Genomic DNA, 57,671 nt, shown 5'->3' with positions numbered 1-57,671 from the left:
GTGCGACACATTCTTCTAAAGCTTGGTTCCTTCGTTCTCTTGTTACTGTTTTAGATACCTTTAAAATAAGAGATAATTGATCTCGTATATAACGAGGATATCTTTGGTGAATTTCCTGAAGGAAATCAGAAGCCATTTCCTTATCATCAAAGTACGTCGATACCGTTTCTATATAGGCAGCTATTCCTTTAGAACGGTCTCTGGTATGTTGAGAATCTTGAATCAATTTCCCTTTCTCTATACTTAATGTGTGTTTGGCAATGATTGCTCCATTCGATTCTTCACGTATTATTAATTCGTTTTGATCGCTTATTTCAATAAAAACTTCTTTATCTTTTTTATATGTACCAAGTGGTACCGAATACCGATTCGATTGATAGATAATAGTATTGTCCTTACGAACATTTCTTGTTATACTATTATCGATATTTGAAATTGAAATTTTTTTGTTGACTGGTCTTAAGTGTTGTTTTTCTAGGGCAAACACTTCGACTGGTCTTTTTTTTGTTGTATTATGCACTTTTCCGTTTCCCGTTCGAATCAGCCATGCTAAACAGGATTCATTCCATTTATCTATATGGTGAAATACGCGGTTCTTCGCAAAATTCTTCTTCACAAATCCTACGACATTTTCAATCTTCCCTTTACTTTCTGGATCAGCTTTTCTACATACAAAGAGCTTTAATTTTCTTTCTTCCCTGTATGCTTGAAATTCACTGGTAAGGATGAGATCACCTTCATTTTCACTTACTACGATAAGGGAATCTTGATCATAAGCTAACTCATATGGAATTCCTCCAAAATACTGAAAAGCATCTTCGTGAGCTTGAATCATATCTTTTGTTGTAAAAGGACGGGAGAGCCACGCAACGTATTTATAACGAGAGTGCGAAAGCACGAAACTAATAAAATATAATTTCTTTTCCTTTCCCTGGGATGTTTTCTGTATCGTCTGACCAAAATCTACTTGGGCTTGCTGCCCCATTGGTGGATCTGGAATAGCTTGATAGACACGCTTCATTTCTGTCTTTGGAATATGATATTTTTCCCGGAGTGCTTTGACATAACTACGAACGGTACTTTCTCCAACACATAGAGTTGGAAACCTTTCTTTTAACCAATCATGAACTTGAGCACTAGAAAGATCTGGATGTTCTGTTAGCCAAGTATGAATAAGTAATTCGTAGGCATCTAATTTCTTCTTTCTTGTCTGTGTGGAAGCTACCCACTCCGCCATTTCCTGAGGGGACTTTTCAAGGTATTTATATACTGTTGTTCTTGATATACCTAGTTTTCTAGCTATTCTCCGTATTTTAAATCCTTCTTGTTTTAGTTGATAGATTTCCATATACACTTTCCATGTTTCCACCTTTCTTACTCCTCCCATTTCTGTATCGTACAAACATGTATTATACAGTAAATGAAAGATTGCAATAATTAGTTGGTACCTGACGGAACGGCGAGCATGTAACAGGCTGCTGCCCCTACGGGGCAACAGCCTGTTACATGCCTATCCCCCAAGAAAAGTGTTCATTCTTATCTAGCAATAATGGTCTACTTTAGTTTAGCAGTTACAATAGATAGGCATTTCAAAATGAGGTGTCTATTTTAGTGTTCAAAAATATGCTTCAAATTGATCCCGAATATCAGGAAAAAAGTACGAATGATGCTAAAAGCAATCCTTGGCAAAGAAAAAGTTCTCACAAAAAGTAAGTTTCTATCATTTCAGCCAAGATGACTCCATCCTCAAACATTCAGTGGAATTGTAGGTGGGAGGTGAATTGACGGTTTCCTTGATCAGGACGAAATGCCCTTATATGGTAAAAAGGGTTCGAACCCATCATTTTCAGTTAAGAGAATGAAACTTGGGCTTTATCAATCAAAGAATGGAGTCATCGCGAACGCCGATGTCAATAGAGCCGGGAATATTATGATGAAAATGATTCGAAAAGCATTCAAAGAACCGTTTGCTTGTGCTTAGATGTTGCTTCGACCGACAGCAATCATTCTAAAATAAAAGTAGTCCCAAAGGCAAGACCAATGGGATAGTGGTGGGAGTATTCATTTGTAAACTAAGAGTACATTCCCGCACTGAAACGTTCGTGATTCAATTAATTCAAGTTTTTGATTAACATCATTGAATAACCGTTGTCCTTTTCCAATTAAAACAGGATTCAGTATAAGTCGATACTCATCAATTAAGTCATGTTGGATAAAGGTTTGTGCAATGCTTGCGCCTGCAAGTAGTGCTATTTTTTTGCCGGGTTGGTCCTTCAGTTTTTCCACTTCAAAAGCCAAATTTCCTTTAACCAATCTTGCATTCCATTCCACCTTTTCCAACGTTCGAGAGAAAACAACTTTTTTCATCTTATTCATTTTTCTAGCAAAAGAACGATTTTTTTCCGTACTTTTTTTATCAAATTCAGCAGAAGGCCAATGCTGGAGCATCATCTCATAGGCAACTCTTCCATAAAGTAGTGTATCTACAGAATCCAAAAAGTCATCCATAAAATCGTGCATTTCCTCATCCATCACATGCCAAGAGCTATCCCCGTCTTCACCTGCAACAAATCCATCTAATGACATGACCATTGATAAGACAATCTTTCTCATCCTACTCAACCTTTCTCTAGAAATTTTTAAAAATATCTCACATGCATGATATTCAATAACCTTATGACCATGCCTACTTTCTATATTAAAGCATAAATAACGCTTTGATTTCTTTTCAATTGCTACCTTTTATAGTCCAGTCATTAAAAGAAAGGGGGATGAACAAATTAACTCTCATTTTTACGTACTAAAACATAAAATGCTTTCTATTCGTCCATTTCATTGACTTTATCAACAAAAAAAAGAGCCACTGCTTTCATACAGTAGCTCTCCTTCCCTGCCTTTTCCTTTGGCGGGATTTTGACAGGGAACTATCTTTATTTAAATCATTTTATCCATTTTTAACTAGGTTTTTAGGAAATAACAAAAACTATAAAAACATGAAATTTGATATAAAGTGTGCCACGACTGTGCCACAGGTTTTAATAAATCGGAAAGCCGGAATGAGAAATCATTTCGGCTTTTTAATAGGCTTTAAATTCTCGATAAGCATTATAAAAAGAGTTCAATAAAGTGGAGTTTTCCTTTAATTTTTCAACAACCCAAGGTTGTAAAAAGTAAGGAAATACAGCATTATTTAAATCTGCTACTGCATATTGTGTTGCTGCTTTCTGAATCATCATGTTATGTTCAAGTATTTGAACAGCTCCATCATGTATTGGAAGTTCTTCCGTATGATTATCTATTTCGTACAGTGCAAAAATAATTGCTTTTTGATAATTACTTAAATCATCCAACCTTTGTGTAGCTGTCTCAAAAAACTTTTTAGCCATTTTTCGCTCTACTTGATATTTGTATAAAGCCATACTGATACTAACAATGGAAATAGTAAAAGAAACAACGAAAACTATTCCAATAACAAAACCATATTCCTCTCTGAATTGTACCATATACAGCTTCTCAATAAACCAGTTTGGTAAAAAAAGAAGTAGGCTAGTACCAATAGCAATGGAAACCATTATTTTTGTAGGTAATTTGAGAAAATCAGTGATATTTAAGTCAACTTTCATCTTTTCTCTCTCTTTCTATACTAAAATCATTTATTTTATTAATTTAATTACAGGTAATCCTAGATTTTATTACTTCATCAAATGTTTAACTTTCAAATATGTTGCTATATTATCATGATCTGGGAATATAGTTTTTTGATTAATTCCTATCCTGTTAAGAGCTTTAAAAATTTCTTTTTTATCATTAATTATGAATGTTATATCGCTCTTGATTTTACTAAAACCGATATAGCTTCTTGTATTTCCGTTAAAATGAGCTAACTGAAATAAAAAAGTTCCTTCTTGTGACTTCATCCTTTCAAACTTCACAGAAGGATGCATAACAATTGGCGGGAATACTACATTGTAACTATCTTCTAACTGAGCATATTTATCAGGGAGCATTACTCTTTCTTGAAAATCATCAACCATATTTTTGGATTGCTCATTTATAAGAAAAATGATTATTAAAGCTAATTTATCTGAATGTAGTTCAAAGAAACATTTGCCTTCTTTAATAAAAAGAGCATTTCTAAATTTTTCTCTTTTTTGATTATACTTAAAATCATAATCAAAATGCTCAGAAAATATTTCTGTAAATTTATTGTAAAAGTCATCAGCAGAAGATGTTTCATTTTGAAATATCGCTTTTAAAATATAGCCAAGAGTTGGAGTTGGATCTATTCCAATATATTTAGTATCCGTTAAGGATTTACCCCCTACCTTAATAGGATTTAAGTTCTGTGCACACTCATACAAAAGTTGTTTTTTTATATCTTCAGAAAGATCACTTATTTTCCTGAAAACTTGTAATGTAAATTCATTATCTAAAAAAAAGTTATTTAAATTCATTTCTTCTTTTTTAGGAAAAAGAGAAAAATCAATAAATTTGTTTTTTTGAAAGAGATGTACTCTTGATTTATTCTCTTCAAAATTTGAACTACATGAAAAAAATAATGCAGTTAAAGGATTAGAAGTTATATCAACTAGAGGGGTAGGTAACCCATGATGTTGTGAATAATGTAAAAAATTATCTCTTTCAATTTCTAATAATTCATGTGCTATTTCTAAATAATAGTTATCTAATATTTCCTGATAATCTATATATTTTTTTTCACTAGATGAAAATAACAATGGATATGGTCTAAATGCAGATGACATAATTCGAGAATAATGTAGGCTGGGTTCTCCTCGAAAATAATAGTCATCAGAATCAAAATGATCTAATGCAGTAATAAGGTCTTGAATACTATTTATTTCTATATTCCTTTCCAAAAGCAAATTCCTCCTTAATTTATGTAATTGAGTTCAATTCTATAATTATCACAACTTATGTTTCAACTTATTAAGAAACAAAATAGCTATCTTATTTTTATTTAAACTACTTAAAACCTCAAAAATACTAATTATAGTTATTATATGACAAAATTGATATGTCACAATACTAAAATGTAGAACTCTTTCTACTTTGTGGCTTTCATAAGATAATTATGATTATAAATGTTAATATTGAATATCTTTTTATTTCATTAGGAGTGACTATTGATGAAATACAGCATAATCTACTACACCATGGAGATATAAACAAAGTAAAAGACTAGGTGTTGTAAAACCATTATTAAAACTATGAATATGAACGATATATGTAAATTACCAGTGAACACTATTTCAAAAAAAGATAGTGTTCTTTTTTATGGTCAAAAATGCCAGAAAGGAGAATGAGCATGATGTCTTTGAAAGAACAAGAAATATATGAAGATAAAGTCATGCAATGGATTGACGACAATTTTGTATTAAATGAGATAGAAATTGAAGATTATCCGTTTTTTCTTCATGGAAAACTGGTTCGTGATAAACAAGGTGAAACAATGGTTGTGTTTTGGTGTGTAATTTATGGACGAGTAGATTATCGTTTTCAAGACGCATAAGGAGTGAAGAATCATGCAGATGTTTACCTCTCGTTCCCCTCCCGCTCCCTTTATGTCTAATTATGAACAATGAATCAAAAACTAAAATAAGAAAAGAGGTCTGTATCTTGGAATTAAAATATGTGATTCCCAACATGGAAAAAACATTTGGAAACCTTGAATATGCAGGAGAAGGCAAAGTCGAACAACGACGGATTAATGGGCGAATGACAACCCTATCTCGCAGCTACAATCTCTATTCAGATGTACAGCGAGCAGATGACATTGAGGTCGTTCTCCCTAACGAAGCTGGGGAAAAATTCTTTGAACATGAGGACAGCGTAAAATTAGTCAACGCACGTATTACCGCAGAAGGCTATAAAATTGGAGATCGTGGTTTTACAAACTACAAATTACATGCTGACGATATTGTCAAAGCATAAGGAGGATTCACACATGCGATTAGCACAAGGCATTATCTTAGATAAAGAAAAGACATTTGGATTATTGAAGTTTTCCGCATTACGACGTGAGGTATTTCTTCAAAATGAAGATGGTACGGTATCGACAAAAGTTAAAGAACGCACCTATGATTTAAAATCGAAAGAACAAGGTCGAATGATTCAAGTAAGTATTCCTGCTTCTATTCCTTTAAAGGAATTTGATTATAATGCAGAGGTGGAAATGGTCAATCCAGTCGCTGATACCGTTGCAAACGCCACTTTTCGTGGTGCAGATGTAGATTGGTTCATAAAGGCAGATGATTTGGTCTTAAAAGGAAAAGCTGCACCAGTTGGTGATAAATCAGTAAAAAAGCCAGCCGATAAGGAATAATTAATATGAATCTCTTAAAGAAACGAGGAAAACGGATTAAAGAAAAAGACGCTTCCCTCGTTTTTCAATTTGTATTTACTCGGTTATTTGGAATGTGGCTTCTCTTTTTTACGCCTTTTCATCTATCTTTTTTAGTTTCTACATCATGGCAGCTTGATACATTTCAAGCTCATTTTATTAGCATGTATGGATTAACGACGCTGCTTATCAGTCTTGTACTGACAGGCTGTTGTGCTTTTGTCTATTACCGTTATCGTTATGACCAATTGAAACAGGTTATTCACCGTCAAAAACTCGCAAAAATGGTTTTAGAAAATGGCTGGTATGAAACAAAACAAGTCACGAAAGAAAGTTTCTTTAAAGACATCCCTTCTGATAAAGCAAAGGAGAAAATCAGCCACTTTCCTAAAATCTATTATCGTTTTGAAAAAGGATTGTTGTATATTCAGGCGGAAATTACGCTCGGTAAATTTCAAGAACCATTACTAAACTTGGAAACGAAATTAGAAACCGGTTTGTACTGTGAATTAGTATCGAAAGAATTACGTGATTCCTACGTGGAGTACACGCTTTTCTATGATATGATTGCGAACCGCATTTCCATTGATGAAGTCATTGCACAAGATGGCAGCTTAAAACTCATGGAATCCTTCTATTGGGAATATGATAAGCTGCCGCATATGCTCATCGCTGGCGGTACAGGTGGAGGAAAAAGTTATTTTATTCTTACCCTGATTGAAGCCTTATTAAAAACAGACGCAAAACTATATATTCTCGATCCTAAAAATGCTGATTTAGCAGACTTATCCGCTGTCATGCCCGATGTCTATTACAAAAAGGAAGATATGACAGCTTGTATTGACCAATTTTATGAGGACATGATGACACGAAATGAAGAAATGAAAAACATGCCAAACTACAAGACAGGCAAAAACTATTCCTATCTTGGTTTGCCTGCTCGTTTTTTAATTTTTGACGAGTACACCTCGTTCATGGAAATGATTGGGAAAGAGAGCGTTAAAGTCATGAGTAAGCTGAAACAAATCGTTATGTTGGGACGACAAGCGGGTTTCTTCTTGATCCTTGCCTGTCAACGACCAGACGCAAAATATCTTGGAGATGGAATTCGGGATAATTTTAATTTCAGGGTTGCTTTAGGACGTATGTCAGAGCTAGGCTATGGGATGGTTTTTGGAAGCGATGTACAGAAACAGTTTTTTTTAAAGCCCATCAAGGGGCGTGGATATGTCGATAAAGGGGATAGTGTGATCTCTGAATTTTATACGCCCCTTGTCCCTAAAGGTCATGATTTCCTACAAGAAATAGGTCAGCTCGCAAACTAAAGGCTGCCAGACAAGTGGCGTACGAAGTGAAAGCCGCTTGTCTGGCTAAGCCTTGCGTGGCGATAGCCACGCCTTAACCCCCCGTATCTAACAGGGGGGTAGAAAAACAATAGGAAACTGTTTCAAAAACCCATGAACGCCTGTTGACACAAGGGTTTGAAACATATGAGAAAGATGTCAGCTTTTAGTTCCTAGTTGACATCTTTTTTGAGTTTGGAGGTATGTAAATGAATCAAACGCCTTGGTATCAAGTATTAAAAGACAAGCGATTAGAATACGGTGTATCACAAAATAAGCTGGCAGTACACGTCGGCATTACAAGGCAATATGTAAGTGAAATAGAGACAGGAAAAGCAACACCTTCTGATACGCTACAAGCAACTTTATTTGATGTGCTGGAACAATTTAATCCAGACGCTCCTTTAGAAATATTATTTGATTATGTGCGAATCCGATTTATCACCACAGACCCGATTCCAGTCATTGAAGAAATTTTACAGTTGAAAATGGAATACATGCTGCATGAGGACTTTGCTTTTTATTCGTATCTTGAACAATATGTCTTTGGCGATATTGTCGTCATGATTTCGCCTGATGAAGATAAAGGCTGCCTACTCGAATTGAAAGGAAAAGGATGTCGTCAATTTGAAAATTTTCTACTCGCCCAACAGCGAACATGGTTTGATTTCTTTGTGGATGTATTTCGTGTTGGTGGCGTATTTAAACGTATTGACCTTGCGATGAATGATAAGACAGGCATATTAGATATTCCCTTTCTCACAAACAAATGTCATAACGAGGAATGTATTTCTGTTTTTCGGAGCTTTAAAAGCTATCGTTCTGGTGACTTAGTGCATGGGGAAGATAAACCTGATATAGGAAACAGCCTTTATATCGGCTCGCTAAAAAGTGACGTATACCTGTGTATCTATGAAAAAGACTATGAACAATTTATCAAATACGGTTTATCACTAGAAGATACAGACGTGAAAAACCGCTTGGAAATCCGATTGAAAAACGATCGTGCGTATCATGCGGTTGTTGACTTAATGACCTATGAGGACGCTGGACGAACTGCTTTTTCGATCATTAATCGCTATATTCGTTTTGTAGACAAAGACGAAAAGAAGCGTCGTAGTAGTTGGAAAGTCAATGCAGCATGGCAGCGTTTCTTAGATTTAGGAGAAAACCGAAAAATCTCATTAACAACCAAGCCCGAACCTTATACCTTTGATAAAACATTACGATGGCTGGCAAGACAAGTCGCTCCCACATGGAAACTGGCAACAAAACTAGATGAAATCAATCAAACAAACATCATGAATGACATGTTGAAACAGGCAACCTTATCAAAACGTCATCAAAAATTGCTTATGCAACAGGCAATGGCGACCGAAGATGTAATTCAGATTTTAAAAGATGAACTATAGAAAGGAGCTACGCACATGAATTTTGGACAGAATTTGTATAACTGGTTTTCAGACAACGCACAATCTCTAGTGTTAATGGCTATTGTCGTGATTGGAATTTATTTAGGATTCAAACGGGAGTTTTCCAAACTTATTGGATTCCTCATCATTGCATTGGTAGCTGTTGGATTAGTCTTTAATGCAGCAGGAGTGAAAGATGTGTTATTAAACCTATTTAACAGAATCATCGGGGCTTAATCGTACCCGTTCTTTTATGAAAGATAAGCGACTTTCTTATGTTTCATAAAAAACGGGTGATCCAAACGGGAGTGCGGAAGGGATTAACAAGCCTATTTTATGTACCAGCAAACATCTTGCAGGTGCTTTTTTTATGACTATTTTTATAAAAGGATGTGATAACCAATGGAAATGCAAGTGTATATAGCGAATCTTGGTAAATATAACGAAGGTGAACTGGTTGGTGCTTGGTTTACGCCACCTATTGATGTAGAAGATGTAAAAGAACGAATCGGGCTAAATGGGGAATATGAAGAATATGCTGTGCATGATTACGAGCTGCCATTTGAAATCCATGAGTACACGCCTATTTCTGAAATCAATCGGTTATGCGATATGGTACAAGAAATCGAAGGAACTCCCTTATATGACGCTCTTTCAGAAATACAAGGATATTGGTTTAACAGCGTCGAAGAATTACTGGAAAATCAAGACGATATTATTTGTTATTCGGATTGTGATAGCATGGAAGATGTTGCAAGGTATTTAATAGAAGAATCTGGCTCAATGGGGGAAGTTCCAGCTTATCTACAAAATTATATTGATTATCAAGCCTATGGGCGTGACCTTGAGATTGGAGCGAATTTTCTTGTAACCAATCATGGGGTATTTGAATATGTCGGATAAACGGATAAGCAGCTTGTATTGTTACAGGCTGCTTCTTTCTTTGGAAAGGATGAAACAAATTGAAGAAATTAAAGAGCTACACTCGCATTTGGTCAGTCGAAAAAGTTATTTATGCCATCAATGATTTTCGGCTGCCATTTCCCGTCACGTTTAATCAAATGACTTGGTTTGTGCTTTCTCTTTTGGTCGTCATGTTATTGGGAAACCTCCCTCCACTCTCTTTGATTGATGGAGCGTTATTAAAATATGTTGGGGTTCCTGTACTGCTAACGTGGTTTATGAGTAAAAAGAGTTTTGATGGAAAAAAACCGTATGGATTTCTTAAATCCGTAGTGACGTATTACTTTCGTCCAAAAATGACGTATGCAGGCAAAGCGGTAAAACTTCAAAAGCAAACTTTTGATAACTCTATCACTGGTGTAAGGAGTGAAGTACATGGGCTATCCGATTAAATATATCGAGAATAACTTAGTATTTAACCATGACGGAGAATGTTTTGCGTACTATGAGCTGTTGCCATATAATTATTCTTTTCTTTCAGAAGATGAAAAAATACAGGTGCATGACCACTTTCGCCAACTCATCGCACAGAATCAAGACGGGAAAATACATGCCTTACAAATTAGTACGGAAAGCAGCATTCGCACTGTACAAGAACGAAGCAAAAAACAAGTGACAGGAAGGCTTCAAGAAGTCGCTCATGAAAGGATTGACGATCAGACCGAAGCTCTTGTTTCCATGATTGGCGAAAATCAAGTAGATTACAGATTCTTCATTGGCTTTAAATTGTTATTAAATGAAGAAGAAGTCAGTATCAAGTCGATGGGAAAATCTGTGACATCCTCTCTATCCAGTTTTATACGTGACGTGAACCATCATGTTATGGGTGACTTTGTTTCTATGCCCCATACTGAAATTGAACGATTTTTGAAAATGGAATCGTTGTTACAAAATAAAATCGCTAAACGTTTTAAGATAAGACCACTCACCAAAGATGACATAGGCTATCTCATTGAACACTTACATGGACAATCAGGGATTGCCTTTGAAGATTACAATTATGAACTTGCTTATGAAAAAGGCGAAAAAGAAACCTATGTGAAACAGTTTGATTTGATTAAGCCCACTCGCTGTTTAATTACAGAAAATCAACGTTATATTAAATTGGATCAGGAAGAACAAACAACATATGCGGCTTACTTTACCATTAATTCGATTGTAGGAGATTTAGAATTTCCTAGTGATGAAATCTTCTATTACCAGCAGCAACAGTTTGATTTTCCGATTGATACCTCTATGCAGGTAGAAATCGTCACCAATAAAAAGGCTCTATCAACAGTCAGAAATAAAAAGAAAGAGCTGCAAGACTTAGATAATCATGCGGCAGAATCCGATAATGAAACGGGAAGTAATGTGCTAGAAGCCTTAGAACAGGTGAACGAATTGGAAGATGTACTCGATCAAAGCAAGGAATCCATGTATAAGTTAAGCTATGTCATTCGAGTATCAGCTTCTAACTTAGATGAGTTAAAACAGCGGTGTAATGAGGTCAAAGATTTTTATGATGATTTAAACGTTAAATTGGTTCGTCCATTTGGTGACATGTTGGGCTTACATGGTGAATTTATTCCTTCCAGTAAAAGGTACATGAACGATTATATCCAGTATGTAACTTCTGATTTTCTTGCAGGACTTGGATTTGGTGCCACACAAATGTTAGGCGAAACGGAAGGTATTTATTTTGGTTACAATTTAGATACAGGGCGTAATGTCTATTTGAATCCTAGCCTTGCCAGTCAAGGGGTACAAGGTTCTGTCACGAATGCGTTAGCTTCTGCCTTCTTAGGTTCGCTTGGTGGTGGTAAATCCTTTTCTAATAATCTGTTGGTTTATTATGCGGTGCTATATGGTGGTCAAGCACTTATCGTTGATCCCAAATCAGAACGAGGAAATTGGAAAGAAACCTTGCCTGATATTGCCGAAGAAATTAATATTGTTAATCTTACAAGTGAGGAAGATAACAAGGGATTACTTGACCCTTACGTTATTATGAAAAACAAAAAAGATTCAGAGAGCCTAGCCATTGATATTCTCACCTTTTTAACAGGTATATCTAGTCGGGATGGTGACAAGTTTCCTGTCCTACGCAAAGCGATTCGAGCGGTTGGACAGCAGGAAGAACGTGGCTTGCTTCTGGTCATTCAAGAGTTAAGGAGTGACCCGAATCCATTAGCTGCCACGATTGCTGACCATATCGAAAGTTTTACCGATTATGATTTCGCCCACCTTCTCTTTTCAGATGGAACGGTTCAAAACTCGATTAGTTTAGAGAAACAGCTCAATATTATACAGGTGGCAGATTTAGTATTACCTGACGCAGAAACCAGCTTTGAAGAATACACTACAATGGAACTGTTAAGTGTTGCCATGATGATTATCATCTCTACGTTTGCCTTAGATTTTATCCACTCTGACCGCAGCATTTTTAAAATTGTAGACTTAGACGAAGCATGGGCTTTCCTTCAAATCGCTCAAGGAAAAACTCTATCTAATAAACTGGTGCGAGCTGGTCGTGCCATGAATGCTGGTGTATATTTTGTTACCCAAAACTCATCGGATTTAACCGATGAAAAGCTCAAAAATAATATCGGTGTCAAGTTTGCCTTTCGTTCTAGAGATATGACGGAAATCAAAAAAACACTGCAATTCTTTGGTGTCGATTCCGAAGATGAAGAGAATCAAAGACGGTTACGAGAACTAGAAAATGGTCAATGTCTTATGCAAGATTTATACGGGCGTGTTGGGATTATTCAGGTACATCCTGTTTTTGAAGATTTATTTGAAGCCTTTGATACCAGACCACCTGTCGCAGAAAGGCAGTGATGACATGGATAAAAGAAAACTAAAAAAGATAGCTATTATGGCAGTACTCATTGGTACGGTCATTTTTTTATTGTTTCTTTCGCTATTTACGGTTACGCAAGCTGCTGGCTTGGTCGATGATACGGTATCCGAAGATAATCTTTATTCACTTTACCCACTGGATCACTACCAATTAGATTTTTATGTAGACAGCGGTTGGGATTGGCTTCCTTGGAATTGGGATGACGGGATAGGTAAACAGGTCATGTATGGATTGTACACCATTACCAACTTTATTTGGATTATCAATCTCTATTTATCCAATGCCACTGGCTATTTGGTGCAGCAGGCTTATTCCCTCGATTTTATTTCGGAAACAGCGAACGCTATCGGGAAAAACATGCAGACCCTAGCTGGCATTACGTCACAGGGATTTGGTGAAGATGGCTTTTATGTTGGCTTCTTGCTTCTATTCGTGCTTATTATCGGAATTTATGTCGCCTATACAGGGTTATTGAAACAAGAAACGACCAAAGCCATGCGAGCTGTGATTAACTTCTTGGTTGTCTTTATTTTGTCAGCGTCTTTTATTGCTTATGCTCCCACCTATGTCACGAAAATTAATGATTTTTCTGCGGACGTAAGCGAAGCAGCCCTTGATTTGGGAGCGAAAATGCTTATGCCAAGTTCTGATAGTCAGGGACAAGATAGTGTCGATATGATACGGAATAACCTATTTTCCATTCAAATAGAGCAGCCTTGGCTACTCTTGCAGTTTGATAACTCGGATAAAGAAGCCATCGGGGAAGAACGAGTAGACACGTTGGTTTCTACCAGTCCAGACGCTAGGAATGGGAAAACACGTGAGAACGTGGTGAAAGCAGAAATTGAAGATCATGATAATAAGAATTTAACGATTACTAAGACCACTACTCGTTTAGGGATGGTCTTTTTCTTATTTCTATTTAATATTGGGATTTCCATTTTCATATTTTTGTTATCTGGAATGATGATTTTCTCCCAACTGCTTTTTATCGTATTTGCGATTTTCCTGCCAATCAGTTTCTTATTGTCGATGATTCCCAGCTTTGAAAACATGGGGAAACAAGCAATCATGAAACTGTTCAACGTCATTATGTTACGAGCTGGTATTACACTTGTCATGACCGTTGCTTTTAGTATTTCGTCCATGTTGTACAGTTTAACCAGCTCCTATCCATTTTTCTTAATTGCTTTCTTGCAGATTGTCACATTCGCAGGAATCTATATGAAACTCGGTGACATCATGAGTATGTTCAACTTACAGAGCAATGATAGCCAACAAGTTGGGCGAAGTGTTATGCGTCGTCCAAGACAAATAGCTCACCGCAGTACCCGCCGATTACAGCGTTTGTCAGCCAACAAACAAAACCAGAAGGAATCAAACAATAGTGAGAAAAGGTCATTTAGTCAGAAACTCGGACAATCGACTGGAAAAGTGTTAGATACCAAAAATCGGGTACGCTCCAATATTCAACACCGAAAACAGCAAGTCAAAGATTTACCAACAACCGCAAAGTATGCTGTCGCACAAGGAAAGGAAAATATCAAACGATCAGGAAAGGATTTTAAGAAGGGAATATCCCAAACCAAAGAAAATCGGCAACGTGAAAATGTGGAACGTACAAGCAAGCACCGAAAAACCATTGCTGAAAGACGACAAGCATTGGATCACCAACAAAAGAAAAAAGATTCCTCCAAGAAACAAACCGCACAAAGGAAGTCTGTTTCCCCTCTTACAAAAGAGAAACAGCAAATAAAGCCTAGAGACAAGACCATTCCTAACAACCAACCAAAACAAGTACCTGAACGAAAAGAAAGACCACAAGCGTTAAACAACAAGCAAAATAGAAAAGCAAAACAACCTTATACAACTACTAATAAAAAAAAGAAACCTCAGTCTAAAACAAGTCCTAATCGGCTGCCAAAACAGCAAAAACATCCTGTCCGCCAACGACAAGCGGTTAGGAGAAAACGCCAATGATGTTTTTAAAAGCGAAAATCACGTTGATTGTTGGAGGGTTTGCTTTTTTGACATTTCTAGGATTATTAGCGTTTGTCGCTATCTTTATTTCTGACGAGGATGGGGATTTCGATACATCTATGGATATGAGTTCTTCAAATGATTTAAGCAATGAAGGATTGTCAGAGGTTGTGTTAGCCCATCAGTCAACCGTTGAGAAATATGCAACGGAATACAATATTAGCGAACATGTTCCTATTTTGCTGGCGATTATCGCAGTTGAAAGTGGTGGTACTGCCGAAGATGTTATGCAATCCAGCGAATCGCTAGGACTTCCTCCTAACACGTTAGATACAGAAACGTCGATTGAACAAGGCACAAAATATTTCGCAGAGTTATTACAATCAGCGGAAGCAAAAGAATTAGATACAGAAACTGCTATTCAAAGCTACAACTTTGGTGGCGGTTTTATTGATTATGTGGCGAATAACGGAAAAGCATATAGTTTTGACTTAGCGGAAAGTTTTGCGAAAGAGCAAGCAAATGGAGAGAAAGTAACGTATAGCAATCCCATTGCAGTAGAGAAAAACGGAGGTTGGAGATACAGCTATGGAAATATGTTTTATATGGATTTGTTGCAACCTTACTTGACGGATTCCAGCGAATCTTCTTCTTTTGAAGATAATACTTTTCAGGCTGTCATGGAAGAAGCATTAAAATATAAAGGTTTACCCTATGTTTTTGGCGGTGATAATCCCGATACGTCTTTTGATTGTAGCGGGCTAACCCGATGGGTCTATCAAAAAGCTGGCATTGAGCTTCCACGCACCGCCCAAGAACAATATGACGCTACGGAATCTATTCCTTTGTCAGAAGCAAAACCTGGGGATCTGGTTTTCTTTCATTCTACCTATTCGACCGCAAATTATGTAACGCATGTTGGTATTTTCGTTGGTGATAATCAAATGTATCAAGCTGGTGATCCGATTGGTTATGCAGATTTGACTTCATCGTACTGGCAAGAACATTTAATTGGTGCAGGACGAATCAAAAACTAATGGAGGGATAATTAACATGAAATTACCTTTTCGTAAGAAAGAGAAACAAGTCAAGCCAAAGAAAGAAAAAAAGAAAAAAGTAAAAACGGTTGGGAAGCGAAAAAAATCAGTCGTCTTTTTATGGATACTGCTTCTAAGCAGCCTTACCTTTGGAATCTATAAAAACTTTACCGCTATCGATCAGCATACAATTCACGAAAGAGAAACTGTGGAAAGTCATATTGTAGATACAACAGCGATTGAAAGTTTTACACGAAACTTTGTGAAGGACTATTACACATGGGAAAATGAATCTGAAGCATTAGAAGAACGAACAGAAAAACTGACAGACTACCTCACAGAAGAATTGCAATCCTTAAATACGGAAATGATTCGAGAGGATATTCCGACTAGTGCCAGTGTGCAAAATATAAATATTTGGTCAGTGACAGAAGAAACGGAAAATACTTTTTCAGTGGTTTACTCTGTTCAACAAAAAATCACAGAAGATAAAGACAGCTCTTTTACAAATGCAACCTATCGTATTGTACTCTATCAAGATGAACAAGGAAATCTAGTGATTACGCAAAACCCTACCTTGTGGGACAGTCCGAACAAATCTGATTTCATACCAGAACAAGTAGACAGTGACGAATCGGTAGAAACCGAAACAGCAGAAGAAATCACTGAGTTTTTAGAAACCTTCTTTGCTTCATACCCTACCGCAACAGAGCAAGAATTGACCTATTATGTGAAGAACAATGCTTTACCCGTTATTAAGAAAGAGTATACGTTTTCAGAATTGATTAATCCTATTTTTCAAGAACAAGATGATCAGGTTAAAGTATGGGTCACAGTGAAATATTTAGACGAATCTACAAAAGCAATACAGCTTTCACAGTATGAACTCATATTAGAAAAAGATAATAACTGGATAATCGTTGAATAGATTTTTTTATCAAAAACAATTTCTTGTGGCTCCTTTCTTAATGGCTGTTGTTGTCATGATTCTAACAGCGCTTATCATGGGGGCTGGCGGTGATGCTTGGCCGGTTGGACTGGTCAATGACTCCGACAGTGTAGAATCACAGGAATTTATAGAGAATTTAGATACTGTACATTCCAATATAACACCTTATTTTTCTATTATGGAACTGGAGCACGAAGAAGCTAGTGCTGCCGTTAAAGACGGAAGATTGCAAATGCTTATACGTATTCCAGATGACTTTCAGCAATCACAGACGGTTTATACCGAAACCTTTAATATTAATACTGATATGATGAAAAATGTTCGGCTGCGGGGAACATACTATTTTGAATCAACTTGAAAATAATAATGAACTTGCCGCTGCTCCAGAACTTATTACAGAGAAAGAAGAAGATGTTTGGCGAGAATCCTTTATTGCAGGCAGTAGTGTCTTGCTTGCCCTTATGTTTACTGCTACATCACAGCTGCAAATTTATTTGCTTTTGATATAGAAAACCGAACAAAGAAATATCCCTTACCCCGTTGAATACTATGTTGGGAGGAATAGGAACCATTTTGACATCCATCTTAATGGCGTTTGCCGCATCTATATCTACGATGAGTAGGGATGCTTGTATTCCGATTGGAACCTCAAAATTTGTTGACAATTTATATAGGTATCATACCTGCTTTAATTGCTTGCTCTATTTTGGGTATTATCATTGCTCAATTTATTAAAGAGGTATCGAGTTATCCAGCCAATCATTATCGTGACATTCATGGCAACCTTCTTTGGTGCCGGTGGATATAACAGTATCGCCGGATTACCACCGATTGCCAGAGTATTTTCTGAAGTATGGGGGTTCTCTTATATATTTTAATGGTTTAATCCCGTGCTTCACAGTTTTAGTAACGAATTAAATGTTAGCCAATATATTATTTTAATTGCAGTTGCTTGTGTTTTTATTGCGTTACTACCAATTGTTTATAAAAGAGAGCTATTAGCAACAAATAGTGCAGGACAATAATAAGTCGGTCCTAAATAGTGGTTTCATGTTTAAAGTCATTCTAAAGTTAAATATCTTCACTATCTATTTGAGGAACTCCCAAATATGGATACGTCTGATAAGGAAAAATTAGCATACTTCTTACTTTGATCACCGACACTTCCTGGAAATGTCGTGTTCCCAACCAATCTTAATAAATCATAACAACAGTCCATATCTTTTCATAGGTGTGGACTATTTTATGCTTACCTTTCATCAATACTTTAAATATATTCTTTAAAAATAAGAAAACCAAATGACATATGCTGTATATTAATTTTGAGTGTAGTTAGTTCGCAGACCAAACGTAAACACCTATCCTTTTTTTATCGGGTGTGATACGGCGTGCAGGTTATACGTTACATTGTGTGCATCTTATGCAGTGAATCATATAAAAAACCCTCTCCTAAAAAGAAGGGGTTTCTAACATTTTCATCTTGGAAAGTCCTCACACTGGAACAAAAGTTGAAAGATGTGGTTTCATTATAACATATTTTATAAGGGTGCACCTTAACTTGCTGCTTTTTTATCACCTTTAAACTTCACCGTAGTAGTACCCACCGGAACGGTTATAAAGCTGAGAGATAACAAAAATAACAAAAACAACATCCCCGCAAGAAGATACAGTGCATTTGGAAATCGAATATATTGAGACCAAAATAACACAATAAACCCCACAAATGACAAATACATAAACAGGGTGTGAAAAACGTTCTTATAAGAGGGCGGCCTGATCCATAATCGAGTCGTTACATATTGCTTCAGATGTGCCACTTGATAGATGCTTTTTTGACATCTCTTATTAATATAGAAAAATACTAACAACACCAGGAAGAACGCAATCAGGACAATAATCGTATTGAAGAGTGGTGTCCCTGGAAGATTGAAGTAATATCCCAATAACCATATTGAATTTGCTGATAAACCAACAATCAGTCCAGCTGCTATCTCTTTCGGTTCTGTTTTCATTCGTCCTGGATCTGGAACTTTCAATTCCTCTATAATTTCTTGATTATTAACTTGGTAAACCTTATTCGGCAATATCCAAAAGTAAAATGGAAAGAAGAATTTCCAAAAAACTGTCCCATATCCAGGATATAGGTTTGATTATCAATGGTCAGGATACGATATCTGAGATTTTTCCAAACGCCGTTCACTTTGCAATGCATTGAATATTTTCACTCCTTGGTTTGAAAAACAATATAAATATAATAATATTTCCAAAAGAAAACCTCTCTATTGTATCAATAGAATTTTTTGCAAAGCTCTCACTGATCGTATCTTCCACTTGGGAGAAGGACCCTGAGATTATATTTCTCATATAATATTTTCTTTCTTTTTTTAATGTTTATTGTGCTTACACTCATTTTATAAAGATGAACTCATTGAGTATTGCCTCATCTCTCACAATCTCTGCTTTTTTATCTTTCTAAATTTCACGCCCTGATATCTAAGTTCTTTTTTATTTTTTGTTATAATAAAAGTGCACAGTACACATTTTAAAAATAAGGTGATGTTATGACTATAACAGGAACAGATGCAATAAGTCTAAAAATACTGGAAGCGTTTGAACAGGGTATAAAAATAAAAGATGTCCCGTCTAAATTTTCCGTATCGCTGGACCAGGCGAAACGGTTAAGTCATTATCGTAAGATGAAGAACTTTCGGACTCCAATCTACCGGCGCCCATGACGGGCAGAATCAAAGACCTCGGATTAAAGGCCCTGTATCTCGCGCCGATATTTCAAAGCGAAGATTGGGATGACCTGGTTGAAATGCTAAGCGTAGTAGTGTTTCTATGATATGGGGAATCATTTTAGTTGTGGATACAATCGTTGCTTCAACCCACGTATTTCAGCAAAAAAGTAATTGTTAAGTTATAATAAAGTTGTTTTACTTTTGAAGATAAGAAGCCGCATTTTTCAAAGAAGAAATGCGGCAGATAAAAAAATAATTCTTAAATTTTGACCGTGATCATCAATGCGTAAGATCCATTTAGCGAAGATTTTTTTTATTGAGTTGAAGGTTTCCTTATTTCTTCCTCAAATTTAGTCGAAGCTTTTCTACATCACCATCTAGAATGTAATCAATATTTGCATTTATTTGCTTGATGTCTAGATCCCACCACCTTACTTCCATTAGTTCTGCAATCTTTTCTTCAGAAAATCTTTTCTTAATGTATCGTGAAGGGTTACCACCGACAACTGTATAAGGTTCTACGTCTTTCACTAAAACCGACTTTGCTGCAATAATAGCTCCGTCTCCTATCTTTATCCCTGGCATGATTGTTACGTCCCTTCCAATCCAAACATCGTTCCCAATTTCTGTGTTTCCCTTGTAAGGTAAATCTTCCAATGTAGGGGCATATTTCTCCCAACCGTTTCCGAAAAGATTGAAAGGGTATGTTGAACCATTCATTCTATGATTAGCTCCGTTCATTATAAATGTGGTACCTGGTCCAATTGAACAAAACTTCCCTATCAATAACTTATCTCCAATGGCCTCATAGTGATAAAGAACTTGGTCTTCAAAGTTTTCACCATCATTACTGTCATAATAAGAATAATCCCCCACTACAATATTAGGCTTTGTTAGAGACGGTTTAATAAACTGAACATGCTTATTACTTTTAATAGGATGTATCTCTTCTGGATTAGGTCCTAATTGGTTTTGTGATTTCATATACAATGTTCCCTCCAGTTTTATTTACCCAATTTAAGTCTGCCAATTTTGTTACATTGTAACGCAAACCATATGAAACCATCTTTATCATAGGCAATACCATGTGGCTCTGCATTTTCTGTTTGGATCTGATATTCAAAAATCGATCGATCATTTGTCATCCTGCCTATTTGATTGGAAGCCCATTCAGTAAACCATAACTCATGGCCTTCCCCCGCAATGATCGCATGTGGACGTGCATTTGTAGTTGGAAGTTTATACTCGCTGACTTCTCCAGCAGTCGTGATTCTCCCTATTTTATTACCCATTATTTCGACAAACCAGAGTGCACCATCGTTACCACTGGTGATGCCTACCGGCCCTGCTTTTTGTGTCGGAAGAGGGTATTCTGTTAATTCCCCAGTATCAGTCATTTTACCAATCATATTATTTTGATTTTCAGTGAACCAAAGTGCATGATCAGAACCTAAAGTAATAATTGAAGGAAAAGAACCCTTAGTCGGAAGAGCATACTCATACATATCACCATCAATTGTCAATTTCCCTATTCGGTTTCCATTCAATTGCGTAAACCATATGTCACCATTTAAGCCTTCAGTTATACCATAAGGTGCGGAGTTTTTATGTGGCAGGGGATATTCTGCAAAAACACCTGATGGTGTGAGCTTTCCTATTTTATTGGCAGCATACTCTGTAAACCATATGTCACCACTGGAAGATACAATTAAACACATCACTTGAGCATCATTAGTGGGGACTGTAAATTCTTGAATCTCACCAGTTTTATTCAGACAACTAATTTTGTTTGCTTTATGTTGCGTAAACCATATCTTTCCATCTTGTGCTACACCTATCCCATACGGTCCGGAATCAGGTGTTGTTAAGTTAAATTCTTTTAAATCAATGTCCATTTAGACCCCTCCATCAATAACTTTTGAAACGCAAAACTCCAATGCTCAATTCCTGAGATAGAAGGTAGTGTAGTTCATAATATAGTCTTAAAACAGATTTGTCTCCAAAGCTGTTAAGACTTAGTAAAAGTACATTACAATAATCCGATCCCAGAAGGCAATCATCAATTTGGAATAGTCAACTATTTTTATTTAATATACGAACTATTTATAAGCTTCTTTCTTATTAATTTCTTCAATCAATTTAGAGATTAATAATTTTAATGAGGCGTTGACCTCACTTTTTACAAATCCCCCATCTGCGTTCAATTTACTATCTGCTCCTGAAATCAATAATAATCCACCTTTGAATACATTCGCATTTAGCATACTTAAATGAAGTTGCAATGCTTGGTGAGCATTCTCCCCATTACCTGAAGCTGTAATGACTGCTACTGGTTTTGTATAGAGCTCAGCAGATGATACCAACCACTCAAGTGCATTTTTCAAAACACCGGGAACCCCCTTTATATATTCAGGTGTACAAATAATGACCCCATCTGCTCTCGAAAGTAACTCTCTATACACCTGTACCTCTTCCGGCGGTTGGTCACCATCTAATTCAGGATTAAAATGCGGAAGGTTTTCAATAACATTGTATATTCCATAGTCAACATTTTCAGGTATAAAGTTTTTTAGGCTATAAAGCGCTTTTTGGGTTGATGATTGTTTCCGAATACTTCCCGATAATGCTACAAGATTAATCTTTTTTTCGATATGATCCTCTCCCATAATTAGTAATATTTTTGGTGTTAGTGTTATTAGTTGATTGTTCCTTTTATACGTTCAAGAAGTGTTATGATTCCACATAAAAAAACCATAGAATTCCTTCATTTCAGCAATGTAGGTAACACACCTTTGAAAATCCTTCTTGTTTCTATTGAGGGCATAACAACCCAATGAGATTAATTAGTGAATCCGAAACAGCTTTAGGTTCTACCAGCATATGAAAATGCCCTGCATCAAATTCATCGTATCTCCAACCATAACTTTGAGCTTTTTCAGCAGGCTCTGTGTAGGCTTGGCTAAATTTAATATATCCACAAGGCACATCAGGCCAATTAGGATAGTAAGGCATAGGTTCTTCGAAAAAAGGAAGTCCCATTGGTCGAGTCTCAGCGAGTACACCTTGACGAAATCCATCTGGGATGATTTCAGACAATTCCTTATCGGTCCATTCAGGATAAAATTTCCCTGCTTCCAAGTGATTTTTCAATGACGATGCTAGCGCAGATGAACTTGTTTTCATCTCTTCAAGCTGGCTCTTTCCCCCGTGCGGTAGACTTGCATCTACAAAGATATTAGCTGCTATCGGATGAGGACTGTATGCATTAATTGCAGGCAGTAAGGGACCGGCTCCGCTATGCCCAACTAATACGATTGGTTGATTATTTGAAATGGCCTCTAATCTCTTTGCTACTCCCTGAACGTGCTGAGTCCAAATAGGAGTTGACTTTTCAATTATGCTGGGGAGAGTTGGCACAATGGTTCTGATATCTCTCCGTCGTAGTTCTCGTGAGACCGGAGCCCAGGTGTTAGGTCCAACTATGGGGCTGTGTACAAGTACAACATTCAATTCCATTTAATATTACCTCCAATTATTGTTGTTTTAATAGAAACACATTGTTAATGGCTGGTTCTCAAAGATAGATTAAATTAATATTGAAATAAAAATAACTGCAATTAGCCTTTTGCCCCGCCTTCTTATTATTTTATATACTTTATTTCAGATTCTTATTTTCCAACATTCTCATCAATCTCTTCAATCGGAAGTGATTTCATTGGAATTGGAGAAGACTGAATAATCGTTGTGGTAGTAGAGCCATATAAGAGAAACTGATCTAAAATTCTATCGAGTTGATCTATTGCCGGTATATATACCTTGAGAATAAAACAATCTTCACCAGTTATTCGGTGACATTCTACTACTTCAGGAATAGATAACGCTAGTTCAGCAATTATTGAAAGTTTTCCTGAGTTAGGACGTATACGAATATAAACCCCTATTGGTAATCCAAGGGCAGCAGGATTCAGGTCTAATGAATATCCTTTTATCACCTCACTTTCCTCCAATCTCCGAACACGTTCCGTGACAGAAGGAGAAGATAATCCTACTCTTCTTCCTAATTCGGTCATCGTTAATCGAGGCTCCAGTTGAAGTTCTTGAAGAATTTTGAAATTAATTTCGTCAATTTCACTTTTATTAAAATCATAGGAAAAGAGCTTTTTATTCATTAAATGTTTAGGCATTTTATATTTTCCTCCTTAATTAGGCCATGTAAAATAATTGATTATTATTTTACTATATAAATTGAGAAGTTAAGGAGGAGATAATGTGCCAAAAGAAAATGCGGTTTCAAAAAATGGAGTTCCCCCTCATATTTATTTTTTAATAAGTGCTATTTTTCATTACTTAGGTTCTTCTTTTTTCCAGTATCAGCGTACTTGGTGTCGCCTGGTTCCGAATAGCCACAGCCGCTGGTTTTTTTATGATCTGGCGGCGTCCATGGCACCGTTTCTTTCAGTTGACCTGGGACCAACAGCGTATTGTTATTGGACTCGGTATCGTTCTTGGACTTATGAATGCCAGTTTTTATATAGCTATTGCTCGAATTCCTCTAGGGACGGTTGCTGCAATTGAGTTTTTAGGCCCCATTATACTAGCTGCCCTGGGGGTGCGTAATCTACGGAATGTCGTTGCACTACTATTTGCTGCAATAGGAGTATGGCTCTTAACAGATGTCAGATTGGAAGGAGACCCACTCGGTTTTATTTTTGCTTTCGCTAACTGTATATTTTTCATAATCTATATTATGCTTGGACACCGAGTTGCCAGTGATGGTGGCTCTTCCGGCATTGATCGGCTGAGTATAGCAATGGTCGTGGCTCTTTTTACTGTTACACCTATTGGGATAAATGGAGCTTTGCCAGCGATAACATCTCCTATTTTACTTTTGGCTGCTTTAGGTGTTGGCGTTTGCTCTTCTGTCATTCCTTACGTATGTGATCAACTGGCTATGGCTAAATTATCTAGATCGACTTTCTCCCTTTTACTTTCTATATTACCGGTTACAGCAACATTGATAGGGATATTAGTACTTCATCAGTTTCCAACCATTTTAGAAGTTATTGGAATTTTTTTAGTTGCAAGCGGTGTGCTTTTGCATCAGACCAAGAAAACATAATCAAAATAAAATCAACGTTGAAAAATAATCTTATAACAAAAAAGGAAAACGTACTGATTGATATTACCATTGAACTTCGTAGAGAGAAAATACGTACCTACTTGATTGGATATTTTTTAGATTCATATAAAAGCCTAATTTCTTCAAAATTAGGCTTTTCTGTTGGTTCCATTATCAAAAACGTGCGTTTATTAATCCTTCACTCCATTTTTAGAAAAATCACTGCTGTTCGATACGAGTGAATCATTACTTTCCATTTATTGATCTAAAACCCGCTAATTAAAGTAACAACCTTAATTCGAATTCCATTCTAGATCTATATTCAATTAGACATGGAGAATCTATATATTCGATGGAGCTTTTATTCCTTGGGCAATAACGAAACGGTTCCAACTGTTAATTGCCACAATAGCCATAATAATTTCTCCAATTTGTTTATAATTGAAGTAATTTGTGAGTTCCTTATAGGCGTCATCAGATACTTTTTGATGAGGTAATGTTGTCAACTCTTCAGTTATTTGTAATGCAGCTCTTTCTTCATCCGTATAAAAAGTACTGTGTTTCCAGCCACTTAAGCCAAGCATTCTTTGATCTGTTTCTCCATTTTTACGAGCTTCTTTAGTATGCATATCTATACAGAATCCGCACCCATTCAACTGTGATGCCCTAATTAAAATCAGGTCAATAGTTATTCGAGGTACGCTCACTTTCTCTAAATACTTGTCAAACCCCATCATTGTTTCCATCGCTTGCGGGTCTTCCATCATTACATTTACTCTTTCCATAAATAATTCTCCTCTCAGAATGATTTTTCGCATACTATATACCAGAGGACCTAATTTGCGGTACTTTTCAATTACGTTTGATACATCACATGATGCATATTATATTAGTTGATGATCCTTCACTTCATCAACATCACCTCCAGAAATGATTTTTATGACCATACACTAAATAAAGAACTTTCTAAATGGTCCTATTTTGCTTCTCGTTAAAACCTGCAGGCTTATCTCCAACTAAACCCAACAAAAACATTTGAGAATAAGCAAAACCTTGATACGTTTTTGAAACAATTGATGGAACTGTCAGTTCAAGATCCAGATAAGTACTTAGTACTAATTGTGAGAATTGTTTTTGATCGGTCAAGGAATATTCCTGGAGTTGATTTGCAAACTCCTTACTAACATATTCTCTGCCTCCTAACACTTGTTGTAATTCGTATCCTGCCATATATAGCTCAGCAGCAACCTCTTCATCAGGTTTTTGATGTTTAGCTACATAACTTGAAATCCAGTCACGTATTAATGTGGAGGTATCTTTGTTATTTTCCTTAGCAACTTGTTGAAAACGTTCTTTTAAATCTTTTGATATACGTACTTGCAAGCTTGTATTCATTTGGCTGTTAACTCCTTTAATATAGTTAAAATCATTATAAGTTATTAGCAATTACAATGTCAATACAATGTATTGACAAACAATCCACGTTGGAATTTATCCATTCACCAATAAACGAACCTATTTTTTAGAGTTCTGGAATCTTTAAGCATAAAAGAACATGATTCTAACAATTAAAGAAGAAAGCTGTTTCCTTTTATAACTTCTTATCTATATAGAATATTCATTCACTACTTCTTTTAAGAAAAGCAACTATACCTTGCTCTTAGCGTTACTGATATCAATTTTATATTTTATAACCAAGATTTCCAGCTAATCTAGCCAACCCTCCAAGAAATATTTTCTGGATAAACCTAGGCGGACCCTTAAGGTAACCATCAATACATTCCCAAGCAACTCCAAGCCAGAGTGGATTACGCGGTATCCCATTTTTTGTTAGTTTTCCTTCACACTCTAATTTGTGCATTAGAACGAACATTTTCCAATGTTGCCCCGGTGGACGAATTTCGTGAATGACTTCTAAATTACCATCACTTACATTCCAAAACTGATGAACTTGATTGGGAAGAATGATTATTTCTTCTCCAGCCTCAAGCGTTATTTCTTGTCCATCCACTAAAAAGCGCATTCTTCCTTTTATAATTATAAATTTTTCTTTCAACAAAGGATGAGAGTGCGCCCCATTAACTGCTCTTTGTTGTGTCATTCGGTGTCCTAATGTTATATATTCCCCGTCTTCATCCTGGCCTGCCTGCAGAAAAGTAATAGTTCTTCCATCTGGATAGACAAGTTCCTTCCCAATTTCAACAGTGTCTCTAACTTTAAATTTTTCGGGCATTATCTTTTCCTCCCGCCTTTGGTTATCAAAATCCAAAATGAGAAAAATGTTATAACACATAGACGTTCAAATAGAAACTTAATATTAATGCTAATCATGAATATCTACATCAACTTACCACAACCAAAGATATAACCGTATTCATTTTTTTTGGTATACTCCTAGGGTATATAAGACAAACCAAACTCATATATTATTCAAATGAAAGGAGGGCGATCTGGTAGCCCTTTACTAGTATCGATTTGTAAATATACAGATAATCCTTAAACCCGTAATTATTTTATATGTTACACCCAAAGATATTTCTATAAATATGGAACCACAAAAGAATTTTGAGCATTCAAAGCATCAATAATCATTTTTCGATAAAAAATTTTTAATAACCTTGGTAAATTCATCTGGTCTTTCTTTTTGAGGCCAATGTTTGCACCCTTTCATTAGATAAATCTCCGAGCCTTGTATACTTTCATGTGCATGTTCTGCATATTCAACTGGTACACTAGTATCATCAGTCCCATGTACAATTAATGTTGGATTTTTTATTTCAGAAAATCTGCCCGCCAAATTCGTACGAAGTCCGTTTTTTGTTATTTCACTTCTTTGAAATGAAATAAATGCCTTTCCCGCATCGGGAGCCTTTAAAACCTCCTGTACCTCATCCACGAGCTCTTCAGATAACTGATCAGGATCTCCAATCAAACTATTTAACAGTGTCCATTTCACAAATGCCCTGCTTTTACTGGACAATTTATAAGATAGTTCGTTGAAGAAAGTTTTGGTATACCAATAGGAAAGACGATGAGATGGCAGCTTGTTGAAAATTCCCCACGCATCTACTAATATTAATTTTTCTACTAACATTGGATAATCCAACGCAAACTTGAGAGATATTCCTCCGCCAAGTGATAAACCAGTCAAACTAACTTGTTCTAGATTCAAGGCATCCATAAATTGTTTCAAAAATTCTGTATAAAATGATAGAGAATATTCTAAATCAGGTTTATCACTCATTCCATACCCAGGTAAATCGGGGGCAAATACACGATTTGTTTCAGACAAAGGTCCTATTATTTCACCCCAAGATATAGAGGCGGAATCCACTCCAGCACCATGCAAAAGAATAACAGGTGGACCTGTATCGCCAGCTGTAAAGCATTGAACTTTGATATCATTTATGATTAATTCCATCGTATTTATTGATGAATTACTTTGCATCTTCTTTGACTCCTTCCTATCCATGATTTATCCCGATAACCCGGTCAATACAAAGTTCAATAAGTTCCTTTAACGATTTATCTTGTTTGTGTAGCCATAGCATGACTGCTCCTAAAATAGAAGCTTGCAACAAATAGGATGTTTCTTTTACATTTATTTCTGCAATCTCTCTTTTATCTATACTAGCTTGAAGAATCCTTTGTACCTCATTATCAATTAGTAAATTCCTTTCTTGCGAAATAGCATGCAACTCTTTGTCCTGTACTCCTTCTAAATAGATAGCTATCATACTCATTAAGGAAGTAGCATCATCATTTTCAGCAGACCAGTAAGTCAAAAAATTCCGTAACGTATCAATACTGGTTTCCTTTAATTGATTTTCTTCAACAACTAATCTTGTTCGTTCCAATGCATATTGAAAATAGCTGAGTATCAATCCTTTTTTTGAACCAAATCGCTTTGACAAGATCGCTGTAGAAACATTGGCTTCTTTTGCGATTTTTTCTAATGACAATTTTGAATAACCATGCGTAGCAATTGCAGTATAAAATCCTAAAAAGATTTGTTCGTCACTATATTTAATTGGGCGCATATCATATCCTCCATTAGTAAGTGATTATTCATTTACTAATATATATAAATCACCTTCAAAAGTCAATCATTTCATGGTAATGTCAAATTTCACGGGTAGATGTATATCTTTTGAAATAAAATTAATTGTAATACTAATTTATCCACAGAGTAAAAAGGTTACTGCTGCACAAGAATAGATTATATTAATGGATTTTATTGAGATAATCATTCAAATGTTTATTAAATTCATCGGGCTGGCATAAATTACTTGGATCAAAAGAATCTTCTATATAAATCAGTTTTGAATCAGGTAAAAGCTCATGAATTTGTTCCATCCATGACGAAGGCATTTGTTTGCCGCTTAGAAGCAGGACCGGACAATGAATATTCGGTAAAAACGTTGTATAGTTAATACGATTAATATAAAGTCTTTGTTTAGTTACCTCATTTCTACGGATAGATCGCATTATTTGTTGCATTTTATTTGCCGCTTGTGGCCATTTTTTATAACTCCCCGCTGTCATAGCGGCTAACCACTTTCTGGGAAGATAATACATCGGAATAGCTGAATAAGCTGCAATCACCCGCATTACACCCATTGACTTCATTCTAGTGTCACAAAAACTATCTACAATCACAAGACCCTTAACCTTATTTGGAAATAACAAGGCAAACTTTTGACAAAACACTCCCCCATAAGATACACCAATGAATACTGCACTCTCGATATTAAGTTGGTTCATTAGTTCATAAATATCATGACATTGTACGTCCATCACCTGATTTGAAGAAACACCATTTAAACTTCCTGACCTTCCATTTCCTCTCAATTCCGGAATAATGACTTGATACGCCGTTTCGAAATATTGCTGCTGAGGTTCGTACATATTAATTCCTGCTCCAAGACCCGGAATAAAAAAGAGCGGCGTTCCTTTTCCTGTGTATTGATAGTAAACCGTCGTTTCATTTACTTGAGTTTTTGGCATCAGTTGTTTTCTCTCCTCTCTTCATTAGCCTAGAAATAGTTGAGGTTATTATTCATCCATTTTCACTAGTTTTGGGATTGCCTTCAGTATCCATTAACTTAATTTGAATTTATCCAGTTTTAAGATTGTTATCTTCTTCTGAATTCACTCCTTTTTCTAAACTCGCATTTTTCTGAGGTACACAGTCCAATATTTCATAGTTGTTGAATCTTTAAGGGAGTCAAGTGTAACATTTTTCTATTTTCTTTCCAATTAACATCAAATGATACTTTAATTGTTAACTAATATTTCGTTTTAGAAATCAAACTTTATTACTGTCCTACTCTGAAAAAATAGATTCAGCATCATTGTGTGGAATTCATTAAGTTAAGAAAGGTTAAAACACAAAAGGTGTAAAAAACATTTGACAATCATTTTATCTTATTATACAATCCAAGTGTAAAAGATGTTTTACAATGATTGGGGTGGTATTTATATGCAAAACCGAATAAAAGCGTATCGAGAAAAGAAAAATATCTCACAAGGAAAATTAGCAGATTTATGTAATGTAAGCAGACAAACAATTAATGCGATTGAGAATAATAAATATGATCCCAGTTTAAAATTAGCCTTTGATATTGCGAAAATCCTAGCAGTTAAGGTTGATAATCTATTTTTGAGTGAGGGAGAGATAAAAAATGAGTAAGAGGGTTGAAATAAGTGTATTTAGTATTGTTACTCTAGTTGTATTAGCAAACATCATTTTTAAAATTACTACGGGGAAAAATATTGAATTTTTCGAAATAATGGCAATGAGTGTATTCTCTATGTTTTTATTGTATGCCCTGACATGGGGGAATAAGGAAGAGAAGAATGGTATTTTCCAAGATGAAGAACTGGGAAAAAGAATTACAGTGATTGCGTCGAAAATAAGTTACACCATTTTATATTTCGTTATAATGATAGCTGTGCTTGCTGACAAAATAGTAAACGGTACAAGTAATGTATTTTTATTAGCTGTATTCGTTTCAGCTATGATAATCTTTCCTTTGGTTCAATATTTAGTTTCCAAAAAGTATAAGTAATTAATTGATATTCAGGGTTTTTAATAATTAACATCAAGAATTGTAAGAAATTAAAAATGTAGTTTATATTTCTGGTTAGATATACTTTCCTACAATACAAAGAGGCTTTCATTAAATGAATGACATGCGTTTGGTGAAAGCTTCTTTTATCAATCTTCAAGGATGACCGTGAATTTATTATCTTCTTTATCCTATGAAGCGTGAATTCCTCATATTGAATTGTATATTTATCAACACTAAATAAGTTTCATAAATTACTCCAACTTTTTTTGTTATAATAGCTTCTGCGTCGTTTGTTATTCTAACCTACGCTTTAATGGTAATCATCGAAATAGTAGGCACCATTGATTATTTAAGTATTTTAACACCTTTCCAATATTTTAAAGGGCCTATACTTCTACAAGATGATTTTAGCCTATTTTATCTTTTCTTTACTGCTGTGATTATCATGATAACGTGTTATTTTACCTATTTTAAATATCAAAGACGAGATTTGCATAGTTAGGGTTAGTTAAAAAAAAGGTATCGACATCATGTTAACAAAATATTAATATTTATCACATCATCAGAGGTTTTTGTTTATTTCACAAAGTACGGAGACAAGAGGATAAAGTTTTTCGGACATTGAACTTGGAGAATGATCATTAAAGCTTAACAGTTCATTTTAGATAGCTGCTGGTAACTTTCTCATTAATTCTTTCAAAGGGTCTGTTTGGAATCATACAACTATCGTTGATGTGGATTTTAGTTATTGCAACTGCTCTAGTATTGATCAAAGTTAAGGTAAGGAATATTTTACTTGATGAACAACATTAAATCGACTGTATTTAATTGGTTGGAAATACTAATTGATAATGGTTTTTATACCCAGAACTATATCTTACAACTTAAAGAAAAGCAGGCATTCAACAGAAAGACATGATTTATGTAAATAAAATTTAGTATAGTGTCCTGCATAAAGAGAAATGTATTAAAAAATCATCACTTTATAACAAGGAATAATTATTCCTTGTTATAAAGTAAATTTTAATCTTAATAGGAGCATTCCTGTAATGAAGAAATTTGAGGTTTGAACAAAAAAGAGCCCTCTTGGTATAGTACAGGGTGTCATTGCAATGACCCCGAAATTAAAAAATACCAAGGAGGACTCATCCATGAATTATAATCAAAATCACAAAATATCGCAAATCACACCATCTACACTTGTAGTGGGAATAGACATTGCCAAAGACAAACATGTGGCACGAGCACAGGACGACAGAGGCTATGAATTTGGGAAAAGATTGATCTTTGAAAACCGAATAGAAGGCTTTGAAATCCTACTGGAATGGATTTCAAAGCTCCAGAAAGAACACGATAAAAACCATGTCATCATAGGAGCTGAGCCAACAGGTCACTATTGGATGAGTTTAGGTTATTATCTGATCAGCAAGGATACGGATTTTGTATTGGTTAATCCGATGCATGTCAAGAAAGCAAAAGAACTGGATGATAACTCGCCAACGAAAAATGATACCAAAGATGCGCGCGTGATTGCCCAGCTGGTGAAGGATGGGAGATACTCTATACCAAACCTTCTCGACGGCATCTATGCCGAGTTAAGAGAAGCCATGAAACTACGAGATCAACTCATCAAACAGCAGACAGTTACGGAAGGACGTATACAAAATAACATGCAGCGCTATTTTCCAGAGTTTCAGGATGTATTTAAACAATGGAATGGAAAGGCCGCATTATATACGTTACGGGCATTTCCATTTCCATCTGATATTCGTGATAAAACGCCAGAAGACGTACTGGAGGAATGGCAAACGGTCGTTAAACGTGGTGTTGGTATCAAACGAGCAACCAAACTGGTAGACAAAGCGAAGAAGAGTGTTGGCATAGAAATCGGCTTACGCTTTGCCAGACAAGAGCTACACAGCTTATTAGACCAATATGAGCTGTATGCAGAACAATTGAAAGAGCTGGATTTGGAAATAGAGGCGCTCTTAGGAGAGATACCAGGAGCAAAAGAAATGCTGGCTATCAAAGGACTGGGAGTAACAACCGTAGCTACCTTTTTCGCGGAAGTAGGAGATATATCAAATTATCATCATCCGCAACAACTCGTGAATCTGGCCGGCTTATCGTTGCGGGAGCACAGTTCCGGGAAATTCAAAGGGGAAACGAAAATAACGAAACGCGGACGGAAGAAACTGCGAAAGGCGATTTATTTAGCGATACGACCGCTCGTAGCGAATAATCCGACGTTTCAAACCTTGCATAGGTATTACACGACCCGCCCGGAAAATCCATTAAAGAAACAACAATCATTGATTGCGTTGTGTGGGAAATTATTACGTGCCTTGTTTGTCATTGGTCAAAAACAGTGTGAATTTGATGGAAGCAAGTTATTGAAAGGTTTACCTCAGATAGAAACTTTACAGGCAGCTTAAGCTGTAGAAGAAAGAAATAGCAACAAATGACCTTGGGAACTTAGAATACACAAACACCAATAATGCGGAGTCGGAGCTTATTTTTTCCATTCGGGCTAGACCCAGCATAGGAGCTTATTCCGACCTCCACCTTGTGGATACGCAGGACGAGGGAATGTATGGATACCAATCCCGTGATACATGGGAGGGTGAGCGACCATAAGAAGTGTGGAGTTACCAAGCATGGTTACACCATTTTTTACCAAATACTACCTGTTTGGTCGTTAGGATGGCTAGGAGTGCATTAGAATATTCTGTATTCTGACAAACGCTCCACCCCCACTATCCAACCCCAAATTGGATGTTTAAGAAATTCTAAGAAAACAAGAGCATTTCGGAGATATTTTAAGTATATAGAGGGAGGTGAAATAATAGATAAAGAACTAGAAACCACCAAAAAATAATTAGCGAATAGAAACAGCAACAGAGTTATTCGTCAAGAAAAGCTAGGCTGAGATATTTACAAGCGAAATTGCAAGTAAAGCAGAAGTAGTTGATTGTACTGTTACTATCTAGAGTTTCATCTATTGTCTTTTTTGGTTATCCCTAAAGTGCTTAATGGTCCAGAAAAGGCTATATCAGACAATTGTTTTGCCATATGCTGCGGTGAATATTTCATATCACTTTCAAGCCAATAATTAATCAAACCGATAATCGCATACGTTATATAATTAATGACAATTTCTTTCTGTGTATGCATACTATTTTGTTGCTGCTGGAATTCATCAATTGCCATGCTAATATAGTCCTTCATTATGACTATCAACCGGTACTGGAAACTGGATATACCATTTTTACTCATCATTGTTCTGAAAAAAGAAGCATTTTCAAAAATAAATTCAAATAATTTGACATACATCGGGCTTGGTTCCCCATCCTTCCCAATAATTTCATTCATATTTTTAGGTATAACAGTATTCCCCAGATCCAAAAGCATATTATCAATATTTTTATCCAATAAATCATACTTGTCTAAATAGTGTCGATAAAATGTAGCTCGATTAATTTCAGCTTGCTCCGTTAAATCCTTTACAGATATCGCATCAAACCCTTTTTCGTTTATCAATGCCAATAGAGCTTCTTGTAAGGAACGCTGTGTTTTCTTTATTCTTAGATCTTTGTTAACAGTCATCGAGACAATTCCTTTCTATATGTTGTTTATCATTAATTAATCAGTCATATTCAATACTTTTGTCTCCTATGCGACATTTCAAGTGAAATCAACGATTGTTCCACCTTATATATTCTTTTTATAATATATATTATAAGCGACACTTTGTTGCTTATGCAAATATATGTATTATAAAAAGGAGGATTCACTTTGCTAGATGTATTAAAAAAAGGAGGATTCACTTTGCTAGATGTATTAAAAAATAAGAAGGTTTGGATTGGTATTATTATGCCAATTTTCATTCAGCTTTCTATCCTTTTTGTTCTTATTCCAGCTTTTAAAGACATGGATAGTAATGTGAAGGAACTTACGGTATCTGTTATGAATGAGGATGATAATATTGGTAATCAAATCGCTGAAGAGTTGGAAGATATATTACCTTTTCAGGTAGTAAATACAAATGATATAGAGGAAGCAATCACAGATATGGAGGATGGAGAGTACGAAATGGTGATTCATATTCCCTCCAATTTTAGTACAAATATAGAGGAAGGAACTCCAGAATTAAACTATTATATCAATCAAGCGGTAGCACCAACTATTAAATCTTCTATGGAACAAGCGGCTAATGAAATAACAAAGAATGTGAACGAAAACCTTTTTGAAAACAAAAAACAAATAATGCAGGAAACTGCTTCTAGCCAATTGCAAGGTAATGAAAATGAAATACAGAATTTACCGGGGGATCAGACGGAAGAAATGAATCAAATGATGGGTATAATTTTTGATAACTTAAATGTAAATACGCTTAAAGGAAATATAAACAAAATAAATAACGTTGAAGGTATGCTTAACTCTATCTTTCCTTTGACATTGTTTATTTCAACCTTTATCAGTACGATTATTATGGCAGTCATTCACTTCCAGGCCTTCAAAGAAATTAGAGGAATAAATAATCGGTGGGGTTTGTTTGCTTACCATCAAATCGTAAATATCATAGCTGCCATTCTATTTCCGATTGCTTCATTGACTATAATCAGTATATTTGGAGTTGAAATTGTATCTTCTACATTAACGTATTGGTTATTTTTAAGCCTTGCTTTTTGGTCTTTTACACTGTTAACGCAAATGTTTGTCTACATTTTTGGGCTAGCTGGAGAAATATTTAATGCACTATTTATGCTGTTTCAAGTTGTCTCATGTGGAATTATTATCCCTATAGCTACACTTCCAGGTTTCTATAAATGGATAAGCAATTACTTACCAGCAACCTACTATAGTGAAGGGGTTTATAATTTATTATTTAGCGGTTCCTCCATTAAAACACCAAGTTTAATGTTGTTGGTATTTATAGTTGTTTTCCTGATTATTATTACTATCGTTGTTGCATACAGAAAAAATATATTTAGTAAAAGGATGTAGAAAGATGAGCAAAAAATATGTTAAGAATTACTTACAAGAAGGGATGTATGGGACTCGTCTACCAAAAGAAAGTGAGCGGAAGAAGTATCTGGGAACACTGCGAGAACGTGTTGCCTTTGTCTTAACAGTTGGAGATGTTATGTCTGATAGAGGGCTCGATGAATTAGAATGTCAATTAAAGAAGCATCCAAAGGCAAACCTCTTATTGAATGGGAATATTTCATACCGTTTTTTAAAAAAAGAAAAAGAGTTGGCTGGTCGATTTTCTATTTCCCATACAACTGTAAGTAATCCAAAAAATGATACAGAGATCGGTTTAGTGCTCACCTCCCCCTATGCTATAGAGATAGATCATATTTACCTTAAAGATATGGTCTTTACATCAAAGAAAGAAGAAGAACTTGCCGAACAATCAAAAGGAATTGTCTCAAAGTTTAAGAATTTATTTGATTGATTTATATCTACATTTTAAATTGGGTAGTTGTTTTATATTCTGTTTTCTTAAAAGTTATATCGTGGGAACAAAGGAGCCACTCCAAAATCAATGGTTGATCTTATTAGAAATATGCAAACAGATGAAACTAGTAAAAAATATTCACCAAGTCAACTATTGATTTTGCGAAGTACCAATATAGTTCAAAATTAATTTACACTAGGAGAGATTTCATGAAACGAAAAGAAACACAGACACTAATTGAAACTGTTATGGATAGCTTCAGTCATCGAGACAATTTTTTAGGAATTTCCGATCCAGAAAAGCGAAGAACCGTCTGTCGATCCGCGAAGGAAATAATCAAAACAACCGATAAAATTATCAAATGTTACATTAGAATCTCTACAGAAAAAAACGGTATTGCCCGTATTCCCGCTTATCGTGTACAACATAACAATATCAGCGGTTATTATAAAGGTGGTATTCGATTCAGTGAAGGGGTAACAGAAGAAGAAGTCGAGAATTTAGCTATTTTAATGACCTTAAAAAACGCCCTGTATTGGCTGCCTTTTGGCGGTGCAAAAGGTGGTGTGCATATCAATCCTCGTTTAGTATCAGAAAGAGAATTGAATCTTATCAGTAAAAAATATGTGCAGAATTTAGCCCGCGATATTGGTCCAAGTCAGGATATACCTGCTCCTGACTTAGGAACCAATGAACAAGTTATAGATTGGATGGTTGGGGAGTACAAAACGATTAATCCCGGAAAGTCTTATATGGGTTCTTTCACTGGCAAAAGTGTTGCTAATGGTGGGGTTAAAGGTAGGCGTGAATCAACAGGAAGAGGGATATTTCTAAGCTATTCCTGGTTAATCAATTCTTGGTCTAAACAATATGATAAGAATGATTCCATCCCTCGGAAGCAGCAATGGCAGAGACTCCAAACTCTCCACCAAAAAGGCAGGAAAGGGAAAAGTATTCGTATAGCTATCCAAGGCTTCGGTAACGTTGGGAATGTCGTTGCACAAGAAACGTACCAAAATGATAAGAATAAATCATCGGTCGTAGCTGTAAGTGATCATGCCGTTACCTTGTATCAACCAGATGGTTTAGATGTTGAGAATTTGGTTACGTTTACCAAACAACACTATGGTGATCTACCTAAAAATGCAGATGAACTAAAACAAGCAGGCATACAGGCAACCATTCTTCCTGCTGCAGATGTAGTTACTCTCGATTGTGATATCTTAGTGCTGGCTGCCATTGAGGAACAGATTCATAAAAACAATATGGAGCAAGTAAAAGCTTCTATCTTAGTTGAAGGAGCCAACGCTCCCCTCTCAACGGAAGCTGATAACTACCTAGAAGAACAAGGTAGAGTAATCATACCAGACATTCTTGCTAATGCTGGCGGAGTGATTGTCTCCTACTTAGAATGGAAACAAACACAAGCTGTACACAACTTTACAGAAGAAGAAATTATTTCTAGCATGTCTCAAAAAATGACAACTACATTCCGAGATGTATTTGATGCCTACTTTTTTTCTAATAAGCATACGATGAGGCATACCTGTTATTTATTAGCTTTGGAAAGGCTAACTACCTTACTATATCGACATGGTAAGCTCTATTAAATTCTAAGACTAGTTAAGGATTACAGAACAAAGTTAAAGACTATTTATTTATCAAGCATTTTACGAACAGCCATAAGAGATGAGAATTTTTACGATACATTGATATAGCATAAAGTAATACAATCCTATGCAAAATCACTACAATTGTTATATTTCAAAACCCAAAAGGGATTTCACCATTTTGAGTTAAAAGAAGAGATTATTTTTCCGTAATATTCTTGGACTTAATAATTCCATCAGCAACACTTTCCATAATAATAAGGTCATTATCTGTTAAAATATCAAGTTGTTTTTCTAATTGTCTTCTTCTGGTATTTTTCATCATATCAGAATCGGGTAGAAAAAATTCATCAACGGATACATTTAGTAACGATACAAGATCATATAGCACCTGTATACTAGGGTGCTGTCCTTTATTCTCAATATTCGTTAAATAGCGTGGATCAATATCTATCAATGCCCCCACTTGTTCTCGAGTTAAACCATGTTTTATACGGGCTTCTTTTATCGCAAGTCCAAATTTTTTAAAATCATATTTATCTTCTTTTTTACGCATGATAAACCACCTCTATACATTTTACTGTTCCTATTAAATCGTAAACAGGTATAGAAAAACGTATAATGTGGTTTAATAATTCTATTATGAATGTCATTCAAAGGACAGTTACTGGCAGATAGCATTAAAAAAAAACCGTTATCTGGCAGTATCTTCTTTATGCTTAAAAGTATACTCCTTTTCCAGACGACGGTTTAAATAGCTGTCGTCTCTCTTTTTTGTATAGAAGTGATAGCTGGTATATGAATCTTTATTTTTCAATGAGATGACGGCTTCTAGGAGGTAGTCGTCATGGAATATATTGTCGGGAAACAATATTTGCTTTTTGAAATCTTGTCAAAAAAGGTTATCCACCCCTATTGGATAATAATACCCTTAAATGTGGTTTTTTAATACATATAGGAAGAATTAGTAAAACACATGTACAGATTGAATTATCTGTTTATGTGTTTTTTTGTTTGCTTGAAAATTTTCCGGAAATTTTTTTAGCAGAAATGCAACAAATCGCCCTTTTGTGTCGGGACTTAGTACAAAGGGAGAAAAAAGAGCATAACTCACTCCCTTTCATAACACGAAGGGGGGTGATAAAAATGAAGCCATCTTCTTTTCAAACAACCATAGAAAATCAGTTTGATTATCTATGTAAACGCGGGATGGAAGATGAACGCATAGATTATTTCAGACACCTATCAAGAATTTCAAAACAAGAAGTTTCCTTCTCTGATACAGGAGATTATCTTATCAATCAGTTCTCTACTGTCGATCACTATGCTACTGATTTACAAATGTTCACATTATATGGTTTAAGAATTGGTGTGGAAAGTGATTTGTTAAGTGAAGCCTTACGGAATCTAACAAATAAAAAACGGAACATCATTTTACTGTATTACTTTTTAGATATGAGCGATTCGGAAATTGCAACATTATTAAAAGTAAATCGTTCAACAGTTTACCGTCACCGAACTAGTGGACTAGCCTTTATTAAAAAATATATGAAGGAGCATGCCGAATGAAATCAACCTATCCTACGGTTCCCTTTTCTCTTATTGTACAGGCTGCGGACGGTGATACAGAAGCAATTAACTACATTATCAAACACTATCGAGGTTATATCACAAAACGCTCCCTCCGCCCAATGAAAGATGAGTATGGGAATCAATATATGATCGTTGACGAAGTGCTGCGAGATCAAATGCAAACTCGATTGATCACCAAAATTTTGTCCTTTGAAATCAAATAATTACGTTACCAGCTTTGGAAGCGTGTTGGAGCGTTACACGCTTCCTGACTAGAGGTTTACCATTCTATCAAAGCATACTTGTTTCCAGTATATTTCGATAGGCTGATAAGCCAATGTTCTTTGAAAATTAAATAACTAAAATCAGATACATTCTACTGATGGCTAGCTTTCTGATTAGTACGCCAAGACTTCCAAAAATGGAACGAGCGATACATACTTTGTCTCATGTAATCGTGGTGGATTACTGGCGATAACCCATCAGCTAGGATAATGATACTCCCCTATCGTCATGGTTCGAGCGTTTAAAGCGTCGCAAGCAATGAATAGGGCTGCAAGAAATACTTGCAGGAGTAAAATTCTCGTGGAGCTGTAACCAGCAGCCATCTGATTTTTCAAGTTCTCTCTATCAAAAAATATTAAAAAGGATGATATAATAAATATATATTGTATTGGCTCGACCGGGAAAGGAGTAATATGATCATTACTATAACCCGCAAAGACTTAATAGCTTTAGGTTATGGTCCTTCCTTCTCTCGTGACATTATCCGTCAGGCTAAATGTCTAATGGTGCAGAAGGGATACAGCTTTTATAACACGAAAAAACTGGGTCGAGTACCTGTGGAAGCTGTAGAGGAAATATTGGGAATAACTCTTAATCAAGAAGATTTATTAAAATCATGTGGTTCCAGTGAGGCTGCTTTAATCAAGGAAAGGAATTCAAATGATTAAAGTAAAGAAAAAAGCTAATGGAACGTATGAATTTAGGGTAAGTTTAGGAACAGATCCAGTTACAGGAAAAAGAATTCAAAAAAGAATGAGCGGGTTTAAAACCAAAGCTGAAGCGGAATCTGCTTATGCTAAACTTATTTTAGACAATAGTGAAGGTGCTTATAACCCGAACAGTAGCATGACTTTTGAAAAGTTTACCGAGGAATTTTTCGTACCTTGGTATAAGAATCAAGTGAAAGAAAGCACTTTTGAAAATAGGCAGCATACAATCGATAAACACTTCACCTATTTTTACAAAGTTAGTCTTTCGGACATCACACCATTAATACTTCAACAATGGCAATTAAAGGCTACTGAAAAATATTCTAGTCAATACGTTCGAGGCATACAAGGGTTATTATCCTTAGCTTTTGATAGAGCGATTATTTTAGGATTGATGAAAGAAAATCCATCAAAAATAATTGGAAATGTCAAAAAGATTAAAACTAAAATTGATTTTTGGACAAAGGAAGAATTTGAAACTGTTATTTCCAAAATATATCTTGGTGATTACTTTCAACATTTTCAATTTATTATTATCTGGCTTTTATTCATGACAGGTATGCGTATTGGTGAGGCTTCTGCATTACAATGGGAGGATGTAGATTTTGAGGAAGGAACGCTAAACATTTCTAAAACGCTATATTATAAGAATGCATCCAATTACAGTTTTACAGAACCTAAAACAAAAGCAAGTATTCGTTTGATTGCTTTAGATTCTGATACACTGCATTTATTACAAAATTGGAAAGAAATCCAGCAGAAACAATGTAAGACCAATTTTATTTTATCGTATAATGGCATTCCAACTCAAAAACATACTATATCCTATGCGATTACTCGCTTTGCCAAAGCTGCAAACATCCATCGAATCAAAATTCATGGACTTAGACATTCTCATGCTTCCTTGTTAATTAGTATGGGAGAAAACCCTTTAGTGATTAAAGATAGACTTGGACATGAAGATGTACAAACAACTTTAGGCACTTATGGGCACCTTTATCCAAACAGTAATTTTCAAGTTGCCGATAGATTAAGTAGTTTTATTCAGTTAAAAACAAGCGATGATACACAAATTGAACATTACAGCAGCAACCAATATATGAACACCACTTATCAAAGTGTGCCATAACTGTGCCATGAAAAATATAAAAGCCCTAAAAACCCTGTTTTACCAAGGCTTTTAGGGCACCTGTTACTACTCCCACTCTACTTTCACGATACTAGATATAGAGCAATATCATTGATTTTAAAGGGTTTTTAAAAAGTATCAACTCATATAATATGATATTAAAAATTAAAATAATGCAATTTTAATGCAATAAATGCAAATCACTGTTTAGAGTTATCGCTATAAATATTTGATATCTTAAACAAAAGACGTTTCATATTGAAACGTCTTTTGTTATGGGAAAAATTAGTGATAAAAACTTGAAGTTTCATCTTACACTTTTGTCATTTCAATAATTATATTTAACGTCATTTGAATGGTTTTCACCTACAAATGACTTTTTTAGGTTTTGAGATTAGAGGTGAAATATTTGATAGATGACATACCTAAAAATAATTATAGCACAAATTTAAAATTAGGAAGTCTTTTTGATGGAATCGGTGTCTTCCCCCTCTCCGCTTCCCGTTATGGAATTACACCAACATGGGCAAGTGAGATAGAGAAAGCACCTGTATCTATTACAAAACGCCATTTTCCTAACATGCTCCATCTCGGAGACATCACAAAAATAGATGGTAGAAAAATACCGCCTGTTCATATCATTACCTTTGGTTCACCTTGTCAAAACTTATCAAATATCGGTAAACGAGAAGGCCTTGCAGGAAGTCAATCCAGTTTGTTCTATCATGCGATACGAATTATCGAAGAAATGAGGTGTGCAACGAATGGAACATATCCAGTTATCGCTGTTTGGGAAAACGTCATGGGAGCTTTTTCATCAAATAACAGGTTGGATTTTAAAGCCGTGCTTGAGTCGTTCACAAATACCGAAATTCCAATGCCTACTTCTGGAGTCTGGGCAAAATCAGGAATGGTCCGAGGGAATGAAGTTGATGTGTGCTGGCGCGTGTTGGATGCCCGATATTGGGGAAAGCCCACACTTCCTCAAAGAAGAAGACGTATCTTCCTCGTGGCAGATTTTAGAGGAACACGTGCCAGAGAAATATTATTTAAAGCCCGCGAACTGCAATCATTTCCTGCGTCTTGCGGAGAAAGCAGATTGTCCTCCCCCGTCGCCAGTCGAAGATTTACTGAAAAAACAAGGAGGAAAATACCCGTCGTCCGTCCCTTTCAAGAACGACGTATGCGAAGTACCGCAAAAGATAAAAACAAATCAGGATTCATTGGAAGCTTTGGACGGACAAATGATCCTTTCCCCACTTTGCTAGCTGGTTCAGTCAATATATTTTCTTTTTGGTATGAAGGGAAAGAAGAAGAAGGTTATATCCGACAACTAACTCCGTTGGAATGTGAACGTTTGATGGGATTACCAGAGGACTGGACAGCTTTTGGAAATAAGGGTGAATCCATTAGTGATTATGCGAGATATAAAGCAATTGGAAATGCAATTGCTGTACCATGTGCTGAATATATCATGGCTGGTATTGCAGAAATTTTATAGATAAATCAACTAACGTGTGACAAATTCCATCTGTCATGCTTTTTTATTGGCTAAATCAAGAAGGGAGTGTGGTTTCTTTGGAAGAAAATGAAGCAAAGGTGATGGAATGGATCGATGATCATTTTGTTATGAATGAAATTGAGATTGAAGACTTTCCGTTTTTCCCTTGCGGGAAATTGGTACGTGACCAACAAGGTGAAACGATGGTTGTATTTTGGTGTGTCATTTATGGACGTGTGGATTATCGTTTTCAAGAAGCGTGAGACAATGAATCCTTTTTGAGACAAAAATACAATATTAATAAATTTATTAGCACATCTAAGCCACCTTTGTAGGATTTCTTCTATATAAAAGGTTGCTTTTTTAGTTGCGGCTAATGTTTGGAGGGATAAACGAATGAAATATTCCGTTGTTTACGGGGATCCTCCATGGCGGTATAAACAAAGTAAAGGACAAGGTGTGGCAGAAAATCACTATCCGACCATGAGTTTAAATGATATATGTAGTTTGCCTATTGACACTATCTCCCATAAAGATAGTGTTTTATTTTTATGGGCGACCTTCCCCATGCTCCAGGAAGCATTACAAGTCATCACTGCATGGAGCTTTACGTTTAAAACCGTTGCTTTTGTATGGGTAAAACAAAATAAATCAGGAAATGGTTATTTCTTTGGGTTGGGTCACTGGACACGATCGAATGCGGAAATTTGTTTATTAGCAGTAAAAGGACGTCCCAAAAGAGTATCAAAGAAGGTTCATCAACTCATAGTTAGTCCAGTGGAAGGACACAGTAAAAAACCTGATATGGCTAGAGATAAAATTGTTGAATTAATGGGTGATTTACCACGCATTGAATTATTCGCTAGACAACGTACTGCTGGATGGGATGCTTGGGGAAATGAAGTAGAGAATAGCCTTTCTTTAGAGAATTTGCAGAGGGAGTGATGTCTCTATGAATGCTTTTTATTCTCGCTCTCCTCCCCACTCTTTTTGCTTCCCATATGGACGGTTGAGCAAGATCTAAAATAAGAAAAGAGGTATGTATCATGGAATTAAAATATGTCATTCCGAACATGGAAAAGACCTTTGGAAATTTAGAATATGCAGGAGAAGGAAAAGTTGAACAGCGACGGATTAATGGACGTATGACCACTCTTTCTCGAAGCTATAATCTATATTCCGATATTCAACGTGCAGATGATATTGAGGTGATTCTCCCACAAGAAGCAGGAGAAAAATTCTTTGAACATGAAGAAAAAGTAAAATTAGTCAATGCAAGAATCACCGCAGAGGGTTATAAAATTGGAGAACGTGGTTTCACAAATTATATTTTACATGCAGATGACATGGTAAAAGCATAAGGAGGAAAAAAGATGAGATTAGCACAAGGAATTGTCATTGACAAAGAAAAGACATTTGGATTATTAAAGTTTTCTGCATTACGACGTGAAGTGTTCCTGCAAAACGAAGATGGTACGGTATCATCAGAAATTAAGGAACGCACGTATGACTTAAAGTCTCGTGAACAAGGTCGCATGATTCAAGTGAGTATTCCTGCTTCCGTTCCCTTAAAAGAATTTGATTATAATGCAGAAGTAGAAATCATTAACCCTATCGCAGATACAGTCGCAAATGCAACATTCCGTGGGGCGGATGTCGATTGGTACATTAAAGCAGATGATTTAGTCTTAAAGGAAAAAGCGGCAACATCAACTAGTAATGTTCCAAAGTCTATCCCTAGTAAGGAAAAATAATGAAAGCTTTTAGAAGACGAGGGAAACGCATTAAAGAAAAAGATGCTTCCCTCGTTTTTCAATTTGTATTCTTTGGGCTGGCTGGTGTATGGCTTTTTTCCTTTATTCCTTTCCATCTGCCATTTTTACTTTCTACAACGTGGCAACTTGATATATTTCAAGCACATTTTATAAGTATGTATGGATTGGTTTCACTAATAATTAGTCTAGGGGCTGTAGCTTGTTGTTCTTATGTTTATTATCGTTATCGATATGATTTTATTAGACAGATTATTCACCGTCAAAAACTCGCTAAAATGATTTTGGAAAACGGTTGGTATGAAACGAAACAAGTACAATCAAGCAGTTTCTTTAAAGATATACCAAATGGAAAAACAAAAGAAAAAATCAGTTACTTCCCTAAAATGTACTATCGACTCGAAAAAGGACTGCTTCATATTCAAGTGGAAATCACACTTGGAAAATATCAAGATCAGTTGCTGAACCTTGAAAACAAACTGGAAAGTGGCTTGTACTGTGAGTTGGTATCGAAAGAGTTACATGATTCCTATGTAGAGTATGTTCTTTTCTATGATATGATTGCGAATCGAATTTCGATTGATGAAGTCATCGCACAAAATGGTAGTTTAAAGCTCATGGATTCGATGTATTGGGAATACGATAAACTTCCGCATATGTTAATTGCTGGTGGAACTGGTGGTGGGAAAACGTATTTTATTCTCACGCTGATTGAAGCGCTATTAAAAACAGATGCAAAGTTGTATATTTTAGATCCGAAAAATGCCGATTTAGCGGATTTAGCCACTGTTATGCCTGATGTGCATTATAAAAAGGAAGACATGATGGCATGTATTGACCAATTTTATGAAGATATGATGACTCGTAGTGAAGAAATGAAACAGATGGAACGGTATAAAACAGGGGAAAACTATGCTTACTTGGGCTTAGTTCCCCACTTTTTAGTTTTTGACGAATACGTTGCGTTTATGGAAATGCTTGCTTCTAAAGAAAGTACAGCCGTATTAACGAAACTAAAACAGATTGTGATGTTGGGGCGTCAAGCTGGATTCTTTCTTATTCTTGCTTGTCAACGACCAGATGCAAAATATTTAGGGGATGGAATTCGTGATCAATTTAATTTTCGTGTTGCTTTAGGAAGAATGTCAGAACTAGGATACGGCATGATGTTTGGAAGCGACGTACAAAAACAATTTTTCTTAAAACAAATTAAAGGCCGCGGCTATGTCGATAAAGGAGATAATGTCATTTCCGAATTTTACACACCACTTGTCCCGAAAGAACATGACTTTTTAAAAGAAATTGCTAAACTAGCCCAATAAAGGCTGCCCAGTGCGGCGGCGTGCGAAGCGAAAGCCGCTGTGCTGGGCTAAGCCTGCGTGGCGACAGCCACGCCTTAACCCCCCATTTCTAACAGGGGGGTAGAAAAACAATAAGAAACTGTTCCAAAAGCCAATAACACCTGATGGCGCAACGGTTTGGAGCATATGGAGAAGATGTCAGCTTTTTACTTTTAGTTGACATCTTTTTTTTGTTTGGAGGAATGCACATGAATCAAGTACCTTGGTATCAACAATTAAAGGAAAAACGACTGGAATACGGTGTATCGCAAAATAAACTGGCTGTTCATATTGGAATTTCAAGACAATATATTAGTGAAATCGAAACTGGAAAAGTAACTCCTTCCGATTCACTGCAAGTTGCTTTGTTCGATATTTTAGAGCAATTTAATCCAGCTGCTCCTTTGGAAATCTTATTTGACTATGTACGGATTCGATTTTTAACGACAAATCCGAAGCCTGTCATTGAAGATATTTTAAAACTCAAAATGGAATACATGTTACACGAGGACTATGCGTTTTACTCCTATATGGAACAATACGTTTTTGGTGATATTGTCGTCATGGTTTCTCCTGATGAAGACAAAGGGTGTTTACTCGAACTTAAAGGGAAAGGATGTCGTCAATTTGAAAACTTTTTATTAGCCCAGCAACGAACATGGTTCGATTTTTTTATGGAAGTGTTTCGTGTTGGTGGCGTATTTAAACGAATTGATCTTGCGATAAACGATAAGACAAGCGTATTGGATATTCCGTTTTTAACGAACAAATGCCGTAATGAAGAATGTATCTCAGTTTTTCGTAGTTTTAAAAGTTACCGTTCTGGTGAACTTGTGCAGAGTGAAGACAAGCCTGACATGGGAAATACGTTATATATCGGCTCTTTAAAAAGTGACGTGTACTTTTGTGCGTATGAAAAGGATTATGAACAATACGTGAAGCATGGCACATCTCTCGAAGATACAGATGTGAAAAATCGCTTTGAAATTCGATTAAAGAATGATCGTGCATACCATGCAGTTGTGGATTTAATGATGTATGAAGATGCTGGTCGAACCGCCTTTTCTATTATTAATCGATATATTCGTTTTGTCGATAAAGACGAGGAAAAACGTCGCAGTAGTTGGAAAATGAATAAAGAATGGCAACGATTTTTGGATTTAGGCGTGAATAGAAAAATTTCTTTAACGACAAAACCTGAACCATATACGTTTGATAAGACACTCAGATGGCTAGCTCATCAAGTCGCCCCCACTTGGAAACTAGCGACAAAGATAGATGAACTCAATCAAACGAGTGTAATTAAGGATATGTTGGAACAGACAGAGTTATCCAAGCGCCATCAAAAAATACTCATGCAACAAACCATTCCTTTAGGGAAAGTGATTCAACCACAGTCAGATAACGAATGATTAACTTATGAAGGGAGAAAATCAAATGAACTTTGGCCAGAATTTATACAATTGGTTTTTAAGTAATGCACAATCTTTAGTATTAATGGCGATTGTCGTAATTGGAATTTATTTAGGCTTTAAACGGGAGTTTTCCAAACTAATTGGCTTTTTAATTATTGCTTTGGTTGCAGTAGGATTAGTCTTTAATGCGGCTGGTGTGAAAGACGTGTTGTTAAACCTATTTAATCGAATCATAGGGTCTTAAATTGTACCGTTTTTTTGTGGAAGATAAGTGGTCTTCTTATGTTCTACAAAAAAATGGTGGACCAAACGGTAGTGCGGTAGGTATTAACAAGCCTCATTTGTGTATCAGCAGATAATAAGCTGCTGCTTTTTTTATGGCTATTTTTAATAAAAAGGATGTGATAACCAATGGAAATGCAGGTCTATATAGCTAACCTCGGAAAATATAATGAGGGTGAATTGGTTGGTGCTTGGTTTACCCCACCCATTGATATGGAAGATGTGAAAGAACGTATTGGTTTAAATGACGAATATGAAGAATATGCAATTCATGATTTCGAGTTGCCCTTTGAGGTGGATGAATATACGCCGATTTCTGAAATCAATCGGTTATGTGCAATGGTTCAAGAAATCGAAGGCTCTCCTTTATATGATGCACTATCAGAAGTGCAAGGCTATTGGTTTGATAGTTTGGAAGAATTACTGGAACATCAGGATGACATCATTTGTTATTCTGATTGTGAAAATATGGAAGATGTTGCGAGATATTTGATAGAAGAAACAGGCGTACTTGGGGAAGTCCCTGCTAACTTACAGAATTATATTGATTATAGAGCTTTTGGACGTGATCTTGAAATTGAAGGCAGCTTTCTTGTGACGTCACATGGTGTATTTGAATATGTTCAATAGATGGAGAAGCAGCTTGTTATTGGACAGGCTGTTTTTTTCTATGTGTGAAAGGATGATTCTATTTGAAAAAATTAAAGAGCTACACACGTATTTGGTCGGTAGAAAAAGTCATCTATGCAATTAATGATTTTCCCTTACCCTTTCCCGTAACATTCAATCAAATGTCATGGTTTGTCCTTTCACTTCTAGTGGTGATGTTACTTGCGAATCTTCCCCCACTCTCTTTTATTGATGGAGCGTTATTAAAATATATCGGGATTCCAGTTGGTTTGACATGGTTTATGAGTCAGAAAACATTTGATGGCAAGAAACCGTATAGCTTTCTCAAGTCCGTATTGACATATTGGTTCCGGCCTAAAGTGACTTATGCAGGAAAACCCGTCAAACTTCAACGTGTGAAGGTAAATGAATCCATCACTGCTGTGAGGAGTGAAGTCCATGCGTTATCCGATTAAATACCTTGAAAATAATCTTGTTTTCAATCATGACGGCGAATGTTTTGCCTATTATGAGTTGTTGCCATATAATTATTCCTTTTTATCGGAGGATGAGAAAATACAAGTACATGACCACTTCCGTCAATTAATTGCCCAGAATCAAGACGGCAAAATTCATGCCTTACAGATCAGTACCGCAAGCAGTATTCGTTCGGTGCAGGAACGAAGTAAAGAGTTAGTGACAGGACGATTAAAAGAAGTTGCTTATGAGCGTATTGATGACCAAACGGAAGCCCTTGTTTCCATGATTGGTGAACACCAAGTAGACTATCGTTTTTTTATCGGGTTTAAACTATTGCTGAATGAAGAAGAAGTCAGTATGAAAGCAATGGGGAAAAACATCAAAAATTCACTTTCTTCATTTGTCCGTGATGTAAACCATCACCTGATGGGAGATTTTGTTTCCATGCCTCATGAAGAAATCAGACGTTTCTCTAAAATGGAATCTTTACTACAAAACAAAATATCTAGGCGTTTTAAAGTACGCCCTCTAGATAAAAATGACTTTGGCTATCTGATTGAACATCTTCATGAACAAACAGGAATTGCTTATGACGAATATGACTATGCCCTCCCTCTAAAGAAATTAAAAAAGGAAACTTTAGTGAAGCGTTATGATCTGATTAAACCGACTCGTTGTTTGATCGAGGAAAACCAACGTTATTTAAAAATCGAACAGGAAGAACAGACGACTTATGTTTCTTATTTTACCATCAACTCGATTGTCGGTGATCTTGAATTTCCATCCGATGAAATCTTTTATTATCAACAACAACAATTCGATTTCCCAATCGATACGTCCATAAATGTAGAAATAGTCACCAACAAAAAAGCCTTGTCTACCGTACGAAATAAGAAAAAAGAACTAAAAGACTTGGATAATCATGCCTGGGAATCCGATAACGAAACAGGCAGTAATGTTATCGACGCATTGGAACAGGTGAACGAATTAGAAGACGTTCTCGACCAAACGAAGGAATCGATGTATAAGTTAAGTTATGTGATCCGAGTTTCTGCCCCTAATTTAGACGAACTTAAACAGCGTTGTAATGAGGTGAAAGATTTTTATGACGATTTAAACGTGAAACTCGTTCGTCCATTTGGGGATATGTTGGGCTTACACAGTGAATTTATCCCAGCTAGTAAGCGTTATATGAATGATTACATTCAATATGTTACGTCTGATTTTCTTGCAGGACTTGGATTTGGGGCAACACAAATGTTGGGAGAAACGGAAGGGATTTATTTTGGTTACAACTTAGATACGGGAAGAAATGTCTATCTCAATCCAAGCCTAGCCAGTCAAGGCGTAAAAGGTTCTGTCACCAATGCGTTAGCATCTGCATTCTTAGGTTCACTCGGTGGTGGGAAATCCTTTAGTAATAACCTGCTTGTCTATTATGCGGTTCTTTTTGGTGGTCAAGCTCTCATTGTTGACCCAAAAGCGGAACGAGGAAAATGGAAAGAAACATTGCCCGAAATTGCTCATGAAATAAATATTGTCAATTTAACGAGTGAGGAAAGCAATAAAGGACTACTTGATCCTTTTGTCATTATGAAAAAGAAAAAGGATTCGGAAAGTCTTGCGATTGATATTCTTACCTTTCTCACGGGTATATCGAGTCGAGATGGAGATAAATTCCCTGTATTACGACGAGCGATACGCGCTGTTGGTCAACAAGAGGAACGTGGTTTACTCCTTGTGATTCATGAATTAAGAAGTGATCCCAATCCATTAGCTGGCCCCATCGCTGACCATATCGAAAGTTTTACCGATTATGACTTTGCCCATCTTCTCTTTTCGGATGGAACGGTGAAAAATTCGATTAGTTTAGAAAAACAGTTGAATATGATTCAAGTGGCGGATTTAGTGTTACCAGACGCAGAAACAAGTTTTGAGGAATATACAACGATGGAATTATTAAGTGTCGCCATGTTGATTGTCATTTCTACTTTTGCGTTAGATTTTATTCATTCGGATCGCAGTATTTTTAAAATCGTGGATTTGGATGAAGCCTGGTCCTTCCTGCAAGTTGCACAAGGGAAAACACTTTCTAATAAATTGGTTCGTGCAGGACGTGCCATGAATGCTGGTGTCTACTTTGTTACCCAGAATGCAGATGATCTAACCGACGAAAAATTAAAAAATAATATCGGTGTGAAGTTTGCTTTCCGTTCCAGGGATATGACAGAAATTAAGAAAACTCTTCAATTCTTTGGTGTAGATTCGGAAGATGAATCGAATCAACGACGCTTACGAGAATTAGAAAACGGTCAATGTTTAATTCAAGACTTATATGGACGTGTCGGAATTATTCAAGTTCATCCTGTCTTTGAAGATTTATTTCATGCTTTTGATACGCGTCCACCGACACAGGAGAAGAAAGGTGGCGATTAATTTGAACAAACAAAAATGGAAAAAGATTGTCTTAACGGTGGTACTTATTGGTACTGCCGTTTTTCTATGTCTTCTTTTACTTGGAACATTTGCCCAAGCTGCTGGATTAGTTGATGATACGGTATCGGAAGACAATCTGTATTCCAAATACCCACTTGACCATTACCAACTCGATTTTTATGTGGACACAGGTTGGGATTGGCTGCCATGGAACTGGAACGATGGAATAGGAAAACAAGTCATGTATGGGCTCTATACGATTACAAATTTTATCTGGATTATTAGCTTGTATTTGTCTAATGCAACAGGCTATTTAATCCAACAAGCTTATTCTCTCGATTTCATTTCCCAAACAGCTGATGCCATAGGGAAAAACATGCAAACATTAGCTGGGATTACTGCAAGTGGTTTTGGCAGTTCGGGCTTTTATGTAGGTTTTTTGCTTCTTTTCATTTTAGTGATTGGGATTTACGTGGCATATACAGGATTAATGAAACGGGAAACGACGAAAGCCATTCGGGCGATCCTAAACTTTTTAGTCGTTTTTATTTTGTCGGCCTCCTTTATTGCCTATGCCCCAACGTATATTGCTAAAATTAATGACTTTTCGGCAGATATTAGTCAGGCAAGTTTAGATTTAGGTACTAAAATCTTGATGCCTAGCTCTACTAGTCAGGGAAAAGACAGCGTTGATATGATACGGAATAACCTCTTTTCTATTCAAGTGGAACAGCCGTGGATGCTATTACAATTTGATGATTCGGATAAAGAAACGATTGGCGAAGAACGTGTTGAGAGCTTAGTTTCTATCAATCCTGATACGAATAACGGAAAAGATCGTGAAGATGCTGTTAAAGCAGAAATTGAAGATCATGACAATAAAAATTTAACGATTACGAAAACGACCACTCGCTTAGGAATGGTCTTCTTTTTATTTCTGTTTAATATCGGTATCTCCATTTTCGTGTTTCTACTATCGGGAATTATGATTTTCTCACAAATTCTATTTATCATCTATGCCATGTTTTTACCCATCAGTTTTTTACTGTCAATGATACCCACCTTTGAAAACATGGGGAAACAAGCGATTATGAAATTGTTTAATGTGATTATGTTACGAGCTGGCATTACCTTGATTATTACAGTTGCCTTTAGTATCTCATCCATGCTATACAGTTTAACAACAAGTTATCCGTTTTTCTTGATTGCCTTTTTACAGATTGTGACGTTTGCGGGCATTTACATGAAACTTGGTGACATTATGAGCATGTTTAACCTGCAAAGTAATGATTCCCAACAGGTCGGACGTAAAGTCATGCGTCGTCCTTACCGAATGTTCAATCGGGGTAGTCGGCGATTACAGAGAACAATCGGACGCACCCTTGCAGGGGCGACAGCTGGAGCAACAGTCGGGGCAATGGTTGGAAAATCAAAGCAAACAAAAGGTTCCTTCTCCCCTATTCGACCGTTACAGCGGCTAACATCAACCGCAAAGACCAATAAAGAACGCCAAAATGACAGTACGAAACCAACAACTTTGAGCCAGAAAGTAGGTCAAGTAACAGGAAGAATGCTTGGTGCGAAAAATCAATTCCGTGCGAATATAAAACACCGTAAGGAGCAATTGCATGATTTACCTACTACTGCTCAATATGCGGTGATGCAAGGAAAAGAACAGCTTACAAAACCTGCCCGTGATTTTAAAGAAGGTATGAAGCAAGCAAAGGAAAAGAGACAAAAAACACATGCAGAGCGTCAAGCAAAACATCGTCAAACCATTGCAGATAGGCGGCAAGAATTGGATAAGAAACGTACCCCTTCTCGAAAGACTGCTAGTTATGAACGACCAGTCACGCATGATGTCAATGAATCTGCACATCAAGATAGATTAAAGAACCCAACTGTTCAACAAAAAGAAAAGACAAGACCTGTCACAAAAAGCGAGCATATGAAGCAATTCAAATTACAACGACAGTTATCGAGCCCAGACAGAAAAGAGTATTTTACAGATAATCCCAAACAACCTGTTAAAAAAGAAAACCGATCTCTCAATGAAGAACGTTCTCTACCAAAAAATAGTCGGAAAATCATTAGGCGTCTCTCTAAACCTTTGAAACGTACAAATCGGAAACAAATTAGTAAGCATCCAATCCATGCAACTAGGAGGAAACGCCAATGAAGGTTATGAGAATAAAAATCATGTTAATTGCTGGGGGATTAGGCTTTCTTGCTTTTTTAGGGCTATTAGCATTTGTAGCTATTTTTATATCAAATGAAGAACATTCATCAGATAGCGGGGATTTCATTCATGATATAGGTGATATATCGGTCTCCGAAGATGTGTTAAAACATCAGCCAATGGTAGAAAAATATGCACAAGAATACGGAATTAGTGAATATGTCTCTACCCTACTTGCCATTATCCAAGTAGAAAGTGGTGGAAAGTTAAAAGATGTGATGCAGAGTAGTGAATCGTTGGGGCTTCCGCCCAATTCTTTAGATACCGAAGCTTCTATTAAACAAGGAACAAAATACTTTTCTGATTTATTACACTCCGCAGAAAGAAATGGTGTTGATGGCAATACAGCTATTCAAGGCTACAACTATGGCGGTGCTTTTATTGATTATGTCGCAAAACGAGGAAGCTCTTACTCTTTTGAACTAGCTGAAAGCTTTGCAAAGGAACGGTCAGGCGGCAGTAAAATCACTTATTCCAATCCGATAGCCGTAAAGAAAAACGGTGGCTGGCGTTATCTTTACGGAAATATGTTTTATGTCGATTTAGTGAGTCAGTATTTTATTTCCCCTCAGTTTGATGATGAAATGGTTCAGATTGTTATGGATGAAGCCCTAAAGTATGAAGGTTTCCCCTATGTTTTTGGTGGTGCGAATCCAAATACATCTTTTGATTGTAGTGGATTAACACAATGGAGTTATCGGAAAGCTGGGATTAATTTGCCCCGAACAGCACAGCAGCAATATGACGCAACCGAGTCGATTCCTTTATCGGAAGCAAAACCTGGGGATTTAGTGTTTTTTCACTCAACATATAATGCAGGAACTTATGTCACTCACGTTGGTATCTACACTGGGAACAACCAAATGTATAATGCTGGCGATCCAATCGGTTATGCAGATTTAACTACTGCCTACTGGCAAAAGCACTTAATTGGAGCTGGACGTATTAAACAATAGAAAGGTTTGAATCAGATGAGAAGATTTTTTAAAAGAAAAGAAAAACAAACGACCGAAACAAAATCCAGAAAAATGAAAGTACGGACTGTCGGTACACGTAAAAAAACAGTAACTCTTTTATGGATATTACTTATTGGTAGTCTAGCCTTTGGAATCTATAAAAACTTTACAGCAATTGATCAACATACCGTTCATGAAAAAGAAATCATTGAAAACGAGATCATCGATACGAATGCGATTGAGAGCTTTACGAAAAACTTTGTGAAAGATTACTACACATATTGACGAAGCAACAAAAGCAGCACATTTTTCACAATATATACTCACGTTAGAAAAAGATACAAATTGGATGATTGTCGAGTAAAAATGTTTTAGTTTATTTACTGTAGCTTTAGAATAAAGATTTGATCAATTGCTCCGGTAGACATTCCAGCTTCAGATGCAATTCTTCGGATAGATGCTTTTTCAATGCCTTCCGTTTCAATAATTTTCCAAGCTGTTTCAGCGATCATTTTTCTTTTGTGACCATGACCAACTATTTTCGGCACTCAAATCACCTCTTGCTTTTATTTCACACACTGTGTTATTATCATTTCATCACAGTGTGTGAAATAAATAAGGGGGGATATTTAAATTCTTGAAATCACTTATTGGAACATTAAAGCGGATGGGCATTATAAAAGTGGTGAAATAGGACCTTCTTGAGCAATTAAATCATTTGTAATGGTGCATTAAACTTCCTTTTTAACCGAACAAGTTTATTAAATGGTTTTGTGAACAGTTTGGGAGATAAGAAAAGGAATCTTAGAAATGAAACGAAGATAGTCATGGGCAATGCCTACTTTTTTCAGGGAAAGGAGATTGAAATAGATGGATCTTCATTACGAAATTAAAGGAAGAGGAAAGCCAGTTATACTACTTCATAGTGGAGCTATGGATTCACGTGACTGGGAATTCATCACACCACATCTTTCAAAGTCGTTCAAAGTGATCACTCTTGATGTCCGGGGTGCAGGGAAGTCACCTGTTCCGAATGAACCCATTGATTATGTTAAGGATCTTAGAAAACTCTTGGATCATCTTAAAATTAAGAAAGGTGCCCTCGTTGGACATTCCCTAGGTGGACAAATTGCAACTGATTTTACTCTGACCTATCCAAAAAGGGTGTCTCAACTGGTATTGGTCGCTCCAGGCCTGTCGGGGTTTAAATTTTCTTCCGAACATGCGGAATTAGAGAGCCGAGTTTCTAAAGCTGCACCAGATGTTGAGAAAATGACTAATATAATATTAAGCGAGCCTTCCTGGAGCGTTTCTTTGGGAAAAGCATACGATTTATTGCGCGAAATGATGATACACAATATTCAAAAGACCTTTGATTGGAAAACATTCGAAACTGTTTCCTCTAATTCAGCGATGGAAAGATTGGGAGAAATTAAAACGAAGACACTTTTTATCATAGGCGAGAAGGACTCAGAAGATCTCTTTAAAATCGCACAATTATATAAGGAAATTCCCAATATTAACTTTGTGCGTATACCTGGTGCTAATCACATCATCACTTTGACCCATCCTGAGGACGTTTCCGACCACATCAGTCATTTTTTGAACTTACTAGAATGGTAATATCACGAAAACACAGATAAGGGATCAGGTTCGGGAAAATCGCAAGTGGAAGCAATCGACCCACTATAACGTTATCCTTAATGTGGTTACCGTCAGAAAGTCTTTAAAGACTACTTATCATTTAAGTTTGAGACTCCTAAATGGCTTGAGGTAGATGAAATACATTGAATATGCCTTTGAAGTTATAGTCCGTTTGTGTTATAACGAGCTACACTTCAAAGAGCATTTTGTTGAACAGTTGCATGAAGTAGCTTTATTATATTACAGCTTTTCCTTCCATTACAGGCATAGCCGTCATATTTTTAGTAAAAATACAGTTCACGGATAAGCTTGTAACTTGTTGAAGTTAAAAATAAATTAGTTTAGAATGGCAGTAAATTAGAGGAAAAATTCACATTTTGAATCATAGGTTTAAAAAATAGTTACTTTTCAATAAAAATCTGATAGGAAGTGTGAAAAAATATGTTGGATACTATATGTTTTTTCTGCAAAAATAAATTTACGATTAATCATTCTGATTCACAATATTATAAAATCAAGAAAGGAGAAAATAAATACTATATATGTAAAAGTTGCAATAATTCATTTCAACAAGAAGCGATTAATAAAACTGGAATAAGTCCGGATCAAATTGATGATTATGATAAGTTTTTCCGGTATAAATAAAACTCTCTTTAATATCGCGTAAATGTCAATTTTTTCATCATTCTTACAGCCGAACATATTTACTTAAAAATCTGAAAGGAATGCCAAGGCATCCATATTCTGTTAAAGGAGTTAATTGAGTAAGAATTAATGCTTTTTTGTTGAAGTTTTTAAGCGAACTAGCAGGTAGCTAAGAAGGGAATTTATTTTACCACGTAGAAATAGGTATAATAGTATTTCAAACTAGTACTTGAAAGTAAGTTGCTCATTGGATATTTCTATCTTACTTATTGATAGTATGTTGGAAAAATGTATATCTGAAAAAATGGGTTTATCAAGCAATTAAACAATTTTCAGAAGAAGACTATGACATCCAACTCCAGAGAGTAACCATAGCAAATCTAATATCACATATAAAAGGTCCAGTGCCTCAACGACTTGAAACAGTATTTTTTAATGTAGCAGATAAAAGAGATAGAGATAAAGAGTTTGAGCGAGGGCTTCATTTATCAAAAAAAGAAGCTCTTACACTTGCTAATGAAACATTTGATATAATTCAGATTTTAGAAGATGCGAGATTAAAACGCTAATTGTTAGTGTCGCAACCTCATCTGAATATGCCTCCACTTACTTTTAGTGCTAATAGTAACGAATTAACATTACTCAATACGATGGTACAAATGGTGCCAGAAATACATAACCCTACAGGGCAAATTATGACTTGCAAAAATGAGGAAGGGAAACGTTAGTTCACGTTGCATTTTCCTTATGTTTAGCGA

Annotated in this window: 60 protein-coding genes and 2 pseudogenes (1 of these 62 running past the window's edge); 43 read left to right on the top strand and 19 right to left on the bottom strand. The window is 36.0% G+C overall.

The window, feature by feature from the left end:
• The 4 genes from istA to MKY45_RS07200 all read right to left on the bottom strand — a co-directional run.
• Positions 1 to 1,348 carry the 5' portion of an IS21 family transposase gene (gene istA, locus MKY45_RS07215; RefSeq protein ID WP_341172802.1) on the bottom strand. The gene continues 194 nt to the left of window position 1, outside the view, so only the first 1,348 of its 1,542 coding nucleotides appear in the window; the start codon lies at positions 1,346 to 1,348; the stop codon falls past the left edge of the window.
• A gap of 713 nt (positions 1,349 to 2,061) precedes the next feature.
• The gene (locus MKY45_RS07210) at positions 2,062 to 2,613 is read right to left on the bottom strand and encodes a dihydrofolate reductase family protein (RefSeq protein ID WP_193063139.1); all 552 of its coding nucleotides are present in this window, start codon (positions 2,611 to 2,613) and stop codon (positions 2,062 to 2,064) included.
• A 464-nt stretch (positions 2,614 to 3,077) separates the two neighbouring features.
• Entirely contained in the window at positions 3,078 to 3,623 is a 546-nt protein-coding gene (locus tag MKY45_RS07205) for a superinfection exclusion B family protein (RefSeq protein WP_256705933.1), read from the bottom strand.
• Positions 3,624 to 3,692: 69 nt separating this feature from the next.
• Entirely contained in the window at positions 3,693 to 4,877 is a 1,185-nt protein-coding gene (locus tag MKY45_RS07200; protein WP_341172801.1) for an FRG domain-containing protein, read from the bottom strand.
• Positions 4,878 to 5,326: 449 nt separating this feature from the next.
• Between MKY45_RS07200 and MKY45_RS07195 the strand changes: the two genes are divergently transcribed.
• The 15 genes from MKY45_RS07195 (at position 5,327) to MKY45_RS07125 (ending at position 17,768) form a co-directional block, all read left to right on the top strand.
• On the top strand, positions 5,327 to 5,530 hold the full coding sequence (locus MKY45_RS07195; RefSeq protein WP_077604238.1) for a hypothetical protein: 204 nt from the start codon (positions 5,327 to 5,329) through the stop codon (positions 5,528 to 5,530).
• A gap of 107 nt (positions 5,531 to 5,637) precedes the next feature.
• Positions 5,638 to 5,952: a YdcP family protein gene (locus tag MKY45_RS07190; protein ID WP_212928530.1), complete on the top strand. Its 315-nt coding sequence runs from the start codon at positions 5,638 to 5,640 to the stop codon at positions 5,950 to 5,952.
• A gap of 13 nt (positions 5,953 to 5,965) precedes the next feature.
• The gene (locus tag MKY45_RS07185) at positions 5,966 to 6,343 is read left to right on the top strand and encodes a YdcP family protein (RefSeq protein WP_256705931.1); all 378 of its coding nucleotides are present in this window, start codon (positions 5,966 to 5,968) and stop codon (positions 6,341 to 6,343) included.
• A 5-nt stretch (positions 6,344 to 6,348) separates the two neighbouring features.
• Positions 6,349 to 7,686, top strand: a complete 1,338-nt coding sequence (locus MKY45_RS07180; RefSeq protein ID WP_341172800.1) for an FtsK/SpoIIIE domain-containing protein — start codon at positions 6,349 to 6,351, stop codon at positions 7,684 to 7,686.
• Between the two features lie 227 nt (positions 7,687 to 7,913).
• The gene (gene mobT / locus MKY45_RS07175) at positions 7,914 to 9,116 is read left to right on the top strand and encodes a MobT family relaxase (protein ID WP_341172799.1); all 1,203 of its coding nucleotides are present in this window, start codon (positions 7,914 to 7,916) and stop codon (positions 9,114 to 9,116) included.
• Positions 9,117 to 9,131: 15 nt separating this feature from the next.
• Positions 9,132 to 9,353, top strand: a complete 222-nt coding sequence (locus MKY45_RS07170) for a hypothetical protein (RefSeq protein ID WP_341172798.1) — start codon at positions 9,132 to 9,134, stop codon at positions 9,351 to 9,353.
• Positions 9,354 to 9,518: 165 nt separating this feature from the next.
• Positions 9,519 to 10,019, top strand: coding sequence for an antirestriction protein ArdA (locus MKY45_RS07165; protein WP_341172797.1), 501 nt, complete (start codon positions 9,519 to 9,521; stop codon positions 10,017 to 10,019).
• Between the two features lie 59 nt (positions 10,020 to 10,078).
• A complete protein-coding gene (locus MKY45_RS07160) occupies positions 10,079 to 10,471 on the top strand; it encodes a conjugal transfer protein (protein ID WP_341172796.1) in 393 nt (130 codons plus the stop codon).
• A complete protein-coding gene (gene tcpF, locus MKY45_RS07155; RefSeq protein ID WP_341172795.1) occupies positions 10,455 to 12,902 on the top strand; it encodes a conjugal transfer ATPase TcpF in 2,448 nt (815 codons plus the stop codon). Before MKY45_RS07160 ends, tcpF (MKY45_RS07155) begins: the two co-directional genes overlap by 17 nt.
• Before the next feature lie 4 nt (positions 12,903 to 12,906).
• Complete coding sequence (locus MKY45_RS07150; protein ID WP_445667625.1) at positions 12,907 to 14,904, top strand: CD3337/EF1877 family mobilome membrane protein; 1,998 nt, start codon at positions 12,907 to 12,909, stop codon at positions 14,902 to 14,904.
• Positions 14,901 to 15,941 carry a bifunctional lytic transglycosylase/C40 family peptidase gene (locus MKY45_RS07145; protein WP_341172794.1) on the top strand — a complete coding sequence of 347 codons (1,041 nt, stop codon included), beginning with the start codon at positions 14,901 to 14,903 and terminating at the stop codon, positions 15,939 to 15,941. Before MKY45_RS07150 ends, MKY45_RS07145 begins: the two co-directional genes overlap by 4 nt.
• Positions 15,942 to 15,957: 16 nt before the next feature.
• Positions 15,958 to 16,869 carry a conjugal transfer protein gene (locus tag MKY45_RS07140; protein ID WP_341172793.1) on the top strand — a complete coding sequence of 304 codons (912 nt, stop codon included), beginning with the start codon at positions 15,958 to 15,960 and terminating at the stop codon, positions 16,867 to 16,869.
• Positions 16,862 to 17,248: an ABC transporter permease gene (locus MKY45_RS07135; protein WP_341172792.1), complete on the top strand. Its 387-nt coding sequence runs from the start codon at positions 16,862 to 16,864 to the stop codon at positions 17,246 to 17,248. The genes MKY45_RS07140 and MKY45_RS07135 overlap by 8 nt, the downstream gene beginning before the upstream one ends.
• Entirely contained in the window at positions 17,235 to 17,399 is a 165-nt protein-coding gene (locus MKY45_RS07130) for a hypothetical protein (RefSeq protein WP_341172791.1), read from the top strand. The genes MKY45_RS07135 and MKY45_RS07130 overlap by 14 nt, the downstream gene beginning before the upstream one ends.
• A 210-nt stretch (positions 17,400 to 17,609) precedes the next feature.
• Positions 17,610 to 17,768, top strand: coding sequence for a hypothetical protein (locus MKY45_RS07125; RefSeq protein WP_341172790.1), 159 nt, complete (start codon positions 17,610 to 17,612; stop codon positions 17,766 to 17,768).
• Between the two features lie 675 nt (positions 17,769 to 18,443).
• On the opposite strand, the pseudogene MKY45_RS07120 reads toward MKY45_RS07125, so the two are convergent.
• Positions 18,444 to 19,004: pseudogene (locus MKY45_RS07120) on the bottom strand (DUF443 family protein); the annotation flags it as partial.
• A 447-nt stretch (positions 19,005 to 19,451) separates the two neighbouring features.
• Between MKY45_RS07120 and MKY45_RS07115 the strand changes: the two are divergent.
• Positions 19,452 to 19,625: a hypothetical protein gene (locus tag MKY45_RS07115; RefSeq protein WP_341172789.1), complete on the top strand. Its 174-nt coding sequence runs from the start codon at positions 19,452 to 19,454 to the stop codon at positions 19,623 to 19,625.
• Between the two features lie 339 nt (positions 19,626 to 19,964).
• Here MKY45_RS07115 and MKY45_RS07110 read toward each other — a convergent pair whose 3' ends face one another.
• The 5 genes from MKY45_RS07110 to MKY45_RS07090 form a co-directional block, all read right to left on the bottom strand.
• Complete coding sequence (locus MKY45_RS07110; protein WP_042532670.1) at positions 19,965 to 20,615, bottom strand: Vat family streptogramin A O-acetyltransferase; 651 nt, start codon at positions 20,613 to 20,615, stop codon at positions 19,965 to 19,967.
• Between the two features lie 20 nt (positions 20,616 to 20,635).
• Complete coding sequence (locus MKY45_RS07105; RefSeq protein ID WP_042532668.1) at positions 20,636 to 21,526, bottom strand: Vgb family protein; 891 nt, start codon at positions 21,524 to 21,526, stop codon at positions 20,636 to 20,638.
• 204 nt (positions 21,527 to 21,730) lie between these two features.
• A complete protein-coding gene (locus MKY45_RS07100) occupies positions 21,731 to 22,297 on the bottom strand; it encodes an NADPH-dependent FMN reductase (protein WP_042532666.1) in 567 nt (188 codons plus the stop codon).
• 145 nt (positions 22,298 to 22,442) lie between these two features.
• Positions 22,443 to 23,147 (bottom strand): alpha/beta hydrolase, encoded by a 705-nt coding sequence (locus MKY45_RS07095; RefSeq protein ID WP_042532665.1) that lies wholly within the window; start codon positions 23,145 to 23,147, stop codon positions 22,443 to 22,445.
• Between the two features lie 152 nt (positions 23,148 to 23,299).
• Positions 23,300 to 23,815 (bottom strand): Lrp/AsnC family transcriptional regulator, encoded by a 516-nt coding sequence (locus MKY45_RS07090; protein WP_341172788.1) that lies wholly within the window; start codon positions 23,813 to 23,815, stop codon positions 23,300 to 23,302.
• Positions 23,816 to 24,054: 239 nt separating this feature from the next.
• Here MKY45_RS07090 and MKY45_RS07085 point away from each other — a divergent pair, with 239 nt between their 5' ends.
• On the top strand, positions 24,055 to 24,750 hold the full coding sequence (locus MKY45_RS07085) for an EamA family transporter (RefSeq protein WP_341172787.1): 696 nt from the start codon (positions 24,055 to 24,057) through the stop codon (positions 24,748 to 24,750).
• Between the two features lie 341 nt (positions 24,751 to 25,091).
• Here the strand turns inward: MKY45_RS07085 and MKY45_RS07080 are convergent, their stop codons facing one another.
• The 6 genes from MKY45_RS07080 to MKY45_RS07055 all read right to left on the bottom strand — a co-directional run bounded on the left by MKY45_RS07080 (position 25,092) and on the right by MKY45_RS07055 (position 29,757).
• A complete protein-coding gene (locus MKY45_RS07080) occupies positions 25,092 to 25,535 on the bottom strand; it encodes a carboxymuconolactone decarboxylase family protein (protein ID WP_341172786.1) in 444 nt (147 codons plus the stop codon).
• 181 nt (positions 25,536 to 25,716) lie between these two features.
• On the bottom strand, positions 25,717 to 26,145 hold the full coding sequence (locus tag MKY45_RS07075; RefSeq protein WP_042532661.1) for a ribbon-helix-helix protein, CopG family: 429 nt from the start codon (positions 26,143 to 26,145) through the stop codon (positions 25,717 to 25,719).
• 286 nt (positions 26,146 to 26,431) lie between these two features.
• Positions 26,432 to 26,983 carry a cupin domain-containing protein gene (locus tag MKY45_RS07070; protein ID WP_341172785.1) on the bottom strand — a complete coding sequence of 184 codons (552 nt, stop codon included), beginning with the start codon at positions 26,981 to 26,983 and terminating at the stop codon, positions 26,432 to 26,434.
• Positions 26,984 to 27,331: 348 nt separating this feature from the next.
• The gene (locus tag MKY45_RS07065) at positions 27,332 to 28,198 is read right to left on the bottom strand and encodes an alpha/beta fold hydrolase (RefSeq protein ID WP_042532658.1); all 867 of its coding nucleotides are present in this window, start codon (positions 28,196 to 28,198) and stop codon (positions 27,332 to 27,334) included.
• 16 nt (positions 28,199 to 28,214) lie between these two features.
• Entirely contained in the window at positions 28,215 to 28,790 is a 576-nt protein-coding gene (locus tag MKY45_RS07060) for a TetR/AcrR family transcriptional regulator (RefSeq protein WP_341172784.1), read from the bottom strand.
• Positions 28,791 to 28,974: 184 nt separating this feature from the next.
• Positions 28,975 to 29,757, bottom strand: a complete 783-nt coding sequence (locus MKY45_RS07055; RefSeq protein WP_341172783.1) for an alpha/beta fold hydrolase — start codon at positions 29,755 to 29,757, stop codon at positions 28,975 to 28,977.
• A gap of 475 nt (positions 29,758 to 30,232) precedes the next feature.
• Between MKY45_RS07055 and MKY45_RS07050 the strand changes: the two genes are divergently transcribed.
• The 3 genes from MKY45_RS07050 (at position 30,233) to MKY45_RS07040 (ending at position 33,259) form a co-directional block, all read left to right on the top strand.
• A complete protein-coding gene (locus tag MKY45_RS07050; RefSeq protein ID WP_042532653.1) occupies positions 30,233 to 30,442 on the top strand; it encodes a helix-turn-helix transcriptional regulator in 210 nt (69 codons plus the stop codon).
• A complete protein-coding gene (locus MKY45_RS07045) occupies positions 30,435 to 30,821 on the top strand; it encodes a hypothetical protein (RefSeq protein ID WP_042532651.1) in 387 nt (128 codons plus the stop codon). The genes MKY45_RS07050 and MKY45_RS07045 overlap by 8 nt, the downstream gene beginning before the upstream one ends.
• 1,154 nt (positions 30,822 to 31,975) lie before the next feature.
• Entirely contained in the window at positions 31,976 to 33,259 is a 1,284-nt protein-coding gene (locus MKY45_RS07040) for an IS110 family transposase (protein ID WP_341035585.1), read from the top strand.
• 559 nt (positions 33,260 to 33,818) lie between these two features.
• On the opposite strand, the gene MKY45_RS07035 is transcribed toward MKY45_RS07040, so the two are convergent.
• A complete protein-coding gene (locus MKY45_RS07035; RefSeq protein ID WP_341172782.1) occupies positions 33,819 to 34,430 on the bottom strand; it encodes a TetR/AcrR family transcriptional regulator in 612 nt (203 codons plus the stop codon).
• A gap of 189 nt (positions 34,431 to 34,619) precedes the next feature.
• Between MKY45_RS07035 and MKY45_RS07030 the strand changes: the two genes are divergently transcribed.
• From MKY45_RS07030 to MKY45_RS07020, 3 genes are all read left to right on the top strand, one after another.
• Positions 34,620 to 35,831 (top strand): YhgE/Pip domain-containing protein, encoded by a 1,212-nt coding sequence (locus MKY45_RS07030; RefSeq protein WP_341172781.1) that lies wholly within the window; start codon positions 34,620 to 34,622, stop codon positions 35,829 to 35,831.
• 4 nt (positions 35,832 to 35,835) lie between these two features.
• A complete protein-coding gene (locus MKY45_RS07025; protein ID WP_341172780.1) occupies positions 35,836 to 36,285 on the top strand; it encodes a YueI family protein in 450 nt (149 codons plus the stop codon).
• A 212-nt stretch (positions 36,286 to 36,497) separates the two neighbouring features.
• Positions 36,498 to 37,898 carry a Glu/Leu/Phe/Val family dehydrogenase gene (locus MKY45_RS07020; RefSeq protein WP_341172779.1) on the top strand — a complete coding sequence of 467 codons (1,401 nt, stop codon included), beginning with the start codon at positions 36,498 to 36,500 and terminating at the stop codon, positions 37,896 to 37,898.
• Between the two features lie 199 nt (positions 37,899 to 38,097).
• Here the strand turns inward: MKY45_RS07020 and MKY45_RS07015 are convergent, their stop codons facing one another.
• Positions 38,098 to 38,454 (bottom strand): helix-turn-helix domain-containing protein, encoded by a 357-nt coding sequence (locus MKY45_RS07015; protein WP_341172778.1) that lies wholly within the window; start codon positions 38,452 to 38,454, stop codon positions 38,098 to 38,100.
• A gap of 590 nt (positions 38,455 to 39,044) precedes the next feature.
• Between MKY45_RS07015 and MKY45_RS07010 the strand changes: the two genes are divergently transcribed.
• The 18 genes from MKY45_RS07010 (at position 39,045) to MKY45_RS06925 (ending at position 54,909) form a co-directional block, all read left to right on the top strand.
• The gene (locus tag MKY45_RS07010; RefSeq protein ID WP_341172777.1) at positions 39,045 to 39,467 is read left to right on the top strand and encodes an RNA polymerase sigma factor; all 423 of its coding nucleotides are present in this window, start codon (positions 39,045 to 39,047) and stop codon (positions 39,465 to 39,467) included.
• Complete coding sequence (locus tag MKY45_RS07005) at positions 39,464 to 39,694, top strand: helix-turn-helix domain-containing protein (RefSeq protein ID WP_077604263.1); 231 nt, start codon at positions 39,464 to 39,466, stop codon at positions 39,692 to 39,694. The genes MKY45_RS07010 and MKY45_RS07005 overlap by 4 nt, the downstream gene beginning before the upstream one ends.
• A gap of 477 nt (positions 39,695 to 40,171) precedes the next feature.
• Positions 40,172 to 40,423: a DUF3173 domain-containing protein gene (locus MKY45_RS07000; RefSeq protein ID WP_077605157.1), complete on the top strand. Its 252-nt coding sequence runs from the start codon at positions 40,172 to 40,174 to the stop codon at positions 40,421 to 40,423.
• A complete protein-coding gene (locus MKY45_RS06995) occupies positions 40,416 to 41,594 on the top strand; it encodes a site-specific integrase (RefSeq protein ID WP_077604264.1) in 1,179 nt (392 codons plus the stop codon). The genes MKY45_RS07000 and MKY45_RS06995 overlap by 8 nt, the downstream gene beginning before the upstream one ends.
• 409 nt (positions 41,595 to 42,003) lie before the next feature.
• The gene (locus MKY45_RS06990) at positions 42,004 to 43,095 is read left to right on the top strand and encodes a DNA cytosine methyltransferase (RefSeq protein ID WP_341172776.1); all 1,092 of its coding nucleotides are present in this window, start codon (positions 42,004 to 42,006) and stop codon (positions 43,093 to 43,095) included.
• 68 nt (positions 43,096 to 43,163) lie between these two features.
• On the top strand, positions 43,164 to 43,358 hold the full coding sequence (locus tag MKY45_RS06985; protein WP_341172775.1) for a hypothetical protein: 195 nt from the start codon (positions 43,164 to 43,166) through the stop codon (positions 43,356 to 43,358).
• A 133-nt stretch (positions 43,359 to 43,491) separates the two neighbouring features.
• Entirely contained in the window at positions 43,492 to 44,040 is a 549-nt protein-coding gene (locus tag MKY45_RS06980) for an MT-A70 family methyltransferase (protein ID WP_341172774.1), read from the top strand.
• Between the two features lie 101 nt (positions 44,041 to 44,141).
• On the top strand, positions 44,142 to 44,456 hold the full coding sequence (locus MKY45_RS06975; protein WP_218729866.1) for a YdcP family protein: 315 nt from the start codon (positions 44,142 to 44,144) through the stop codon (positions 44,454 to 44,456).
• Between the two features lie 12 nt (positions 44,457 to 44,468).
• Positions 44,469 to 44,849 (top strand): YdcP family protein, encoded by a 381-nt coding sequence (locus MKY45_RS06970; protein WP_218729867.1) that lies wholly within the window; start codon positions 44,469 to 44,471, stop codon positions 44,847 to 44,849.
• The gene (locus tag MKY45_RS06965; RefSeq protein ID WP_341172773.1) at positions 44,849 to 46,189 is read left to right on the top strand and encodes an FtsK/SpoIIIE domain-containing protein; all 1,341 of its coding nucleotides are present in this window, start codon (positions 44,849 to 44,851) and stop codon (positions 46,187 to 46,189) included. The genes MKY45_RS06970 and MKY45_RS06965 overlap by 1 nt, the downstream gene beginning before the upstream one ends.
• 227 nt (positions 46,190 to 46,416) lie before the next feature.
• A complete protein-coding gene (gene mobT, locus MKY45_RS06960; protein WP_341172772.1) occupies positions 46,417 to 47,619 on the top strand; it encodes a MobT family relaxase in 1,203 nt (400 codons plus the stop codon).
• Between the two features lie 25 nt (positions 47,620 to 47,644).
• The gene (locus MKY45_RS06955) at positions 47,645 to 47,866 is read left to right on the top strand and encodes a hypothetical protein (protein WP_077702580.1); all 222 of its coding nucleotides are present in this window, start codon (positions 47,645 to 47,647) and stop codon (positions 47,864 to 47,866) included.
• A gap of 167 nt (positions 47,867 to 48,033) precedes the next feature.
• A complete protein-coding gene (locus tag MKY45_RS06950; protein WP_193063126.1) occupies positions 48,034 to 48,534 on the top strand; it encodes an antirestriction protein ArdA in 501 nt (166 codons plus the stop codon).
• Positions 48,535 to 48,596: 62 nt separating this feature from the next.
• Positions 48,597 to 48,989, top strand: coding sequence for a conjugal transfer protein (locus MKY45_RS06945; RefSeq protein ID WP_256705929.1), 393 nt, complete (start codon positions 48,597 to 48,599; stop codon positions 48,987 to 48,989).
• Positions 48,973 to 51,429: a conjugal transfer ATPase TcpF gene (tcpF, locus tag MKY45_RS06940; RefSeq protein WP_341172771.1), complete on the top strand. Its 2,457-nt coding sequence runs from the start codon at positions 48,973 to 48,975 to the stop codon at positions 51,427 to 51,429. Before MKY45_RS06945 ends, tcpF (MKY45_RS06940) begins: the two co-directional genes overlap by 17 nt.
• Positions 51,419 to 53,608 (top strand): CD3337/EF1877 family mobilome membrane protein, encoded by a 2,190-nt coding sequence (locus MKY45_RS06935; RefSeq protein ID WP_425313036.1) that lies wholly within the window; start codon positions 51,419 to 51,421, stop codon positions 53,606 to 53,608. The genes tcpF (MKY45_RS06940) and MKY45_RS06935 overlap by 11 nt, the downstream gene beginning before the upstream one ends.
• A 5-nt stretch (positions 53,609 to 53,613) precedes the next feature.
• Positions 53,614 to 54,624 (top strand): bifunctional lytic transglycosylase/C40 family peptidase, encoded by a 1,011-nt coding sequence (locus MKY45_RS06930; protein ID WP_256706286.1) that lies wholly within the window; start codon positions 53,614 to 53,616, stop codon positions 54,622 to 54,624.
• A gap of 15 nt (positions 54,625 to 54,639) precedes the next feature.
• Positions 54,640 to 54,909 (top strand): hypothetical protein, encoded by a 270-nt coding sequence (locus tag MKY45_RS06925; RefSeq protein WP_445667624.1) that lies wholly within the window; start codon positions 54,640 to 54,642, stop codon positions 54,907 to 54,909.
• Positions 54,910 to 55,022: 113 nt separating this feature from the next.
• Here the strand turns inward: MKY45_RS06925 and MKY45_RS06920 are convergent.
• Positions 55,023 to 55,172 (bottom strand): annotated as a pseudogene (locus MKY45_RS06920) (TetR family transcriptional regulator); the annotation flags it as partial.
• 322 nt (positions 55,173 to 55,494) lie between these two features.
• On the opposite strand from MKY45_RS06920, the gene MKY45_RS06915 reads away from it, so the two are divergent.
• The gene (locus MKY45_RS06915; protein ID WP_256705927.1) at positions 55,495 to 56,247 is read left to right on the top strand and encodes an alpha/beta fold hydrolase; all 753 of its coding nucleotides are present in this window, start codon (positions 55,495 to 55,497) and stop codon (positions 56,245 to 56,247) included.
• A 1,070-nt stretch (positions 56,248 to 57,317) separates the two neighbouring features.
• Positions 57,318 to 57,482, top strand: a complete 165-nt coding sequence (locus MKY45_RS06910; protein ID WP_332094245.1) for a hypothetical protein — start codon at positions 57,318 to 57,320, stop codon at positions 57,480 to 57,482.
• Positions 57,483 to 57,671 lie beyond the last annotated feature (189 nt).

Origin of the sequence: Oceanobacillus sp. FSL K6-0251 (genome assembly GCF_038004725.1) — a bacterium.
GTDB classification, from domain to species: Bacteria; Bacillota; Bacilli; order Bacillales; family Amphibacillaceae; genus Oceanobacillus; species Oceanobacillus oncorhynchi.
Note: the sequence above shows the minus strand (reverse complement) of the source record. Positions and strands in the feature narration are given on the sequence as shown.

Bases quoted from the DNA above. Each gene is read 5' to 3' on its own strand.
- MKY45_RS07050 (WP_042532653.1), top strand. From the start codon at position 30,233: ATGCAAAACCGAATAAAAGCGTATCGAGAAAAGAAAAATATCTCACAA.
- MKY45_RS07045 (WP_042532651.1), top strand. From the start codon at position 30,435: ATGAGTAAGAGGGTTGAAATAAGTGTATTTAGTATTGTTACTCTAGTT.
- MKY45_RS07080 (WP_341172786.1), bottom strand. From the start codon at position 25,535: ATGGAAAGAGTAAATGTAATGATGGAAGACCCGCAAGCGATGGAAACA.
- MKY45_RS07090 (WP_341172788.1), bottom strand. From the start codon at position 23,815: ATGCCTAAACATTTAATGAATAAAAAGCTCTTTTCCTATGATTTTAAT.
- MKY45_RS07070 (WP_341172785.1), bottom strand. From the start codon at position 26,983: ATGCCCGAAAAATTTAAAGTTAGAGACACTGTTGAAATTGGGAAGGAA.
- MKY45_RS07060 (WP_341172784.1), bottom strand. From the start codon at position 28,790: ATGCGCCCAATTAAATATAGTGACGAACAAATCTTTTTAGGATTTTAT.
- MKY45_RS07145 (WP_341172794.1), top strand. From the start codon at position 14,901: ATGATGTTTTTAAAAGCGAAAATCACGTTGATTGTTGGAGGGTTTGCT.
- MKY45_RS07185 (WP_256705931.1), top strand. From the start codon at position 5,966: ATGCGATTAGCACAAGGCATTATCTTAGATAAAGAAAAGACATTTGGA.
- MKY45_RS07075 (WP_042532661.1), bottom strand. From the start codon at position 26,145: ATGAATACAAGCTTGCAAGTACGTATATCAAAAGATTTAAAAGAACGT.
- MKY45_RS07010 (WP_341172777.1), top strand. From the start codon at position 39,045: ATGAAGCCATCTTCTTTTCAAACAACCATAGAAAATCAGTTTGATTAT.
- MKY45_RS07015 (WP_341172778.1), bottom strand. From the start codon at position 38,454: ATGCGTAAAAAAGAAGATAAATATGATTTTAAAAAATTTGGACTTGCG.
- MKY45_RS07205 (WP_256705933.1), bottom strand. From the start codon at position 3,623: ATGAAAGTTGACTTAAATATCACTGATTTTCTCAAATTACCTACAAAA.
- MKY45_RS06950 (WP_193063126.1), top strand. From the start codon at position 48,034: ATGGAAATGCAGGTCTATATAGCTAACCTCGGAAAATATAATGAGGGT.
- MKY45_RS06915 (WP_256705927.1), top strand. From the start codon at position 55,495: ATGGATCTTCATTACGAAATTAAAGGAAGAGGAAAGCCAGTTATACTA.
- tcpF (WP_341172795.1), top strand. From the start codon at position 10,455: ATGGGCTATCCGATTAAATATATCGAGAATAACTTAGTATTTAACCAT.
- MKY45_RS06975 (WP_218729866.1), top strand. From the start codon at position 44,142: ATGGAATTAAAATATGTCATTCCGAACATGGAAAAGACCTTTGGAAAT.
- MKY45_RS07110 (WP_042532670.1), bottom strand. From the start codon at position 20,615: ATGAAATCACAAAACCAATTAGGACCTAATCCAGAAGAGATACATCCT.
- MKY45_RS07210 (WP_193063139.1), bottom strand. From the start codon at position 2,613: ATGAGAAAGATTGTCTTATCAATGGTCATGTCATTAGATGGATTTGTT.
- MKY45_RS07040 (WP_341035585.1), top strand. From the start codon at position 31,976: ATGAATTATAATCAAAATCACAAAATATCGCAAATCACACCATCTACA.
- MKY45_RS07085 (WP_341172787.1), top strand. From the start codon at position 24,055: ATGATCTGGCGGCGTCCATGGCACCGTTTCTTTCAGTTGACCTGGGAC.
- MKY45_RS06995 (WP_077604264.1), top strand. From the start codon at position 40,416: ATGATTAAAGTAAAGAAAAAAGCTAATGGAACGTATGAATTTAGGGTA.
- MKY45_RS07005 (WP_077604263.1), top strand. From the start codon at position 39,464: ATGAAATCAACCTATCCTACGGTTCCCTTTTCTCTTATTGTACAGGCT.
- MKY45_RS07170 (WP_341172798.1), top strand. From the start codon at position 9,132: ATGAATTTTGGACAGAATTTGTATAACTGGTTTTCAGACAACGCACAA.
- MKY45_RS06970 (WP_218729867.1), top strand. From the start codon at position 44,469: ATGAGATTAGCACAAGGAATTGTCATTGACAAAGAAAAGACATTTGGA.
- MKY45_RS07065 (WP_042532658.1), bottom strand. From the start codon at position 28,198: ATGCAAAGTAATTCATCAATAAATACGATGGAATTAATCATAAATGAT.
- MKY45_RS07180 (WP_341172800.1), top strand. From the start codon at position 6,349: ATGAATCTCTTAAAGAAACGAGGAAAACGGATTAAAGAAAAAGACGCT.
- MKY45_RS06980 (WP_341172774.1), top strand. From the start codon at position 43,492: ATGAAATATTCCGTTGTTTACGGGGATCCTCCATGGCGGTATAAACAA.
- MKY45_RS07020 (WP_341172779.1), top strand. From the start codon at position 36,498: ATGAAACGAAAAGAAACACAGACACTAATTGAAACTGTTATGGATAGC.
- MKY45_RS07100 (WP_042532666.1), bottom strand. From the start codon at position 22,297: ATGGGAGAGGATCATATCGAAAAAAAGATTAATCTTGTAGCATTATCG.
- MKY45_RS07035 (WP_341172782.1), bottom strand. From the start codon at position 34,430: ATGACTGTTAACAAAGATCTAAGAATAAAGAAAACACAGCGTTCCTTA.
- MKY45_RS07115 (WP_341172789.1), top strand. From the start codon at position 19,452: ATGACTATAACAGGAACAGATGCAATAAGTCTAAAAATACTGGAAGCG.
- tcpF (WP_341172771.1), top strand. From the start codon at position 48,973: ATGCGTTATCCGATTAAATACCTTGAAAATAATCTTGTTTTCAATCAT.
- MKY45_RS06930 (WP_256706286.1), top strand. From the start codon at position 53,614: ATGAGAATAAAAATCATGTTAATTGCTGGGGGATTAGGCTTTCTTGCT.
- MKY45_RS07105 (WP_042532668.1), bottom strand. From the start codon at position 21,526: ATGGACATTGATTTAAAAGAATTTAACTTAACAACACCTGATTCCGGA.
- MKY45_RS07150 (WP_445667625.1), top strand. From the start codon at position 12,907: ATGGATAAAAGAAAACTAAAAAAGATAGCTATTATGGCAGTACTCATT.
- MKY45_RS06955 (WP_077702580.1), top strand. From the start codon at position 47,645: ATGAACTTTGGCCAGAATTTATACAATTGGTTTTTAAGTAATGCACAA.
- MKY45_RS06965 (WP_341172773.1), top strand. From the start codon at position 44,849: ATGAAAGCTTTTAGAAGACGAGGGAAACGCATTAAAGAAAAAGATGCT.
- MKY45_RS07195 (WP_077604238.1), top strand. From the start codon at position 5,327: ATGATGTCTTTGAAAGAACAAGAAATATATGAAGATAAAGTCATGCAA.
- mobT (WP_341172799.1), top strand. From the start codon at position 7,914: ATGAATCAAACGCCTTGGTATCAAGTATTAAAAGACAAGCGATTAGAA.
- MKY45_RS07025 (WP_341172780.1), top strand. From the start codon at position 35,836: ATGAGCAAAAAATATGTTAAGAATTACTTACAAGAAGGGATGTATGGG.
- MKY45_RS07095 (WP_042532665.1), bottom strand. From the start codon at position 23,147: ATGGAATTGAATGTTGTACTTGTACACAGCCCCATAGTTGGACCTAAC.
- MKY45_RS06925 (WP_445667624.1), top strand. From the start codon at position 54,640: ATGAGAAGATTTTTTAAAAGAAAAGAAAAACAAACGACCGAAACAAAA.
- MKY45_RS07055 (WP_341172783.1), bottom strand. From the start codon at position 29,757: ATGCCAAAAACTCAAGTAAATGAAACGACGGTTTACTATCAATACACA.
- MKY45_RS07140 (WP_341172793.1), top strand. From the start codon at position 15,958: ATGAAATTACCTTTTCGTAAGAAAGAGAAACAAGTCAAGCCAAAGAAA.
- MKY45_RS07165 (WP_341172797.1), top strand. From the start codon at position 9,519: ATGGAAATGCAAGTGTATATAGCGAATCTTGGTAAATATAACGAAGGT.
- mobT (WP_341172772.1), top strand. From the start codon at position 46,417: ATGAATCAAGTACCTTGGTATCAACAATTAAAGGAAAAACGACTGGAA.